The following is a 56,799-nucleotide window of genomic DNA, read 5'->3' on the forward strand; positions in this document are numbered from 1 at the left end:
CGGGCAGCGGAGGCCATATCCTCCCGGTAATGCGGCTCCCAGGCCATCTTGGTGGCGTACGTGATGAAATCCCCGGGGCTTTCGCACAGCCAACCGGTTTTTCCGTGTTCCACCATCTGTTCCCAGCCTCCGCGCTTGTCCACAATCAGCACGCTTCCGCTCGCCATCGCTTCAAAACCTACGCGCGGCCAATTCTCCGTCGTATCCGTGGGTTGCAGCACGATGTGGCACCTTTGGTAAAACTCCTGCTGGGACAGGGACTTCTGGTCATGGAACGTCTCCACCCACCCGGGAGGCTTCCCGGTCTTCGCCTCACTCCGGTGGTCAAACCCGAGAAAAGTCCCGCTCTTCCGGACGGGAGAAGCGAAATTCTCGTAAATGTGCCACGTATCCTTGCTGAATTTATCCTCGTCCTGCCGGGAAATGTGTCCCGCGCCAAACCAGTCCGCGGATCGCTGGACAATGAAGGGAAAATCAGTCGTGTCAAAATACGGCTTGAACGTCATGAACCGGATGGACGGATCGGCATTCAAGGCTCTCAGGCGCGGCATCACGCTCTCCCTCACCTGGTCATTCTGATAAAGAAACAGGGAAATATCACCCCTCTTCATGGCTTCCTTTTCCCGTCCGAAAAGCCAGGTCATGCAATTGACAAACACTGTCTTTCTTGTCCGTTTCCGTATCTCCGGCAGCGCAGCCAGAAACTCTTCATTGCAAAAACTGATAACGGGAGCGCCTTCCGAAATGGCTGACCAGTCGTACCCTTCATGCACTGTAACGCCCCGCTCAACCATTTCCGGATAAAGCTCGGCACGGTGAATGTTTTTCTGAGTGGGAATAAGGTGAATATCCACTCCCATGTGTCTCCAAACCTTAATCTGGTGGTAAAGCTCGGCTCCCGCCCCTCCATAGAGGGACGGAAAACCGATGATGTATAGAGGTATCATTGTTAATTTATTCCATAAAGATCATTAAAACAAAAATTATTTAATTCTCTTCAATGTATAATTAAGAAAACAATTACTTACATTTTAACGCCACATCTAATGTTCTTAAATCATTGGCACATCATGAAGATGGAGCTGCCACTCTTTGTATCATGGATATCCAAGAATCGTTATCTGGAGTTGGAAGTTTTTTTATGCTTTCTACGATATGTAGAAAATGTTTATCCCAATTTTTTGGTTTATCTTCACCACTAAACAAAACTGCTTGTAGCAAGGCATAGCACGATTGATAATAAACAGCTAATATTGTCATAAAAGTATTCACTCTTTCATTATTGTTTTTTATTTTATCAATAATAAAAAAACACATATTGCAATGTTCATTGTACAAATCATAAAATGCAAAATCTCCTTTTTTTCTTAATCTTCCCACAACAAGTTCATTTTCAGCCACAAAATCATCCACACTTTCTATTTTCTCCACCGGAAAACCCTGGGGAATAAAAGGTCCAAGTAACATCAAATACGGAAAATCGGCATTGCTACATACCACAAACGGTTTGCGCATTGAAAACAACAAATCGAAATACCTTATATAGATATATTCTAGTGCAACATGAATAATTGAAGCTCTTTCTGAAAAAAAATCATCACATTTCCATCTTAGTGCAACAGTTTGTTTTGACCGGGAAATAAAGATATCAGGATCCAACCCCTGTACTTCTTGAAATTTGTATATTAATTCCTTTATTGATTCATTCTCCATATTATCGTGGATAAGAAGAAAAAGATTAACCGGTATTTCCATATCACATCTCTAATGCTAATTTTATACTCTAAAAACACTTGCAATTATTTAATTTCACAAGCCACCCAAAATTAATCCCCAGCCAAGGCTAAGTGTCGCAGGATCATCAGAAATGCCAACTCCTCCAGAGTACACATCCTCTAGTATAGTACCGATAATAATCCCAACACCTGCTGCTATAACCCAGGGATTTGTTTCAGGTTCCGGCTCAATTTTAGGCTCTATAGGAGATGGAGATTCTACTTCCGAATCTTTAACAGTTGAATTTACGGGAACTCCTTCATTATCATATACCATTACTCCATTTGGAGCACGACAATTTCCTTTATTAGGATCACAGAAACACATCGCCTGTATCCCTGTCCAGCAACATGGTTTCTTGTATTCCGTCGGTGTATTACCATATTGAGAATGTCGATAATTTGGAGGACATTGACACGTCCATGAACAATTTTTCCCATCATCATGCATCTCTGAAATTGCACATATCATAGGGGCGTAATATAAAAGTCCTAGATAATCTGTTTTAATAGATATTTTATTACGAATAAAGGAATATAAATTCTTGCCGCCTTTCTCTCTTATTACATCTCTATTAATCCATCGCCCGTTCGATGTATTATAATATCGGTAATTATAATACACAAGCCCCAATTCGTCATCAGAGTATTCAGAAGAAAACCTGAACGGATTGTCCTCCGCCATATCGCCTTCCATCCTGACAACATTGCCGTATGGACCGTATTCGTACAGAGCCCGGCACTCTCCCTGGGCATCAAATAGGCCTGTAGTATTTTTCAGCAGGTCGTGGGTATAAAACAGGTTTTCCACATAGGTACCCGTTTCGTCGAATGTGGTCATTGCCAAGATTCGTGTTGCCGTGGACTCCATAGGATCCCATAGATAGGTTTTCCGAAGAACAGGTTGCACCGTTTCCGTTGCATTGACTGCATCCAGCTCCGCAAGTTGGAGAAAACCACGGTAAATAAACCGTTTCCGGGACACCAGCACTTCTCCTTCATAGACTGTTTTTTCCACTCTCCTGTTCAGATAGTCGTAGCGGCATTCCACCCGCTTGGTGTCCTGCGTGAAGCTGACGGCCTGATTTAGAGCATTATACTTTACCTCCCATTCGCCTGTAGAGGTTTTCACCTTAATCTGGTTGCCGTCTTCGTCGTACTCCCGTACCAAAGGCTGTTCTTCTCCACCGGTAATGGAAGTGTATTGGTTGAGACTATTTGTCTCATAGACGATTGCAACCTCTTCTGAGCCTTCCCGGGAAGATGCATGATCACCGGAAATGTACTGGTTGAGATTATTTGACAGATAAACGGTGGGAGCCGCTTCCGCTCCTTCCTGTGAGGTCAACCGGTTACCGATATTGTCATAGGAGTAGCTGTACGTTCCGCCCCGGTTCATCACGTCGGCAACCAGTTCGTCCCGGTCATTATACGTGTAAACATGAGTAAGATCGGGATTGGGAGTATTAAAGTAATCCTTCTTTTCCAGGGGGCGCCCCAGTGCATCGTAAGTATAGTCGACTTTAGCTAAATAGTCGATACTCCCCGGACGCTGGTAGTCTATTTTAGTCAGCAAGTCACGTTTTTCCTCCCGGGTATACCATCTCTTGAGGGCGTTGGGATAGGTGAGCGTTTCCAAAAGTCCATGAACTGCATGATAGCCGTAGGTAAACCGGTCGCCTGCACGCCTGAGAGAAACAGTGCCAAGGCGTTTATACATATCATAATTCCAAATGGTTTGAAAAACAACATCATCTTTGTATTGCAAACTATAGCCAGGAAATCGTCCCAGACTGTCCCTTTGATAGTCAAGCCGGCTGGCCACCAGACCTGCCGTATTTTCCTGTACCGCTTCATTGTATTGGTTATAGGAAAACGTGCGCGTACCGGAATCATCCGTTACCTGTGTAAGGAGATTGAGATGGTTATATGTGTAGCCTATGGCCGGCGTGGCATCATTGTGAGTGACAGAGAGCAAATTTCCTGTCAACTCATCATAGCCGTAAGTCGTCATAAGATGAGTCCCCTGTTCATCAACCGTCCGAGCTTGTGATTTGGCCACCAGCCTGTTCCACCCGTCATAGGAATAGGTTTCCCCATGCCCGTCAGCATAGGTTTTTGCCGTCATGAGGCCGGAGCCTTCCTCATAACTCCACACGGTGGTATCACCATCCGTCCGTTCACGCGGATCACCTGCTATGGTTTCTTCCGGAGCCCGGAAAGTTTTGAGTTCAATCAGCCTGTCCGCATCGTCGTAAGCAAAAACAGAGGGCTGCACTGCCGTACCGTATTCAGCAATCTTGCGTCCGCGCAAATCGTAAGCATAGCAAGCCGTTTTCCCCAGTGCGTCCGTGATGCAGGAGGGCAATGCCGTCGCCGGATCATAGACAGTCGTAACCGTATTGCCAGCAGCGTCTGTTCTCCCGGTTTCACGTCCGGCAAGATCAAACATGATCGTGGTTTCATTGCCGCGTGTATCCGTAAGAATTTCCTTTTTCCCCGTGGCCGTGTAGGAACGCGCCGCAGTCGTAGTCATGTTTGCGAAATCCTTTTTGGAGACTTCATACCCGTCAATGACAAGAACTTCTGCAATGACCAGGGAATCAGGAACCTGTTTCCTGATTGTACGTTTGCCGGGAGCCGTATATTCCATCCATTCCGGAATCTCATTGCCTCTCGCATCCGAAGAGATGATCTTTTCAGCAACGACTGGGGACAGGAAAGAAACCAGCGTAGACGTGCTTTTCGAGTAAGGCAGCCCGTAACTATTGTAGTTAATTACAGTCTTCACACGGTATATGCCGTCTTCCCTCCGTTCACAGGCATAGGAGTATTCTGTTATACGGGAGTTAGCCGGGGCAGGTTCTTCCGCCAACTTCCAAGTCTCTTTCACCACGTTGCCGAAGGAGTCATAGTCGTAAAGCATCGGGGCCATGCCGTCCGTCCCTTTCCGCAACAGCCTGTTCTTTGTGTCAAAGCTGTACCGTTCATGGATGAGGCCGCCGTTGGCACTAGCTCGGGAAAGACGGACTACGTTGCCCCAGCCATCCGTTACAGATTGTTCCATGAGGGCCGGTTCCCCGGCTTCCTGCGGTATAAGGGTGGAATGGAGAATCCCTTCTTCCGTGCATTCCGTTTGATAAAGCAAATGCCTCTGTCCCGTTCCGCTTTGTTCCAAAACGGTTCCATCCGCATGGCGGCGGGTGACAAGCGTAGCTCCTGCCGGCGTGGTAGCGGTTTCCGTCAATCCATCCTCACTATAGGCATAAGCATGGTCTTTCCCAAGCACGTCCGTTTCACGAACAAGCTGCCCCAGCAGGTTGTATTCCCGCCCTTCACTAGTGGCCATGGGACCGACGTCCCGCCGTATCGCCAAGGCTCTGCCAAAAGCGTCCCGCGTGTAGCTGACAATGATTTCCGGAGTAGTTTCCGTAGCCGAACGAATAGTTTCCACAAGCTGGCGAGCCGTGTTGTAGGCATACGTAGTCATCACTCCGTCTTCATCCTTTTCCCACAAGGGGCCGCAACACATCATTTCACGTTCCGTCACGCGTCCGTTGCCGCGCGTGCGCTTGAGCCATCGCCTCTCCTTGTCATATTCGTAGTCCGCCGTATCTGTCAATGCCCAGGTTCCATCCATCAGAAAAGCGTATTTTTCTATCCGGGTGTTGGTACCCTGCGCAGATACGTAAGTCAATTTGCGCTTGCTCTGCCCCGGCACAGCTTCTCCCTCAACCCGGGTTTCCGCCGTAATCCTGTACAGGGCGCCGTGCTGACTGTTTGCTTCATACTCGTAAGAGGTCTGTACTCCATTGACGGCCTGCCGCATCTTCAACCGGCCCCTTGCATGGACATTGGAAGCCGAGGGCATCCATGTTTCCGTTATTTCCACTTGCTCTCCTTCCGCACCCAGGGCAGTCGTCCGCTTAGTCACACGGCGCACGTCATTGGCTTCCTCATAGGTGTAGTGCGTGTCCCTCAACCGCACAGCTTTGATGGTAAGAACGACATATTGGTGAATGATATCCGGATCAGGACGGTCCGAGTACCGGTAATAGGTGTAGGTGCCTTTTCTTTCCCCTCCGGACCAGGGTTCCATGCGAACTGTTTCACGGCCAAAAGCGTCGTAGGCCCACGTCTTGACACTCCCGTCGGGAGCAGTTTCCCGTGACAGCTTTCCTATGCTGTTATAATCGTAAGTGGTTTCCCGGGCATAGTCGGTGCCGTAGGCTTCAATGCGGCTGGTGCAAAGGTTCCCCTTGGAGGTCTGTTCATAAGTTTCACACACGCGAGAAATGGGTGTTCCGGTTTCTCCGCGCTGAACGGTAGTAATCAATTTCCATGTGGTGGAAGTGACAGCCTGTTTTTCCCGCAGGGTGTAAATGGCGTCTTCTCCTTCACCCTGGGACATGCACCAGGCGCCTCCCGTTCCCTGCCAATAACGGGTGACATAGGGGGAACGGCCTTCAGCCTGTTCCGTGACCGTGAGTTTGCTGGTTGCCGTATCTCCGGAAATGGAGAAAGTTTTAAACGGAGTACCCGTGACGGGATAAACGCCATTCGCTTTTTCCCCCACCTGCTCCGGCAGATAAAAGGCAATCACATAGCCGTCAGCCGTCACATTTTCTATACTGGCAAGGCCATCCCACAGGTTCCATATCTGGCGGATGTTTCCGTCACTCCCCCGCACGATGTCCAGATATTGGGAAAAATCCTGCGCCGTATAGGAAGAACCAAGCTTGGAAACATATCCGGTAGCGTTCTTTAGGGAAGAGAGTGAAGACCCTCCGTACAGAACGGAATTCCCCCTGTTATTGCTTACGCGCATTTCCGCGGCAAAGGAAGAAGCCGCATCGGCAGCACGGCTGCTTTCCTGTGCGTAAGTCATGGAAACGGAACCACCCCGTTTCTTGGAGCCTCCTATGGAACCCGCACTGGCCGCGCCGCCATAGCAATAGTAGTTGACATTGGTCCCCCCATTCCTGATCTGAAAGGCCGTGTCCGCCCTCAAGCTGCCTCCGGGAGGCGGCTGGATACTGCTTGCCATCGGGTGCAGGTATTGAAGAGCGGCGGGAGTCCACAATTTGGAAGAAAAGTTGTAAGCTACAATTTCCAGCATGCCATAAGGCATTCCTTCCATCCCCCGGAAAGCTCCGAAATTGGTGCGCCACACCATGCTGGTTTTCCTGGTTTGGGTGGTTACGCGCTTACCGGCGGAAGAAATGTTGCCACGCATGGAGGGTGAAGAAAATAGCCCGCGAACTGTGGGAGGGGGTTCCGCTCCTCCCGTATTATCCATGCATCCGTCCGAAGAGGAAGGATTGCCCACCGGCTCATCACCGTCTTCATCTCCACCATTGTTGCCGTCCGGACATGGGTTGCTGGAGCTGCTGTTGGGAGAACTGCTGCTCCCTCCGCTGCTGGAACCGCATGTATCGTCTTCGCCTTCGTCGTCATTGTCCACCGGTTCCGTTTGCGTATCCGGAGGGACATAGGAAGAGGAAGAACCAGTCTGATGGTCAGTGACGACCACGTTCATGTCAAAAGTAAGTTTGGCGACGTTCTTCCCGTGGTCCTTCAGGGTAATGTTATGATATTCCAAATGGGCCTCATGCTTCCCTTCCTGGATATCAAATGAGGTTGTTTCCGGGCTGTAAGTACCGCCTCCTTCCGGCCCGCGCGGACCGAGATTCATAATCTCCTCTTGATCCACTGTCAGCGTCGCCAAATCATCGGCGCCCATGTTGACAGTACACTTGGCCGTTTCAGAAGGCCCCAGCGGGCGCACCTCAAATTCCCAATTCCAATTCCGGTCAAAAGCATCCGGAGCGCTTTTATCGATAGGCGTCGGTTTTCCTCCGCTGTCGGAACTGCGCGCCCCTGTCAGGGAATTGATATCGTCGTTAAATTGTTCTTTCATGGTTGAAATAGATTAATTGTTGATTATCAATCATTGCTTGATTCCGGCACGGGAATGCCAGCAATAACTTTATCAATTCATTACCTATGCCAACTAATTTTTACTCTTCAACACGCCTAAAACGGAATAGACGCTATCCAGGGGCCACAAGAATATCTGCCATTTCATTCACTCTGGCAGGCAAACTACTTCTTTCCTCCGAGAAAAGAGGGGATTTTCCCCACTGCTGAGGAAGCTTCATTGAATACCGGCTGACTTCCCATCGCCCGGAATAGACGGCCAGTCCTGTTCCCCGGGCATCAAACCGATTCTTTCCCAACGGAACACTTTACGGAAGCCGTTATAGAAGGAAGGAAGAATATCCTTTCTACCGAGACATCTTTATCATTCAGGAGAGCTGCTCCTTCAAATGCTCCAGCAGGTTGGCGCAGCCGTCCTGAAGCAATTCCACCACATGGTCAAAGCCTTCCTGGCCTCCATAGTAGGGGTCCGGCACTTCCTCATCCAGAAAACGCGTGGTGAAAAAGCACATGGGGACAATCTTGCCTTCCCACTGTCCGCTCTTGTCCAGCCGTTTCAAATCCCGCAGATTCTCCCGGTCCATCCCTACAACCAGGTCGAACTGCTCCAGATCATCCTTCCGCACGGGGCGTGATTTGACTCCCGGATTCCGATAACCGTATTTTTCCAGGGCCTGGACCATCCGGGCATCCGGAGGGCAGCCCCGGTGGTAGCCGATCATTCCGGCGGAATCGCTCTCAATCAGGTTTTCCAACCCTTGTTCCTTCACCATCTTTTTAAAAATGATTTCCGCCGCGGGAGAACGGCAGATATTGCCCAGGCAGACAAAGAGGACTCGGTAAGGTTCGGAAGCATTCATGGGGACCATTATTTTCTTTCAGGATAGGCAAGACGTTTCCCCAGATCAAGAGGGAAGAGCCTCCTGCATGGAAAGCAGACACACGCCGGGCAACGCAGGGAGCCAGCCGCAGAACGCCGCCATGCCGTCCCAAAATAAGATTCTCCTGTGTTTCGGCTTGCGTCACGGGGTGTTCGGCTGTAGATTATCGCATGGCAGATCTCCCTCTTGGATTAAGTTTTGATGACGTGCTCCTGCTGCCCCGCCTGAGCGCGATTCTTCCCGGTGATGCGGACATCAGTTCCCAGCTTGTTCCGGGCTTTGACATGAAAATCCCCATGCTGTCCGCAGCCATGGATACCGTTTCCGAATCGGAACTGGCGATTGCCCTGGCGCGGGAAGGCGGCTTGGCCGTCATTCACCGCAATAATCCCATCGACATCCAGGCGGCCATGGTTTCCCGCGTGAAGCGTTTTGAAAACGCGGTCATTCCTAATCCCGTCACGGTGAACAAGGACATGACGCTTGAAGAAGTCCATCAAATCATGATGGAACAGGGCTATTCCGGCTTCCCGGTGGTGGACTCCAACCGCCGTCTGGAAGGCATCATCACCGGGCGCGACATGCGCGGCGTGGATGATTACCAGAACGTCCGGGTCAAGGATGTCATGACTCCCCTTTCCCGCCTGATTACGGCGGCTCCCACCACCACCATTGAGGAAGCGCGCCACATTCTTTACACCCACCGCATTGAAAAACTTCCCCTGGTGGATGAAAACGGCGTGCTGGCCGGCCTCATCACGGAAACGGACATCCAGAAGCGCGCCATGTTTGCGGACGCCTCCAAGGACGAACACGGCCACCTGCGCTGCGGCGCCGCCGTGGGCGTGGGCTCCGATTACCTGGACCGCGCCAAGGCTCTCATTTCCGCCGGAGCGGACGCCCTGTTCATTGACGCCGCCACCGGCCACACCACCCGCGTCATGGACGTGGTTTCCAACCTCCGCAAACTGACGGACCGTCCCATCGTGGCCGGCAACGTAGTCACGGCGGAAGGCGCCTCCGACCTGATCAAGGCGGGCGTGCAAGCCATCAAGGTGGGCGTGGGCCCCGGCTCCATTTGCACCACCCGCGTCATTTCCGGCGTGGGCATGCCCCAGTTCACGGCTATCCAGGAGGTAGCCTCCGTAGCCCGTCCCGCGGGCGTCACCGTCATTGCGGACGGCGGCATCCGCTACTCCGGGGACATCGTGAAAGCCCTGGCCGCCGGCGCTGACCTGGTGATGCTGGGCGGCCTGCTGGCCGGCACGGAAGAAAGCCCGGGCAAGGTGGTCCACTACCAGGGCCGCCACTTCAAGCAGTACCGCGGCATGGGCTCCCTGGGCGCCATGCGCCGCGGCTCCGGCGACCGTTACGGCCAGAACAGCTCCGGCAAGCTCGTCGCGGAAGGCGTGGAAGCGCGCGTCCCGTACAAGGGCATGCTGGCGGACGTGGTCTTCCAGCTCATGGGCGGCCTGCGCTCCGGCATGGGCTACCTGGGCGCACACACCCTGGCGGAACTCCGGGACAAGGCCCGTTTTGTCCAGATCACCTCCGGCGGCCTGAAGGAAAGCCACCCCCACGACATCACCATCACGGAAGAACCCATCAACTATTCCTGTTAAACCCTCTCTCACATGGACGACAAGCACCTCGTAGCCGTCATTGACTTCGGCTCCCAATACACCCAGCTCATTGTGCGCCGCGTGCGCGAACTGGGCTACATGGCCAAACTGTACGCGCTGGAAGACCTGGACCAGATTCATGAACCCGGCGCCGTCATTCTTTCCGGCGGCCCTAAAAGCACCACGGACGCGGACGCCCCGGACATTGATTTTGAATGGCTCCAGAGCCTGAACGTCCCCGTGCTGGGCGTGTGCTACGGCATGCAGCTCCTGAACATCAAGCACGGCGGCTCCGTGAAAGCCAGCAACAAGCGTGAATACGGCCCCGCCGCCCTGCTGCCGGAAGCCTGCGCGGGCCTGTACCAGGACATGTCAGCCTCCTCCCAGGTATGGATGAGCCATTCGGATACGGTGGACCATCTGGCGGAAGGCTGCCAGGTCATCGCCCGTAATGCGGAAGGCGTCCCCGTCTCCCTCCAGTGGGGAGAAACCACCTTCGGCATCCAGTTCCACCCGGAAGTGACCCATTCCCATGAAGGGCGTACCATCCTGCGCAACTTCCTCTCCTGCGCCGCCAACCTCAAGAAGTTCGACATCGGCGACTTCAAGAGGCAGCTCATCCGTGAAATTCAGGAGCGCGTGGGCAGCAAGCAGGTCGTCTGCGGCGTCTCCGGCGGCGTGGACAGCACCGTGCTGGCCGTCCTGCTGCATGAGGCGGGCGTGAACATGCGCGCCATCTTTGTGGACAACGGCCTGCTGCGTAAGAATGAGGCTGATGAAGTCCGCGCCAATTTCGCCCGCATGAACGTGGAAATTGAAACGGTGGACGCTTCCGAACGCTTCCTGACGGCCCTGGCCGGGGAAGGTGACCCGGAAAAGAAGCGCCGCATCATCGGCGGCCTGTTCATCGACGTATTCTGGGACGCCGTGGGAGACGCGGAAATGCTCGCCCAGGGCACCCTGTACCCGGACGTGATTGAAAGCGCCTCCAACGCCAAATCCAAGGCCTCCGTCATCAAGACCCACCACAACCGCGTGGAACGCGTGCTGGAGCTCCAGGCGCAGGGGAAAGTGCTGGAACCCCTGGCGGAACTGTTCAAGGACGAGGTGCGTGAACTGGGAGCCTCCATGGGCATCCCGCATGACATCCTGTGGCGCCACCCCTTCCCCGGTCCCGGCCTGGCCGTACGCTGTCCCGGCGTAGTTACCAGGGACCGCCTGGATATCATCCGGGAATGTGACGCCATCTTCATCGGCAATCTGAAAAAATACGGCTGGTATGAAAAAGTCTGGCAGGCTTACGCCGGCCTGATCCCCGTGAAGACAGTGGGCGTGAAAGGCGACGAACGCTCCTACGAATGGGCCACCAACCTGCGCGCCATCGTGTCGGAAGACGCCATGACGGCGGACTGGGTGGAGCTCCCCCCCGCCCTTCTGCGTGAAACCAGCAACCGCATTCTCAATGAAGTGAAGGGCATCAACCGGGTCCTTTACGATATTTCCACCAAGCCCCCGGCTTCCATTGAGTGGGAATAAGGCTTCCGCACCCTGCTGACGACCGCGCAGCAGGGTGCCTGCCGCCAATACCGCGGTAATTGAAAGGAGAACCATCATGACTGAACTGGAAAAATGCATGGCGGGAGAATGGTATGACTGCCACGACAAGGTGTTCCTGGAATTCAAGGCCAAGACACACCGCCTCTTGATGAAATACAATTCCCTGCCTTACGACCATAAGGAGGAGAAGTACCAGGTCCTGAAGGAAATGCTTGGCAGCATAGGCACTAAAGTCTCCATAGGCCACTCCTTTACTTGCGACTACGGCCGCAATATCCATATCGGGAATAACGTCACTGTCAATACGGGCTGCACGTTCGTGGACTGCAATAAAATCACCATTGGCAGCAATGTGCTGATCGCCCCCAACGTGCAGATTTACACCGCTACGCATCCCATTGACCTGAATGAGCGCCTCACCCCCGTTGAAACGGCGGAGGGCGTTGAATACGTCCGCCATACCTTTGCCCTTCCGGTCACGATAGAAGACGGCTGCTGGATTGGCGGCGGCGTGATCATTCTACCGGGTATTACCATTGGGAAAGGCAGCGTCATCGGCGCCGGCAGCGTGGTCACCAGGAATATTCCCGCCAACAGCCTGGCGGCGGGAAATCCCTGCAAAGTTATCCGTAAAATCAACGGAAGTCAGGAACAATGATTAAACTGATAGCGTTTGACCTGGACGGCACCATCGGGGAAACGGTCCCCATGTGCATCAGGGCGTTTGAGCAGGCGGTCTCCCCCTATGCGGGCCACACGCTGAGCGAACGGGAAATCACGCAAACCTTCGGCCTGAATGAAGTCGGAATGATCAAGGTAGTGGCCGGGGAAAAATGGAGGGAGGCTCTTCGTGACTTTTATCCGGTTTATGAGAAAATGCATGATGAATGCCCAGAACCGTACGAGGGCATTTGCGAACTGATCCACACCCTAAAAGCTGCTGGAATACTGGTTGCCCTGATTACCGGAAAGGGAGAAAAGAGCTGCCGCATCACTCTTGAAAAATTCGGCATGCAGGACCTGTTCTGCTCTGTAAAAACCGGTGCGGAAGACAGGCCCAATAAAGCGGACGCCATTGAGGAACTGCTGGCTGCCTACTGCGTGGCAAAAGATGAATTTTATTACATTGGAGACGCGGTTTCAGATGTGACCGCCTGTAAAAAAGCGGGCGTGCCCTGCCTGTCTGCCGCCTGGGGAGCCACAGCAGACATCAGCGGACTGGAAGAGTCCAATCCTTCAAAGGTATTTTTCAGCATTGAAGACCTGGCGCATTTCCTCCGCCGCCTGCAGAAAGGAATGTAACCTCCCTCCGCTCTTTCCTTTGTCCTAACCAGTCGCGCCCAGCAATCTTCCCGCCATGGATACCGGTTCCATCATCCTCACCTCTTTCCTTTCCACCATTCCCGTCTATCTTTTCTTCGCCACGGGTTTCTACCTGCGCCACAAGCACGTTATCCAGGCGGATCATGACGCCCCCATCATGCGCCTGGCGATGGACGTGGCCTATCCCTGCCTTGTTTTCCACAGCATCATGAAGTACATGGTGCTCTCCGGGAATGAAACGCTCAGCAGCGTTTCCTTTTCCCTCCAGGCCATTGCGGCAGGAGCGCTGGAACTCCTGCTGGGAATCGCGTCAGCATGGCTGGTCGCCAAAATGCTGCGCATGCGCATCGGCACGGGTCTGCGCACCTTCACCCTGACGGCGGGGGTGCAGAACTACGCCTTCTTCGTCATTCCCATCATCCAGATGCTGTTCACGGCCAGCAATGACCCCACCCTGGGCGTCCTCTTCGTCCACAACGTAGGTTGTGAACTTGTTGTCTGGAGCATCGGCGTCATCATCATTGCCGGTGGACCGGGCAACCTGAACATGGGCGTCTTCTTCCGCGGGCCGCTGCTGGCGGTCATGGTGGGCCTCACGCTCGCCTGGTCGGGCCTGGGAACCTATGTAGCCCAGCCGCCTCTCATGAAAACCTTTGAAATGATCGGCAATTGTGCCACTCCCCTTTGCCTGATCCTCTTCGGTTGTTCCATGAGAGACCTGTGGCACAACATGAAATGGGAACCCAAGCCCATCGTCTGCGGCCTGCTGACGCGTCTGGGACTGGCTCCGGCCCTACTGCTCCTGATGGCTTATTTCCTGCCGGTGGACGACTACATCAAGCGCGTCATCATCATCCAGGCTGCCATTCCCTCCGCCGTCATTCCGGTCATTCTGGCCAAGCGCTTCGGCGGCAATCCGGACCTGGGCACCCAAATCCTGCTGACCACTACCGTGGCCTCCTTCATCACGCTGCCCTGCTGGCTGGCACTGGGGTCTTCCCTCGTCGTACCGTTGTATTAAAGGAGGTGCGGCAGCACCGTTACCGGGGCTGAATGAAAAGCAAAGCGAAAGTCGCCGGGCTGGACCACGGGCAGGCAAACGGTCCAATTCCGCGTTCCCGGAAGCTTGCCTCTTCACGAATGCGGTTCCTTCATTGGGAGCTCCACTAGCAGAACTATTACGGCCCTGGAATGCCGTCATTCTTTCTACACCCTCACCACGTTTCCATGCTGAAGCTTTCCCACCTTTGTGTTGACTCCCCGGATGGATATGTATTCAATGGGCTCCATGAAGTTTCCTGCTCCCCTCTGCGCCGCTGCCGTGCTGCCGGTCCTGTTTTCCTGTGCGGAGCAGGTTTCCCGGATTGAACACGTGCGGGAGGTTCCCTTGAAAACCACAGTGATTCCTGCGGAAGACGTGGGTATGCACCGCTCCCAGGCTACTTATCTGCTGCACGGCGCCGTCTCCCAGAAACAGCGCCTCCAGCGGCTGGGCCAATACTACTTTGTCACCTGGAATGATGCACACCCGGAACAGGCGGCCACCCTGGTCATGATGTACCGGCAGGGTAAAACGGGCTCAACCGTTCTGACTAAATCCATCTCCTACCCGGCCGGGAGAAAAGGGGGCACGCAAAACTCCGTTTTTGAATTCATCGGGGATGAAGCCAAAACAAAAGGGGAGATTCTCGCATGGAAACTTGTCCTGAAGGACAACCATGGTAAAACAATCTCCGAACGCCATTCCTACCTGTGGGGCGACGATCATTGACTCTCCGGCAAAAACGCCGAAGGGCCAATGAAAAGCAACCGGATATGAAGGATTAGAACTGCGGTTTCCGGGCTCAATTACCCATAAAGTGGCCCCGATTTCCAATCCTTGGAAACTGTCTTCCGGCAATACCGGAAGCCTTACGCTTCCTGCCGTTTGGCGCGGCGCTTGCGGACGGCGCCGGCAAGGTTTTCCAGCACTTCCACCGTACTGTCCCAGCCGATGCACTGGTCCGTGATGCTCTTGCCGTACACCAGGTCGGAACTCAGCGGCTGGGCCCCTTCCACGATGTTGCTTTCAATCATCACGGCCACCACCTGGTCGGAACCGTCGGAAATCTGTTCCGCGATGCTGGCAGCCACGGACGGCTGCTTGCGGTAATCCTTGCAGCTGTTGCCGTGGGAGCAGTCCACCATGATGCGGTTGTTGATTCCGGCTTTCTGCAAGGCTTCCGCGGCTTCCTTCACATGCTCGTCATCAAAGTTCGGCCCCAGGGAGGAACCGCGCAGAATCAGGTGGCAGGACTTGTTGCCCGTGGTGGAGACAATGGCGGAAACGCCCTGCTTGGTCACGGAAAGGAAGCAGTGCGGGCACGAGGAGGAAATGATGGCGTCCACGGCAATCTGAAGGCTGCCGCTGGTGCCATTCTTGAACCCCACGGGCATGGAAAGCCCGGAGGCCAGCTCACGGTGCACCTGGCTTTCCGTGGTGCGGGCGCCGATGGCTCCCCACGTAATCAGGTCCGCGATGTATTGCGGAGTGATGGTGTCCAGAAACTCGGTTGCTGCGGGAATTCCCATGTCCCCCAGGCGGAGCAGCAGGCCGCGGGCCATATGAAGGCCGCGGTTGATGTCAAAGGTGTGGTTCATGAACGGGTCATTGATCAGGCCCTTCCAGCCCACCGTGGTGCGGGGCTTTTCAAAATACACGCGCATGATGATCACCAGGTCCTTTTCAAAGCGCGCCATTTGTTCCTTCAGGCGTGAGGCATAGTCCACCGCGGCCTGGGGATCATGGATGGAGCACGGCCCCACCACCACCAGCAGGCGGTCGTCATGGCCGGAAATGATGTTCTCCGCATTCTTGCGTGTCGTAGCCACCATTTTGGCGATTTCCGTGGTCGCCGGATAATCCTTGATCAGGATGGCGGGGGAGATCAGGGGCTCGATGTCTTGAATGCGTACGTCGTCTGTTTTGAACCAGTTCATGTCTGGACTTATTGAGGGGTTTTTAAGAGTGGTTGAAAAGAAAAAAATACGGTTTGGTGGCTTTATGCCTGAATATATCACGGGGCCTCGCGGCCATAAGCCGGAAGCCCCGCAACATAAATTGGCCCGTCTCTCAACTGACGGTCCGGTAATGCGTTACCAGGAAGTGACGTTGTCTTCCGTCAATTCCTGATTATTGATGTGCCCGTCCGCCGTGCTGCCCTGCTTATCCTTGCCGGTGCTGTAAACGGCTACATTCTTGGTCACCATGCGGGAACCGACCTGGACGCGGGGGGTACGGTCATCCGGATTGGCATTCAGAATAATGTAATAGGGGGATTCCCACGGGTCCATCAGGCCCACGCGGCCGCGGCTTTCAAAGAACAGGCCAGGGGAACCTTCCACATCCGTGGTGGTGGTGTTGAAATAGGCCGTCTTCTTGGGGTTCAGCTTCCTGTCCTCATCGCCACGGTCCATGTAATTGGTCAGGATGCTCATGATGCGGCTGTCATCATCCACGGCCGTCGTCATGTAATACTGTCCGTCCTTGCGGGCCTGCTTGGCCATTTCCCGGCTGTTCCAGGCTACGGGAACGCGGCCATTGTCCAGCATGTAATTTTCAACAGCCGTCTGCAATCCGTTGCAGTCGCTCCGCGCCGTGGTAACCCGGGACTTTTCCATCACGCCATTCACCACAGTCATGGCAATGCCGGCCAGCGTCAGGATAATGGCGATCACCACAAGCAATTCAATCAACGTGAATCCTCTGGATTTACGGTTCAAAAAAGGTGCCTTCATACTTTGCCAAGAGTAACGCAATTACGGTTCAGGGCAAGCGGAAAACAACCGGAACCGCCAATTTCAAAACGCGCTTCCAGTACGGCAAACATGCGGTACATGCCCGGATACGCAAGCACCCCGGCCATCATCAGACAGCCGGGGTGCTTGAAAAAGAAATTTCCTCAGTTGGCGGGCGCCGCGGGGACTTCCGGAGCGGCGGGAACCGGGGCCTGGGAAGAAGCGGCTTCCGCCTCAGCGGCCCGCCTGCGCAGTTCCTCCTGCTGGAGCTCTTCCGGCGTCTTGACGGGAACGGCGGCTTCCTGCTTGGCGGCGGCCTTCATCATTTCCGGGCTCAGCAGGCTCTCGGAGCTCTTGACGTGCTGGCGGTTGATCAGCATGCCCAGCACCAGGCAAAGAATCATGAAGGCGGTACCGAAGTATACCGTGGCTTTTTTCAGCACGTCCGTTGTGCGCGCGCCGAAGGCCTGGTCCGTAATGGCAGCGCCGAAGGCGGCCCCCAGCCCTTCCTGCTTGGGTCTCTGCATAAGCACCACGCCCAGGAGAAGAAGTGACACAATCACCAGAACGGCAAAGAGTAACTGTATGCTGATATTGAGTGAATTTGCTAAAAAAAGGTTCATGAACGCGGGGAGTATGTGTGAATTCAGATGGTTTGTAAAGTCTAGGAAATGATTTCGTTATGCTCGTTGCAAACGATTTTCTTGGGGACAATGGGCTTGTCCGACAGGGCGAAGCTCATGATGACCACCCGTTCACCCGTCTTGATTAAATGGGCTGCACCGCCGTTCATGATGATGTTTCCCGTACCGGCAGGCCCCTGCAGGGCATACGTTTCCAGACGGTTTCCGGATGTGACGGACGCCACGAGGACCTTTTCTCCGGGCCACAGGTCCACAGCGGCCATCAGATCGGCAGGAATTTCAATACTGCCTTCATATTGAACATCGCCACGGGTAATCATGGCGCGGTGGATTTTTGATTTTAACTGCTCAACCAACATGACGTCCGAACAACAAACCCCCGATCGTCCCTGCGGTCAAGCCGTCATCCTCCATTTTACGGTTTTCTGTGTCTTACTCACCCCGTTTCAACACTTCAGCGGCATGGGCGGCGTCCAGCGCAAGCTGGCTTTTCAGCTCCTCCAGGGAGGGGAATTTGGCTTCCGCCCTCAGGAACCTCACTGGTTCCACTTCCATTTTTTGCCCGTAAATATCCCCGGGCTGGCCGAACAAATGCGTTTCCAGCAGCAGTTCCCCCGCATCCCCCTCTACGGTGGGACGCACCCCCAGGTTGGCGACGCCCCCATATTCCACACCGTTCACCCAGGCGCGCACGGCGTAAACGCCGTGGGGAGGCTGCACTCCGCTGCCGGGTTTCATGTTCGCCGTCGGATAATTCAGCAGGCGCCCCAATTGGCGCCCGTGAAGCACCGTGCCCTTCCAGCGGTAGGGGCGGCCCAGCATCTCCGCCGCCTGTAAAAAATCCGCCGCGCGCACGGCTTCCCGAATCCGGGTGCTGCTCACGCGCTCTCCAGCGCGCAGAATGGGGGGAACGGCCGTCACCCGGAACCCGTAACGGCTTGCGAGAAGGCGCAGGGTCCCCACATCGCCCGCGCGGCCGCGGCCAAAATGCCAGTCTTCTCCCACGGCAATTTCCGCAACCCGGCAGGAGGAACAGAGTTCCTTAATAAACTCCTCCGGACTCAGGGAGGCCAAACGGGAGGAAAATTCCAGCGTCAGCACCATCTTCACCCCCAGCTCTTCCATCAGGGCGAACTTTTCCGCATCTACCGCCATAATGGCAGGCGGCACGCTTTCCGGGCGGACACGGGCCAGCGGATGAGTGCGGAACGTCAGCACGGCGGCAATGCCTCCGTCACGGGCCGCGCCTTCCACTGCCGCGGCAATTACCCCGGCATGCCCCAGGTGCAGACCGTCAAACATCCCCATGGCCCAGTGCACGGGGGAGAAAACGCCCTCCAGTTCCTTGAACTCCCGGTAAATGACCATACTGCTACCTGGCAATCAGAATGTCCGCCAGCTCCTCCAGGGAAAGCATGGCATGAAACAGCTCTTCCCTGGGAGCGGTTTTCAGCGTCTCCACCGTGATGGCCCGGTCCAAGGTAAAAGCGCCGGACCTGGTGCGGCGCAGGGCGCTCAAATGCGCTCCGCAGCCCAGCGCCTTTCCGATGTCATACGCATAGGAACGCACATAAAACCCCTTGGAGCACTGCACGGTAAAGTCCACTTCCGGAACGGCCACGCGGGAAATTTGATGGCCGAACACCTCCACGGGCCGCGGCTCCCGCACCACTTCCTGCCCCTTCCGGGCCAGCTTGTACAGCGGCACGCCATCCTTCTTAATGGCGGAGACCATCGGGGGAATCTGCTCAAACGCACCGTCAAACCGGTCAAACGCTGCGCGGACGGCCTGTTCCGTTACGCCATCTACGGAATACTCCGCCACCACTTCCCCCATGGCGTCCTGGGAAGAGGTCTCCACTCCCAGCGTGAGAGTTCCGGCGTACTCCTTATGCTCGCACATCAGCTTGTCCTGAAGCTTCGTCGCCTTCCCCACCACCAGCATCAGCAGCCCCGTAGCCATGGGGTCCAGCGTGCCGCAGTGGCCTATCTTCTTAATCCCCAGGGACCGACGGGCAATCGCCACCACATCGTGGGAAGTCATGTCCTGCGCCTTGTCAACCAACAGGACGCCGGAAGGGGTTTGAATGGAATCGGAAGTATTCATGAAATCTGCTGTTGGAGCACGCGTTCCACTTCCTCCTGCATGGCCTTCAGGATGGTGAGACGCACTTCTTCAATGGGCCCCCTGATGCGCACTCCGGCGGCCATAGCGTGCCCTCCGCCTCCAAAGCGGGAGGCAAGCTCCGCCACGGATATTTCAGAAGTCTTGGACCTCAGGGAAATGCGGATGCGCGGATCGTCCTCCGCCTCTTCCAGATAGGCGGCCAGCCAGACTCCCTGCACGGAACGCAAGAGGTCGATCAGGCCTTCCGTATCTTCCGGACGGCTTCCAATCCGCTCCTTCGCCTCATTCGTCAGGCAGAACGTGCAGATTCTGCCGTCAGGCGTCAGCCTCATGCCGTTCAGCGCTTCACGCATCAGCTGCATCTTCACCCAGGGCTTTTCCTGGTACAGCTGGCGGTTGATGTCCTGCACGTCCACACCCAGCCGGATCAGGTCTGCCGCCAGTTCCATCACGGCCGCCGTCGTCATCTGGTACTGGAAGGAACCCGTATCCGTGCTGACGGCCACGTAAAGGGCGTCACGCATTACAGGAGTAATGGGAACGCCCAGGTATTTGAAAAAGTAGTAAAGCACCGCACCCGTGGCGCACTCGTCCGGCAGGACACACTGCACGTCTCCAAACAACTCGTTCGTCTGGTGATGGTCGATGTTCGCCCATACCTTCACCCCCGCCAGGGCCTTCAGGCTCCGTTCCCCCAGCCTCTTGAACGCGCCGTTGTCCACGGAAACGGCCACATCCACCTCCACCGGCTCGTCAGGCGTGGGGATGATATTTTCCACACCAGGAAGAAAAGCCAGATTGGAAGGCACGCCGTCCTCATTCATCATGACCACTCTTTTACCCATCTGCTTCAGGGCTTCCCCCAGGGCAAGCGTGGAACCAATGGCGTCACCGTCCGGATGCACGTGCGCAATTACCGCAAAGCTGTCATGTTTGCGCAGCAGGTCCGCCAAAGGCGCAAATTCGGGACAATGTTTCCAATCTTCCATATGTTCTGCCACGTTTCTATAGAAAAAGCCGCACTTGGACAATCACCAAGTGCGGCTTGAAAAGTCGTACCTAATCCCGGAAGAGGATTACTTCTTGGACTTCATGACTACCGGCGCCACATCCACGGCGGGCTGGTTCAGGTCATTGAACTTGGGAAGGGGAGTCAGGGGGGGGGCACCCTGATCCTGACAGCAGCAGGAAGCCATGATGCTCGCCGCAAAAGCGGAAAGAGCCATAACGGTAATCTTCTTCATATGCGTGGTTAAATGATGGGTGATAAAGGATATGGAAATATCTTGGAGCATAAAAGCATACCATGCGGGCGCCCGTCAATCAAATTTGCTAAAATCTCCCGGAGGAGCTTCTTTCCGCCTGTTCTACTGCGCAAAGGCTCCTTTCTCAAACGGCAAGACGCATTCAGCGCTCGCCTCCGGTTTCCGGGAATTATAGGCTTTCTCCAACCGCTCCTTTTTCCATGCCCTTCTCCGTCAGAATACTCCGGCTTTTAGGCGCCCTCCTGCTGGGCGCCTGCGCGCTCGGCGTGGCCGGCATCACCTGGGCGTACCTGATAGAACCCAATCTCCTGTTCGTCCGGGAAGTAGACTACCGCGTCCCCCAATGGAACGGACGGGGGAAACCCCTGAAAGTCGTTATTGCCGGGGACATTCACCTGATGCCTACAGCCTTTGATGAAGTGAGGGCCTTGCGCTATGTCCAGAGAATCATGCAGCTTAAACCGGACCTGATCCTGCTGGTGGGGGATTATGCCCGCGGAACCAGCACCAATGCCAGCATGAGCCCTTCCGCCGCAGGCCGGCTGCTTCACGGACTGGAAGCGCCCTATGGCGTATTCGCCATTCAGGGAAACCATGATTTCACCTTCGGCTGGAATAACTGGCGCAAGGAACTGACAGACGCCGGCATCACGGTTCTTGAGAATCAAAGCGTCCTCATCACGTTCAAGGACGGAAGACAGCTCCAGCTTTCCGGAATCCTGGACACCTCACGCAATTCCAAAAAACACCGCCCTCAGCGCCAAGCCCCGGATATTCCCCATTTCCTGCTCTCCCACCGCCCGGAAGCGGACCACATGCTCTCCCATGGAGACGCGGACATCATCATCAGCGGCCACACCCACGGGGGGCAGATACGCCTTCCCTTTGATCTCCTGTGGTTTGAAGCCAGCCCGGAACACGCACAGCCCTACACCTACCCATGGCATATCTCAGGCGGCAACACCTACCTGATTACCAAGGGCTTGGGAACCAGCACTCTTCCCCTCCGCTTCAACTGCCCTCCGGAGATTTATCTGCTGAAACTGCACTAGCGCGCGGCCTTTTCCAATGCCGGACAAGACGGCGTCAGGAAAAGGATTTTTCTTTGTTTCTTGATTTTTCGCGGCCATGGACCAGCATGGAAAACGGTTCCGCTGTTTTCCAATGACTACTTCTGCCCATACCAAATCCCCCGTCAGAAAAAACGCCGTTCTGTTTGGCAACGGTTTAATCCGCACACTGGGAAGCCCAAGCAGCATTGACCTGCTCAAGGAAACCGTCTGTCCTCCCTGCAACAACGGGGAAGGCTGCAAACAAGGCACCTACTGCCCGTTCAGGGAACAGGGGGATGATCTGCCCTTTCCCCTGATTTACGAATATTTAATCCTGAAAAAACAAAAACGGCATCCGGAACCCGACATGGGCAAAGTATCCTCCGGGGTGCGTGATCAAATCAGGAAAAAACTGGAAGAGTTCACCCCGCAGAAATACCCCGGCTCCGTTTTACACCAGCTTGCCGGCCTTCCGGTAGACGATTACCTGACTACCAATTACGATACCTTCCTGGTTCAAATCCTGGAATCACAACACTACAGGACAAGCCACCGCCGGAATTCGGAAACCAAATACAGCATCCGCCGCCATGTCTGCATGGAGAACGGCCGCCGTTCCCTCCGTATCTGGAACATTCACGGCACCTATCATGAAAGGCCTTCTTCCTTCACGATCCAATACGGGTACGAACATTATTGCGGCTGCATCGGTAAAATTGACAACTACTTAAAGGGAACCTACACCTACTCGGTTCAAACACAGAAAAAAGAAATAGCGAGCATCCCGGAAAAGCTGCGCAAGCCGCAGCTTCAACAGGGGGAATCATGGATTGACCTGTTTTTCTTTTCCAACGTTTATATCATGGGGCTGAACCTTTCTTCGGAAGAAATAGACCTGCTGTACATCCTGAACCTCAGGTCACGATGGCTGCGGGATTCAAAAAAGGCGCGCTGCATCCAAAACCGCATCGTTTTCTACGGCCAGCCCGCCAAAGCCATGAAAGCCCTTCTGGAAGAATTTGATGTGGAGGTTTGCTCTTCTTCGCCCATGCCTCCCGGAAAAAACGCGGAGGGCAGGGATTATGTGAACTATTACAAGGCGGTTTTACGGGATATCCAGTCCAGAATAGAAGGGGGACAATAACGCGCCTCCGTCTTCAGGAACGCTTGCCATCCTCCTTTTCAAACTGCTTTTGCAGCCTGAGAATTTTATTCCTGGTCATCCGGTAAACAGGCCTGTAAAGGTGCTTTTTCAGAATAGCCGGGAGGGTTCTTCCGGGCAGCGCGCCATGCAGCAGCCCGGCTTCACGCATGGCGCGTTCGTAACGTTCCCCTTCATAGCGCCAATTATACCGCCAGGGCTTATGCACCCCCTGGTAATGCAGAATGCCCGGCTCCAGCGCCGCTTCCACCGCCTGGCGCGGCGTCACTCCGCGCCAGAATTGTTCCCTGGGGTCGTTCTTCAGGATGCGGCGCGTCAGGCCGTCATGCCAGTTCCAGCGCGGATGCAGCGGCACGGTCAGCTCACATAAGGCGCCGTTCAGAGCGTCCTGGTCCGGACAGGTCAGCCTGTCCCGGTGGCTGACGGCATAATCCAGTACGGCCCTGACCAGGTTCTTTTCCCGGAAAACATCCACATTCATCAGCAGCACGCCGGAATTGAAATATCCCGTGCAGGTCAGCGGCATCTCCAGGCGCTCGTTGAAATGGGAGCCGGGTTTGGAAAAATTCTCAAACACCACTCCCACCGCGTTGCCGGACATCTCCGTCCTGAACAGCTCCGTCAAATCCCGGCAAACCAGAACGTCAATGTCCAGATACAGAATGTTGCCCCGCTCCTCCTTCAATAACTCCGGGATGAACACGCGGCCCCAGGCGGGCACGGGCCACTGTTCCGTATGGGGAAAGTCGTGTTCTTCCAGAATGCCGGAAACGTCTATGAACTCCAACCGGCACTCAAACGGGGCCGCCAGACGCTCAACGCTGTTCCGGTTCTCCCCGTCAATGCCGTCGGAAAGGATGTAAATCTTGTAAAAGGTTTCCGGTCCGGCGGTGTTCAGCAGGGAAAAAACGGTAACGCTTAGAGGCAGGATGCCCCGGTTGTCACTGGCCAGGACGACGGCAAATTCATTCTTCTTCATCAGTCGATCGTTCGGTGGTGTCAGCGGCGCAGCAGCCGGGCGCCCGCTTTGCGCATTCTCTTCCAGTAATAGGAAAAGTCCAAGCCGGATTTTCCGGCCAGCCAGGTTTTCAGCAGTTTGCCTTCCCGGCGGGACAGGCGGGAATCATCCTCTCCGGAACGGTACAGGTTTTCTTCACGGAGCATTCGGCACACCTTCCGGGTGACCTCTTTCTGGACGGCATGGGGAGCGTACTTGCGGATATTCCGCACGCCCATCACCAGCATTTTCAGGAAAGCCGTCCTGTATTCCTCCAGGATTCCGGCCTGTTTCCACTCCTCCAGCACCAGTTGCGCCACCGTCAGGTAATCCAGAGACTGAAGGGAACTGCCGGACGCAAATCCGCTGGTGATGGACCCGGCGCGCTTGCGGTAAACGTATGCCGCCCTGCTGACCACACACACCCTCCTGCACCGCGGAAAGGCGGCATAGTGGAAATACAGGTCCTCGCAGGCAACGCCCTCGGGGAACCGGATGCCATGCTCCTCCACAACGGAACGCCGTATCATCATGCCTCCCGCTCCATGGTGTATTTTCCCGATGGTTTCCGGCGTACAGGGAATCCATCCCTTTTCCGGGGGCGCGATGTCCTCCGGCAGGAACCGGTCCTCCCTGCCGGGGTCGGACTCATAATAATACCGGAACCCGCACACCAGCTTGTCCGCGTCCAGCGCCTTGGCACGGCTGTACATCTCCTCCAGCAAATCCGTTTCCAGCCAATCGTCTGAATCCACCAGCACCAGGTATTCTCCCTGCGCATGGTTCATCGCCAGGTTCCGGGTGCGGGAAAGGCCGCCGTTTTCCGGAGCCTGCACCACTTTCACCCGCGGGTCCCGCTCCGCAAACTCCCGCAGGATGGACAGGGAGCCGTCCGTGGAAGCGTCGTCCACGCAAACCACTTCCAGCTCCCGGAGCGTCTGTGCGCAAATGCTTTCCAGGCACTGGGCCAGATACGGTTCCACATTGTAAACCGGAACCAGCACGGAAATTTTCACGGGAACCGTCATGACGCCTGCGGAGTATCTTCCGTTTTTGCAGATTCAAGCTCTTCCCGCGGGGGCAGGAAGGGCTCCAGCGTGGACCATGCCTGGTCCACCGTAATTTCCTCAATGGCGCCGGGAGAAATCAGGTTGGAAATGCACCGGGCCGTAATGGCGGACTTGCGCGTCCGGTGGCAGAAAATGGCGGTTACCGGAACCCCGGCATAGGCGCACATGTGCGTAGGCCCCGTATCATTGCCCACACAGGCCAGGGAACGGAGCGCCATCTGGGGAATATCCATCAGGGTGGACTTGCCCAGAAAACTGACGGCCAGGGGGGAGCTGGCCGCAATGGCCTCCACCTCCGCGGCCTCCGCACGGGTGCCGATCACGACGGAGGAAACGCCCCTTTCCGCCAAGCGCCGGGCCAGGGCGCAGAAATTCTCCACGGGCCAGCGCTTGTAGGGATGGCTGGGGGAACAACCCGGAATCATCATCACGTAGCGTTCCGGAAGCTCGTCAAAGTGCAGCCCTTCCCCGTGCATGAAGGAGAGATCCGTCAGGACGCGTTCCAGGTGAAACGGCTCCTTCTCCACACGGCCAAACCGGAAGCCGCCTTTTTTCAGCAGCCTGCGCCGTTCTCCGGAATTGCAGGCCACCCAGTCCATGTCATGGTCCAGCAGGAAGCGCACGGCGGGATAATAACGCTTCCTGGTACGGGAAGATTCCTGAAGGTCGTACACCACGTCAAAATTCCCTTTCACGATGGAACGGATGGCCCCCCACGTGGCGCCCAGCTTCCGGTAGGGCAGGCGGTTGTCCACAATGAAATCATCAAACACCCCGAGCTGTTCCGCCATGGGAACAAACATCCCCATGGTCATCAGGGTGATATGCGCCTCCGGATGGAGCTCCCGGAGCCGCTTCATCGTCCCCATGGCAAGCACCACGTCACCAAGGGCGCCGTGCTTGATCATCAGAATGCGCTGTGCGGGCATGGGCGGAAAAAGGAATGCGGGTTAAACGTAGCTGTCCTCCCTGTCCAGATACTTCTGGACGTACTGGCGCACGCCGTCCTCCAGGGAAGTCATGGGGGCTGCATAGCCGGCGGCGCGCAGCCTGGAAAGGTCCGCCTGAGTATAATACTGATACTTGCCCTTGAGTTCTTCAGGCATATCCCGGTAGGCGATCTTTTCCTGGAGCCCCAGCGCATTGAACGCCGCCTTCGCCAGATCATGGAAGGAACGGGCCTCTCCGGACCCCACGTTGAACAGCCCGCTCACCTCCGGATGGTCCAGCAGCCACAGCACCACGTTCACGCAATCCCCCACCCACACGAAGTCCCGGAGCTGCCAGCCGTCCCGGTAGTCGGGATGGTAGGACTTGAACAGCTTCACCGTTTCATTTGCCTTCACCTGCGGGAAGATGTGGGCCACCACACTCTTCTGCCCTCCCTTGTGGTATTCATTGGGGCCGTATACGTTGAAAAACTTGAGGCCCGCGTATTGGAGCGGAACAGCCCTTTCCTCCTTTACCTCCCGGGCCACCTTGCGGTCAAACAGGGCCTTGCTCCAGCCGTACGCGTTCAGGGGGCGCAAGGCGTTGACGTGCTCCAGGGAGGCGTCATCGTCAAACCCCATGGAACCGTCCCCGTATGTGGCCGCTGAGGAGGCGTAAATAAACTGCTTGCCGTACAGGGCGCAGAACTCCCACAGGTACCAGCTCAGCGTGAAATTCGTCCGGATGATCAGATCGGCGTCCGTCTCCGTGGTGGCGGAAATGGCCCCCATGTGAATGACGGCCTCAATCTCCTCCGCATGCGCCTCCATATAATCAAGCATGTCTTCCGGAGGAACCACGGCGCACAGCTCCCTCTTGGCGATGTTTTTCCACTTGTCGGAAGAGCCCAGCTCATCCACCACCACAAGATCCTTTTTACCGGCTTTTTCCAGAGCGGCGACAATGTTTGAGCCGATGAAGCCGGCCCCACCCGTGACAATAATCATAAGAGAAGAATAAATGAAGAAGTTGTACGGCCTTTTGTACCACATCCACCCGGCCCTAGGCAACTGCCATTTGAAGTGTTCCCGGGCCCCAAATTCTCAACGAATTTACAATCCGGATACTCCAAATCCTGGCCGGCCCATGCGGAAAACCGTTGGAACGCAATCCCCGCGCACCCTGCGGAGTCCCCGGCCTCCATCCCCCTCTTTTCATGCTGGCAACGTTAAAAACCTTCGCTAATATTTATCTTGCAAAAATTATCATTGACCACGGATTGTAAATCCGTTACATACATTATAAACCTATGCGTCCCGACGTTTCCATCATCGTTCCCTGCTACAATGTAGCCGCTTATGTGGACGACTGTCTGGACAGCCTGGTTCGGCAGACCCTCCGGAACATTGAAATCATCTGCATCAATGACGGCTCCATGGACGACACCTGGGCGCACCTGCTCCGCTGGAAGGAAAAGGACGGCAGAATCATCCTTCTGAACCAGCAGAACGCGGGCGTTTCCGCCGCAAGGAACGCGGGGCTGGATGCGGCGCGGGGTCTTTACGTCGGCTTTGCGGACCCGGACGACTACGTGGACCCGGAAATGTACTCCCGCCTTTTTTCCGCGGCCCTGGAACATGATGCGGACATCGTGGAGTGCGGCAACCATGTCTTCGAGGACTCATCGGACCGGCTCATTGAGGCCAGAAGGAGGTCACCCTCCTGGCATTTTGAAAAGGACGCCTCCCCGGCCAGCTTCTTCCGGGACTCCATCTGGGGGAAGATGGACATCTGCGTATGGAGCAAGCTGTTCCGGAAAAACATGCTGGACGCCCACCGCCTCCGTTTCAATGTGAACCTGAAATCCGGCGCGGAGGATGAAACCTTCCGGCTGATGGCCGTCCCCCACGCCTCCCGCCTCCTGTTCATTCCGGACTGCCTGTACTACTACCGCCTCATGCGGAGCGGTTCCCTTTCCCGCCGCTGCAACGATCCCACCTACTTCAAATGCGTGCAGGAATTCCAGCGTCTGCTGTACATTGTGGACTACTGGAAGGAACACGGGTGGCAGAATGAAGGCCTGTTCGCCTACGGCGTCCGGAAAATCAGGCCTTTCTTCGTTTCCAAGCACCCCCTTTTCCACCAGATGACCGCCGTTCAGCAACAGTCCCTGCTGGACTGGTGGCACCTGTTCTACCGGAACGCGGACGGTGCGCGGTTCCTCTCCGTCCTGCCGGGCCGGGACAGGCAACTGGTGGACCTCCTGAACTCGGCGCAACCGCCATCCAACGGCTGGAGCCGCATCCTGCTGGCGGCCTGTTCCCTGCTTCCCGGGCAGAAGGGACGCTATTACTCCTGCAAAAGAATGCTCGCGGAACACTTTTCCCAAACGCATTCCAACGGTTCCCAAGGGAAAAACGCCTCTCCGGAAGAGCCGTTTGACACATCGCCGCCTTCCCTGTAAATTGCCTTATCCCTACCTTCCGGACAATGAACCGCTTTCTCTCATTCGCAGACTCCCGCATGTCGGCCGCCCTGGAACGGCTGGGCAGGCAGGCGGAAGCGCTGGAATTTTTCGATGAGATCACGCTATTCACGGAACATGACCTCTCCGCGGAATTCACCAGCCGCATGGGCAAATACCTGACGCCGTCCTGCCGGGGGTTCGGGTACTGGTCCTGGAAACCCTGGTCCATCCACCATGTCCTCCAGGACATGCAGGAAGGCGACCGCCTCCTATACCTGGACGCAGGCTGCCATATCAACATTAACGGAGCGGAGCGTTTCCGGGAATACGTGGACATGCTGGACCGGGACAGCCGCGGCATGCTGGTTTTCACCAACGGGCAGCCGGAATACAAATGGACCAAGGGGGACATCCTGCGCCACTTCGGCGTTTCCGGGGAAGACGCCCATGTCACGCACACCCAGCAAATTGCGGGAGGGCACGTCTTTCTGAAAAAGAACCCGGTCACGGAAAACCTGATCCGGGACTGGCTTTATGTCTTTTACGACCATCTGCACCTGGCGGACAACTCCCCCTCCTCCTCTCCCAACCTGCCGGGCTTTGTAGAAAACCGGTATGACCAGAGCATCTTCTCCATCCTGTGCAAGCTGCAGGGCATCACCGCCCTGGACGGTACGGAAACCTATGCGGAGGACTGGGAGCAGCTTTCTTCCTTTCCATTCCAGGACAGGCGCGACATGGGAATCCCGCGAACCGCAAAAAAAGGCTGGCTCCAAAAATGCAGGCAGCTTCTCTTTCCTTCCAAAAAAGGCGGATTTGAAATCCGGAGATAACGAATTCCCGCGGAGCTTCCCCGTTTAATAAAACTCCATCAACATGTTGTGACGGGAATAAGGTCAAAGCCGCCCAGCCCGGCAGCCGTATCTTTCCGGAACGTTTTCATTCCATCCCTATTCCCGTTCAGCCGTTTGTATTGACTTCGGATTTCAAATCCCCATACTTTCCTATGTGGCTTCTCCTCAACGCAGGACAGTATTTCAAGTCTCCCACAGCGTATCGGCCAGTTCCGCTCCCTACCGGCTGAATGATGCTCTGAACCGGAACATTTCCGGCATGGAATCCGTTCTTTTGCTCAGGAGGCGCAAAGGAATAAACGGCCTTGAAATCAAAAGATCCGCCGCCAGAAGAGCCACAGACGCCCTGCGCCGCCATCTGGCGCACGGTTTTAATGTTCTGCTGCCGGAAAGAAGGAGGGACCTGCCCTTCTCCCTGAATGTGCTGGGCATGGGATTCGACACCGCCCAGATGGAGGAAGCGGACCTGGTGCACCTGCACTGGATAGGCGGCAGAACGGTGGATTTTACGCGGCTGCGCCACATCCGCCGCCCGCTGGTTTACACGCTGCATGATATGTTCGCCTGCACGGCGGGGTGCCACTGCACCATGGACTGCGACCGGTTCCGGGACGAATGCCGGGGCCCCTGCCCCCAGCTTGGCGCGCCCCGCCTCTTCCGCGGCCTTCCGGCGTGGCTGTTCTCCCGCAAGCGCCGCGCCTTCGCCCATATACCGTCCCTGACGCTGGTGACGCCCTCCCTCTGGCTGAAAAAGGAAGTGGAGAAAGGCTGCATGTTCCCCGGAAGAAGGATTGTCCAGATTTACAACCCTGTGGATACGGACCTCTTCCGCCCGGCTGAAGACCGGGAGGCCATCCGTGCGGCCCTGGGCATCCCGTCCGGAGCCTTCGTCATTGCCTGCGGCGCTACCGGCCTGTTCAATCCGGTCAAGGGAGGCCATTTCATCCCCCTGGTGCTGGAGGAACTGTACCGGCGCGGGCACAGGAACCTCCATCTGCTGCTCTTCGGCAACCAGGAAAAAAACGTGGAATTCCCCTTCCCCGGCACAAATGCCGGATTCATTACGGACATGAAGGAACTGGCCGGTCTCTACAGCGCGGCGGATATGTTCCTGAATCCCACGCTTCAGGATGTTCTTTCCAACGTGGCTCTGGAATCCATGGCCTGCAAAACCCCTTCCGTCACCTTCCGGACGGGCGGAGTTCCGGAAGTGGTCCTGGACGGCAGAACGGGGCTGGTGGCTCCCCAGGGGGACCTGCATCAAATGGCAGGCCACTGTGAACGCCTCATCCGTGACCGGGACCTCCGGCTGGCCCTGGCGGAAGAAGGACGGAAACACGCGGAACAAACCTTCTCCTATCCCGTCATCGCCGCGCAGCACGCCGCCCTGTATGAAGAAACGCTCCGGGAATACCGCCGCGAAGGGTGAAAAAGACTGACGTTTAACCGCCGGGCAACCTTCCCCCAACACGTCCGGACAGCCTCTTCCTTTGTCATTGACAAGAAAGGACCGCCCCATACACTCTGAACCACTCCGACCCGCCTCCTCCCATGAAAACGCTTAAAATCTCCTTTTTACAGTCCACTCCGGATTTCGGCAGGGAAGGCATTCACCAGCTCCTGAAAGACCGGTATCACGTGGTGGAAGACGATTCCGACTTCGATTACCTGATCGCCACCCCCTGGTTTTACGTCAACCGGGAGGCATTCTACGATTTTCTGGAACGGGCCCCCGGCCATATCACCGTCATGTACGCCTGCCATGAAGCCATTGCCTCGGACTTCATGCTGTTTGACTACTACATCGGGCTGGATACCGTGCCTGGAAGCGACCGCACCGTCAAACTCCCCTTCCTGCGCCACCATTTGCAGGAAGTGCACGGCGGCAAGGAAGGCCTGGACGTCCGCGCCCTCCTGGCCTCCAAAACGGGTTTCTGCAACTTCATTTACTCCAACCGCAAATCCCATCCCAACCGGGACGCCATTTTTCACAAGCTCTCCGCCTTCCGGTTCGTCAACTCCCTGGGGCCCCACCTCAACAACACGCCGGGCGACGGCCACCGGGCGGAAGACTGGTACTCTTCCTCCATCCGGATGAAAAAGCCGTACAAATTCTCCATTGCCTTTGAAAACGCATGGTACCCCGGCTACACCAGTGAGAAAATCGTCACCAGCATGCTTGCGGGCACCATCCCCATTTACTGGGGCAATCCGGACATCGGGAAGGAATTCAATTCCGGCGCATTCATCAACTGCCATGACTTCCCCACCCTGGACGATGCCGCGGCCTATGTAAAAAAAGTGGATGAAGATGACAGCCTGTGGTGTGAAATCATGTCCCGCCCCTGGAAAACCCCGGAACAGGAAGCCCTCTTCCTGGAAGAAACGGAACGTGAAACCGCCAAACTCTACCGGATATTTGACCAGTCTCCGGAAGAAGCGCGCCGCAAGGGGGACGGAACCTGGATTTCCTACTACCAGCGCTTTTTAAAACGCGGCCACAGGCTGCGCCTGGCGTGGCGGCGGCTGAAAAAACGCCTGCGCAAGTAACAGAAGCTTCCAACCCCGCGCCGTTTTCTCTCTTTCCGCATTCCCGCCTTTTTTCCTACTCCCGTATGTGCCTCCTTTCCGCCGCATGAGCAAATGCCTATCTGAAAACTTTTGTTCACCTCCTCTCCACCAGACCGGAAATACCGCCCATGGCGCCTACCTTCCGCACATTGACGGTCTGCGCACCTTTGCCGTACTGGCCGTTGTCCTGTACCATCTGCTGGAATGGGCCTGCCCCGGGGGATACACGGGCGTAGACATCTTCTTCGTCATCTCCGGCTACCTGATCGGCGGCGGCCTGGTCCGCAGCCTGAAAGAGGACTCCTTCTCCCTTTCCTCCTTTTACTGCCGCAGAATCAGGCGCATCATGCCCGCCTACTTCTGCCTGATTGCGGTGGTGCTGGCCTTCGGCTGCGTGGTGCTGGACTGCGACGACCTGCGCACCCTGGGCAGAACGGTGAGATCCAGCGCGCTTTTCATCACCAACACTTATTTCAGCAGGACCGCAGGGGATTATTTCAGCCCCGCCGCGGAAGAAAACCCCCTCCTGAACCTGTGGTCCCTGAGCGTGGAAGAACAATTTTACCTGGCCATCCCGCTCACCCTGTGGCTGCTCTGGAAATTCAGGAAAAACGCCGTCGCGCCCGTCCTCTGCGGAGCCCTGGCGCTTTCCCTGTTTGCCGCCGTCCATCACATGGAGCATCTGGAACACAACAAAGCCTTCTACCTGCTCTACTCCCGCGCCTGGGAACTCCTGGCGGGCTGCCTGCTGGCCCTGGCTCCCGCGGCGGCGGAGCAGGGACGTGGAAGAAGCTGGCTGCGCCTGGCGGGGTGGGCAGGCATCCTGCTTCCCTTTGCCTGTTATACCGCTTCCACGCCCTTTCCCGGGTATGCGGCCATTCCTTCCGTCGCGGGTGCGGCCCTCCTGATCCGCTACGGAAGCCATGGCTGGTCCGGGCGCATCCTCAAACATCCCCTCAGCACGGGCATCGGCAAAATCTCTTACTCCCTGTATCTGTGGCACTGGCCCGTCATCGTGTACTGGACCTATATCTGCTTCAATGACTGCAGCCCGTGGGACTATGCCGGCATGATTGCGGCCTCCTTCCTTCTGGCCTTCCTCTCCTGGAAATTCGTGGAAACCCCCTTCCGTGCCGGAGCCGCGTGGTGGAAACCCGGAAAAGCCTTCCTTCTCACGGCATCCGGCTGCCTCATGCTGGGCTTTGCGGGAGAATGGCTCAAATGGACGGACGGCGCACGGGACTACTGGCATGTTGCCGCCAACAACATATCATTCCCGGAATACTGGAAAGGCCCGGCCTTCCCGCCCTCCTTCGGCATCACCCCCCCTGACCGGGCAGTCGTGGAAAAAGGGAATGCCATTCAGCCCAATCATCCTGAACTCGGGGATGTGACGGACTATCCCTTCGTCCTGCTGGGTAAAAACGGGGAGCCGCCTTCCTTCCTGCTCATGGGGGACAGCCACGCCATGGCCAGTTCCCCCGGCTTTGATGACGCCGCACGGCTTCTGCACCGCTCAGGCCTGTTCTACCGGGCGCGGCTGTGCCCGTTAAGCGGCATCTCGGATTCCGGGGACACTGATTCCCTCACGCTCCTGCGCATGATGTACCCCCACTGGGAGCACAATATGGACCTGATTCTGGATTGGCTGGAAAGCACTCCCCGGATTCACACCGTATTCATCCACAACCGGTGGATTGAACTGGTCAACAGCCACCGGGACGCGCGCCTGAAACAACTGGTGGCGGACGGCCTGCGCCACACCTGCGCGCGTCTTCACAAAGCCGGCAAGCAAATCGTGCTGCTGGGGCCCGTGCCGGAATGGACCTTCGGTCCGCGCAAGCTCATGCGGCGCAATGCCCTGCTGAACGCCAACCGGGCGGACCGCCTGCTGGGCGGGGACTTCACCACGCGGCAGCGCCCCGTATTCGCCCTTCTGAAACACATGGAATCTACAGGCTTGTGCCGCTTTATTCCCCTCCACAGCGCCTTCCATAAAGACGGGCAATGGCTGGAGGAGGACATGGGCAACCTGATGTACTGTGATGACAACCATCTTTCCCCCTACGGCTCCAGAAAAATGGTCTCCCGCATCATTGACCAGCTTTTCCCGGATCCAGGTCTGGAAAGCACGGCGTCCAACTGACGGAGCTTTCCTGCCGGAAGCCCCAATCCTTTGACATTGACAAGGCAGGAAGGCCCCATACACTGACGCCATGCAAGCAGCGCTGCGGCGGCGCTTCCGGAAAGATTCCCGGAATCCGGCGGCAGGCCCGTGCACCTTTTCAACGCCTATACTTTCATGACGGATTCCCCCCGCCCCACACGCATCAAGGTCATCAGAAAATCCACCAAGGCCTCCCCGGACAAAACGGAAACCCTGCTGTGGGGTAACTGCCTGTTCTGCACGGACGCCGCCATGACGGATTACGACTGGGTGCTGGTGTATGATGAATTTCCAAGGCATTCCGTAGGCACCATCAAGGATGAAACGGAGCCCCTGCTCTGCCCTCCGGACCAAACCATCCTGATCACGGTGGAACCTCCGTCCATCAAGATCTACAGCCGGGCGTACACCAGCCAGTTCGGCACCGTTCTTACCACCCACTCCTCCCGGGACCTGCCGCACCCCAACCACACCTTGGGCCGCGGCTGCCTGGAATGGCTGTACATCAAGCCCATGCAGGAGATCCTGGACCAGACGGAATTCCCGAAGACAAAAATGCTTTCCACCATCTGCTCCGCCAAGCAGCACACGCATACCATGCATAAAATGCGTTATGACCTCACACGCTACCTGGCGGACCATCTGCCGGAGCTGGACTGGTTCGGGCACGGCATTCAGGAAATAGAAAACAAAACCGTCGCCATGGATGACTACAAATACCATCTGTGCGTGGAAAACCACCTGGAGCCCCATCACTGGACGGAAAAGCTGTCTGACGCCTTTGTCGCCATGACCCTTCCCTTCTACGCAGGGGATCCGCTGGCAACGGAATGCTTTCCGCCGGAAAGCTTCATCCCCATCCCGCTGGACAACCCGCAGAAAGCCTTTGAAATCATCCGCAAGGCCATGGACGGCGGAGAATATGAAAAACGCCTCCCCGCCATCCGGGAGGCGCGCCGCCTGGTGCTGGAAAAATACAACATGTTCGCCCAGACGGCGGCGGTCATCCGCAACCACCGGGGAACCGGAACCGTCCGCCCCGGCGCCACGCTGAAGGGGCGCCATGTCCTGCGGAAAAACCCGCTCAACGCCATCCGGGAGCTGGCGGACACCGTGGCCTATAAAATCAGGTCGCGCGGCAAGCGCGGCACCGGAGCGTAACCCGGATTCCGGCCCCGGGCACGCCTTCCGGCATACCCTACCAGTAAATGGAGCTGCTGGACGGCATCCTGCCGATGGCCTTGCGGCAGGCGGAACGGGCCGCTTCCGAACGGTGGAAAGATTCGGAAGGAACGCTTTCCCCCTGGTATTCAGCCAGCTTCCGGCCCGCCAAATTATGCACGGTCACGGTAACCTTCGTCTTGTAGCCGGGCCGCGTATTGGGACCGGGCAGCGTGGTAAAATAATTCCCGTTGCGAATCAGCACATGCTCCTGCGACGTCTTGCTGACGGTCGCCACGGCCCCGTAGCCATTCTCTCCGGGATACATGACCCGGAACCCCTTGGACGACAGGGAGGCCGCAGCCGTATCCGCCATCTCCCAGTCGGAGCACTGGACCCTGATCTTGCGGTACTTGACCCGTCGTTCGGCGGCGGCCCGCTGATTCTGTTCCAGCTCCCGGTTAAACTGGGCCCACTCTTCCGCCGTGCAGGCAGCCAGGCTGGCAAACACGGCCGCCGCGGCCCATCTGGTCCAAATTGCGTATTTCATTATATAAACAGGTACAAGTTCCCCCTCCAGCCTGAACCCGGTTCAAGCCGTTCGGAAAGCAGATGACCCGCCAAGGAAAAAACCTTAGTCGGACTTGCGGGAGGCGTGCTTCCTGGCCCGTTCCTCCTCCTTCTGCTTCTTCAGGTCTTCCTTCATTTTGGCCTTCTCCTCGGAATCCAGCTTGCCATCCTTGTTGGTATCATATTTTTCAAGGAGGGCGGCCTTCTTTTCCGCGGAAGTCATTCTCTTGGGAGCGTCTTCCTCCGCCATGGACGGCATGGCGAACGCAGCGGCCAGAACAATAAGCAAATACTTCATGATAAAATGGGGGTTCTTAAACAATCCTCTTCTACTCCCGCACGTTCCTCTTGTCTCTCTTTTTTTGGTAATGCATGTAAATTACCCTGCCATGCGCCCTTTCCGCTGCGTGAACGGCTCTCCGGCCTAAGACTTTGCGAAGGGAAAAAACAGCGGGATCACCACCACCATGACCAGGCCCATGATCACCTGGAGCGGCACGCCCACCTTCACGTAATCCATGAACGTGTACTTTCCGGCGGGCATGACCAGCGCGTTAGGCGGCGTGGAGAAGGGGGAGGCAAAGCACATGCTGGTGCCCACGGAAACCGCCAGCAGCAGCGGATAAGGGCTAATGCCCATGCTTACCGCGGATTGCAGGGCGATGGGAGCCAGCAGCACCGCCGTGGCCGTATTGCTGATGAACATGGTCAGCAGGGAGGCCGTGAAATAAACGCCCGCCATCAGGGCCAGCGGGCCGAAGCCTCCCAGCCCGGCCACCAGCCCGTGGGAGATGACCTCCGAGGTGCCCGTCTTCTCCAGCGCCACGGACATGGGAAGCATGGCGGCAATCAGCACAATGCTTTCCCAGTTGATGGTCCGGTACGCTTCCTCCACGTTGCGCAGGCAGCCGCACAGCACCATGAGGACGGCGGCAATCAGCACCGCCGCCACCGTTGGCACCCAGTTAAATACCATGGCGGCGATCATCAGCAGCATGATGCCAGCGGCCAGCGGGGCCTTGTGCGTCAGGGTCACCTTGGACGCCTCCGCCAGAGGCTGCCCCACCACCACCCATTCAAAGGTCTTTTCACTCAGGCGCGCAATATCCGCCCAGGTCCCTTGAACCAGCAGCGTATCCCCGTACTGGAGCTTGACGTCCTTCAAATTGTGGAAAATGTAATGGTTGTCCCGCTGGATAGCCAGAATATTGACCCCGTACTTGGCGCGCAGTCCGGAAGACTTCACGGGCATGTTGATGAGGTCCGAGTTGCGCATGAGCAGCATTTCCGCAATGCCTATCTCGTCAAACTTCAATTTGCTTTTCAGCATGGAGTCCGTATCTTCCGACGTCTTCCGGTTGATCATCTCCGCCCCGCATTCCCGCGCAAACCGGTCCACGTCCTCAAACTCCCCCATCACGTAAATGACATCCCCCCTGGCCACCCGCGTGTCTGAGCCCGCCATGCTCTGGCTGACCGTCTGCAGGAAGGAATGCCGGCTGGAATGCCTGCGGCGCACTTCCACAATGTTCACGTGGTAGCGGTCCGGAATATGGAGGTCATGCAGGGGGTTCTCCGTCAGGGCGGAATCCTCCACCACCCGGAGGCGGTAAAGATTGTTGATAATCTGGTACTCGTCAATCAACTGGCTGAGGGACTTGCCCTTGGCCTCCTGTTCCGTCTTGTCGTCATGATGGCCCAGGAACTTCCTGCTGAGAGGGATCAGTACCAGAACGCCCGTCACGATGCAGATGAGGCCGATGGGGGTGAACGAAAAAAAGCCCAGTCCTTCCATTCCCGCTTCCTGGAGCTGGTTGTTGATAACCAGGTTGGGGGGCGTGCCGATCAGCGTCAGCATGCCGCCCATGCTGCTGGCAAACGCCATGGGCATGAGCAGGCGGCTGGTCTGGATACCGCCGTCCGCGGCCAGGCTCACCAGAATGGGCAGCATCAGCGCCACCGTTCCCGTATTGCTGACAAACGCGCCGATACCCGCCGTGACAAGCATGGTCAGCACCAGCAGGCGCAGCTCGCTCTTGCCGGCCAGCTTCATGATCCTGCCGCCCAGCATCTTCGCCAGCCCCGTCCGGAAAATGGCTCCCCCCACCACAAAAAGCCCTACCATCATGACCACGATGGAATTGGAAAACCCGGAAAGCGCCTGGTCCGGGCTTAAAATCCCGAATACGATCAGGCACAGCAGGGAACAGAGCGCGACAATATCCGAACGGATTTTCCCCTGAACGAACAAAACGGCGGATACTCCCAGAATGAGCAGCGTGGTCAACATGTCAATAAACGGCAAAGGTGAAAATAGGGAAAGGAAGTTTCTAACATGTCCCGCACGCCTTGTCGATAGGCTGAACAAGTCATCCGCGCGGCATCTTCCGCTCCGTGATCCGTCCGGGAAAAGGGCCATGCGCCGCGCATGCTGCGCTGTCCCCGGGCATCATGAATCCGCAACGGCGCGCGCAATAAAAAACGCGTTCCCGGAAAGAACGCGCTTTAAAAAAGAAAAGTGGTGGGTAGAGAAGGATTCGAACCTTCGAAAGCGAATGCTAACAGATTTACAGTCTGCCCCCTTTGACCGCTCGGGAATCTACCCACTTGAAGTGATGTGCGGCGAATGTATAAGGATTCCCGCGCCTTAGCAAGTTTTTTTTATAAAAAGTGGGTACGCCCAACGGCAGGAAATCCCTATGCCGCAATCATGCCTCCAGACAGGCAATGAAAGGGCGCCGAAGCCCGGAACGCCGTCCTACGGCTCTCCCACATACACCGGAGCGCGGCTGTCCGGGGAATCCGAATCCAGCTGCTCCAGCTGGGGCAGGATATTCTCCATGCTTTCCCAGACGGCGGGAACGATTTTGATCCCGGTTCCGGACCGGACGGCAATCATCAGGGCGTCCGACGGGCGGGCGTCCAGCTCCACCAGCTTGTCCATGACTTCATTGGCGGCCTCCACGGCCACGCGCGCATAAAAAATTTCATCCTTGCGCCCGTTAATGAGCACCAGCCTCACCCGGCATTCCATGGCGGACAGGAAGTGTCCCAGCAGGGAGGACGTATCCGGCCGCACCGGGCGTTCCCCGTTAAGGATGCGCTCCAGCGCCATGCCGTCCGCCAGCTCCATGAAGATAACGCCCACCTTGCCGGACAGCGGATCACGCAGGCATACCCCCGCCCCGGCCCGGGTATAGAGCAGGGCGTACGGTTCCAGGGTGATCAGCTTTTCATCCGGCATGGCGGGCGGAAATCAAATGTTAAAAACCGGGATTGATGACGCGTTCCGTGTAGCGGGTAGCCACCTTCACGTATTTTTCAGCCCATTTGCGGTTATTGGCCGCGGATTCCGGCCCCAGGTCCTTCACCACCTTGGCAGGGGAACCCAGCACCAGGGAATTGGGGGGAATGACGGTGCCCTTGGTGATTAACGCACCCGCGCCCACCACGGACCCCTCACCGATGACCGCACCGTCCAGAATGATGGAACCCATGCCGATCAGGCAATTATCCTGCACGGTGCACGCATGCAGGATCACTCCGTGGCCCACGGTCACGTAATTACCCACATAGCAGCCGAAGTCGTCCGCCAGGTGGATGCAGCTGTTATCCTGGATATTGGAGTAATCCCCAATAACGATCTTGTTGATGTCCGCGCGCAGCGTGGTGTGGTACCAGATGCTGGCGTGTTCTCCAATGGTGACATCTCCGATCAGGTCGGCGCTGTCCGCCACAAAAGCGGTATCCGCCACTTTGGGCCAGAAGTTCGCGTAAGGTTCTCTTGACATACAGGTCATTTATTAGTTGAAGATAAGACAGCATTCCAGCCTAAAAACGTTCATTCCACGGGTATGCCGCAGCCGGAAACGGACACGGCCGCACCTTCTCGGAAATGCAGGGGACGGGGAAGCGTTGCCGGGCTAATTCTCTTCCCGGATGCCCTTCTTGCTGTTCTTTTCCCTCTTCTCCGCATCCTTGCGCAGGGAGGCGGCCTTCTTTTCATTGCCGCCTTTCTCATAATACCCGGCAATCTTCTTCTGGATGGCGACCTCCTTCTTCACCTTGAAATAGTCGTCCGACTTGGTCCGGATATAACGGTTGTAGGAAGATTCCGCCTCCTTGGCCAACTGAAGCACCGCCTCCTGGTCCTGGGAGAAGTACCGGTAATATTGCCCCATCAGCGTCTCAAACACTTCCGCGCGGCGCGCGTAATCCTTCATGGACTTCCGGTACAGGGAGGCCACCCCGGCCTTGTCCCCGTTCTCCATCAGAATATCCGCCTGCCGCTTGATGGCGGCGGAAGTCAGATCGCTGCGGCCCTCGTCCGTCTCCTTTTCCAGCTTTTTCAGGTCACGGGCCACATTGCGCTTGTTGGTGGAGGCGTCCCGCATGGGGAAAATGTATTCATCCTCCACGCGGGCGGCCATGGCCAGGTAATCCGGACGGGAGCGGAACTTGCGCTTGATCATGGTCACCAGCGCATCCCATTCCTCCAGCTTCGTGCCGCTTTCCGGGCGGCTCATCAGCGCAATCAGGCGTTCCCAGCCCAGGGGGCTTCCGGGGGTGGCCTGCGTGGCGGCTTCCAGCATCACCCGGACGCAATCCGGCTTCTGCATCTCTTCAAACAGGTCCGCCAGGGAAAGATAATCCAGGGAGCTATCCAGCCGGGCTCCATTCACCTTCTTGTCCATGCCCTGCAGAAGGGTGGATTCATGCTTTGATTTGCGGTTGTGCGGATGGGAGAAATGCCCCGTATTGTACCCATACCCGCCATAAGACTGCCAGGTTTCATCCGTCGTCAGCAGATTGATCCAGGCGTGCGGGCCGCGGTTGCCGTCTCCGGTAACGTAGGCGGAGGGAATGCCGTTGCACTTGGCGGTATTCACGGCAAAATAGGCCTGGTCCATGCAGATGCCGCCTTCATCCAGAATCTCCTGGAAGGTATAATTCGTATACGGGTCCTTGCCCAGGGCGGCGCGGTCCATCCGGTAGCGGATCATGGAATAGGCTCCGCCCCAGCCCTTCCGGGTAAGCCGCACCTTTTTGCGCGCCCAGTCCATTTCCGACCTCGGCAGGCGCACGTCCACCACAAAGAGCAGCTCGGAAGGGCTTAATTTGGTAATATCTGTCAGAAGTTCATGGGCTTCATCCATCTCCACAAAGTACTCGAACACCTGTTCCAGCGTCAGGGGAGTAGTGGAAACATTGGTGGAGGAAGAAGCCCGCAGCCTGGACGGGCTGGAGGCTATGCGGGGATCCAGCATGGCGCAGGCCAGCGCCAGCGAGGAATACTTGCTCCGGGGCATGGCGGAGGTCTTCATCCAGAACTCCGCCCACTTCCGCAGAATGCCTCCCCACTGCTCCTTTGGAGTCTGTTCCCGCGCCATCGTGCGCAGGAACAGCCTCAGGGGATCGGAGGGATCTGAAAAAAGCCACGGATAAAAATACCTGGGGGAACTCTCCTTGAGCTGCTCCTGAATGGTTTCCGCCCCCACTTTGCTGATGAGCTGGTACAGTTCATTGGCGCGCATGAGATACGGGCTTTGGTCATACATGGACACGTCGAATTTGCCGAATTTAATGACCTTCACGGCGTCACGTTCCAGATTGGACCGCAGAAAATCAGCGTACAGGTCGTAGCGTCCCGTTTCCAGGGCCAGATTGAAGGCATCCGTAAACAGCTTTCTATTGGCGGCGTTATTGGCTTTCAGGCTGACCAGCAAAACGGGCTTCTTGAAAATCTCCAGCCGGGGGTCTTCCTCCTGGACCACGGGCTCTTCCTTCGGTTCCGCAGGAACAGGCTTCACCTCCTCCGGTTTCTTCTGCTGCCGTTTTCTGGCGGCCTCTTCCGCAGCCAGGCGTTCCGCTTCCAGCCGGGCTTTCTCAGCCGCCTCCGCACGCGCCCGTTCTTCCGCCGCCCTGCGCGCCGCCTCCAGCTCCGCGGCCTTCCTTGCGCGGGCCGCTTTCGCCTCCGCCTCCTTTCTTGCCGCCAGTTCTGCGGCCTCCGCCTCCCGTTGAACTGAAATGCGGTGGTAAACCACACCGCCGCCGGCAAGCGCCAGCACCAGAATGATGGTCATAATAATTCCCCCGGAAGAGGATTTCTTACGCTTGGGAGAACCGGGACGCAAAGGATTGGCAGGATTCATCGGATACGGGTTGAGAGGGTTGGAGCAGTCTGGACAAGGAGGAAAAAGGTTTTCCACCCCCTTCCGCCTGACATAAAAGCGCATTACCTTTCCAAGGTCAACCTGAAACAATGGTCTTTTTCATAGAATCCATCCTTCAGAACCTGTTAAGAACCAGTCCTGGTGCTTTTTCCTTGTGTTTTCATAGTCATTTTATAGGATTAAGTTCTCACGTTCTCCCAAAAACATGAGAAAAATAAAAGTATCCCGCTGATTATTCCATAACCGTTATACGTTTTCCTCCGCCTATGAATATTTCTCATGTTTTCTGCCCCCTGCTTGCCGCCATCTCGGGAAGCATTCTTTCCGGAACAGCCCTCAGCGATGACATCGTGCTGCCCCCGCCGGACAAAAAGGGAGGCAAACCCCTCATGCAGGTTCTGAATGAACGGCATTCCACCCGGTCCTTTACAGACAAGCCCATTCCGGTGGAAGTCCTGTCTTCCCTGCTCTGGGCGGCACAAGGCGTCAACCGGAATGATCCGGATTACCGCACGGCGCCGTCCTCCCGGAATTCCAATGAAATAGAAATCTACGTAGTTCTTCCGGAAGGAGCCTACCTTTACAAGCCGGAAACGCACCAATTGCAGAAAGTCATTCAGGGTGACATGAGGGCCGCAACGGGAACACAGGAATTCGTGGGCACTGCTCCCCTGAACCTGGTTTATGTGGTGGACCAGTCCAAACAGCCCGGAGACTTTGACGCGAAGAGAAAGCTGGTCACCGCCTGCACAGGCGTGGGATTCATTGGTGAAAACGTCTACCTCTTCTGCACCTCAGCGGGACTGGGCACCGTTTTCCGCGCCATGCTGGATGCAGACTACCTCCAGCGCCGTCTCCAGCTCCCCATTTTCAAAAAAGTCCTGTACGCCCAGAGCGTCGGCTATCCTTCCAATTCCTGAAAGGAGCCATGAACCGGAATTCCATCGTGCTCGCAGCCCTGGCGGCCTCGTTTTCCCTTGCCTGTGCAGAAACCATGACGGAAACCCCCGCTCCCATTGAGGTAAAAGACGCTAAAAACTGCTACCGCCTCAGCCCGGAGCTGTACCGGTCCGGGCAGCCCGGCGGCGACGGGTTCAAGGCCCTTGAAAAGCTGGGGCTCAAATCCGTCCTCAACTTGCGGGAATACCATAGCGACGCCGACGAGGCGGAACATACCGGACTGCGCCTGTACCGCATGAAACTGGCGGCCGGAAAAGTGACCCGGGAAGAACTCATGGATTGCCTGCTGCTCATCAGCAATGCTCCCAAGCCCATCCTGGTGCATTGCTGGCACGGGTCCGACCGCACCGGGATTGTCTGCGCCGCCTACCGCATTGTCATGCAGGGCTGGACGCCGGAAAAGGCGCTTGAAGAACTGATGGACGAACGCTTCGGGCACCATCGGTCCTACTACTCCAATCTCGCGGAACTGGTCAGAACCACGGACTGGAAGGCGTTCAAAGAAGAATTCCGGAAAAAACGGCAGGCTCAGGGCGTCTGACCCCTCAGACCACGGCTTTCCCCATGACGCGGTTTCATGGGGGAAAAAGCCTTTTCCGGGACCGCGGGCAGCAGGCCCGGCGGCTTTACCACTGGTTGTCCAGGTTTTTGGTATCTATCTTTCCAGGCTCCTTGTTGCGCTCCTTCATGCCGCGAATGGGCTTGGGCTCCTTCTCATGAAGGTCCAGAATATCGATTACGTTTTCTCCCTTTTTCAGGAAGGGAGCCGGAACATACAGCCTTAACTGGGGGCCTACGTTCCAGTACCGCCCCACGTTAATGCCGTTCACCCACACATATCCCTTGGCATAGCGGGACATGTCCAGGAATGTATCCTGCGGCTCTTCTATATTCACCACGGCCCGGAAATGCGCGCCTTCCCGCTTTGCGGAAGGGCCTTTCCCCTTGGGGGCCCGGGCAATGGAGGAGGCTTTCAGGGGAAGCGCCCTCACCGTCCAGTTCTTCAGCTCACGTTTTCCCAGCTTCACATCTCCGTGCAGCCCCTTGCGGTCGCTCTCCATGCTGATGTGGAAATTGATATGGCCCATGGCCTCCACCAGGATTTCCAGCGTTGCGGATTTTTTGCGTTCCGGCAGTTCCACGCTCTTTTGTCCCAGACGGCGGTCCAGCGTGCCGACCAGCTCCCCATCCAGGTACACCTGGGCATAGTCATTCACGTTGCTCAATTCCAGCTTCTCAGCCGGACCAGCGGGAACCGCAGTGCTGTAAATAGCCATCCCCTGGTTCTGGTTCCACTGCTCAAAATAGGGAGGCTGCGGGAATTTGGACCGGAAAGGTTTGGGCAGGTTCTCCCAGAGCCCGGCATGCACCGCGGGCGTGAACTCCGGAATCTCCATGGCCGGAATATCCGCGGGGGGTTCAGGCACGGCGGCATCCGCAGGCAGTTTTTCCAGAATAATTTCCCTCATCCGGGCATAATACTCATTCATCCGGCCCTGCTCATCCACGGGGGAACCGTAATCGTAGCTTGTAACGTCCGGCTGGTACTTCCCCGGTCCACCGTTGTTGGCCCCCGCCGTGAAACCGAAGTTGGTGCCTCCGTGAAACACGAACAGGCTGAAGGAACGCCCCTTGTCCATAAACCAGCGGACGTGGTTGACAATTTCCGGAGTGGGCGCCCAGTTCCCCTCCCCCCAGTGCCGCAGCCAGCCCGGATACGTTTCCGAGGAAAAGACGGGAACGCCCGGATTGCACTTGTTGGCCACGTTCCAGTGGCCGTCGTTCAGGCCCGGGTCCAGCCCCACGGCCACGCCGGGCAGCACAACGCCCTTCAGGTAATGTTCTCCCGCGCCGTCGGACGTATAAAAGGGGCCGAACCCTTTTTTAGTCCAGAACGCCTTCAGCCATTCCATGTACTTGCGGTCCTTCCGCTGGTAGCTGCCGTACTCGTTTTCAAGCTGGGTCATCAGGATGGGACCTCCGTTCTTCACTAAAAACGGCTCCGCCACACGCGCCACCGCCTCCAGGTAACGCGTTTGCGCCTTCATGAATTTGGCGTCTTCCGTGGTTCTCAACTTGGCTTTGGGATCCTTCAGCAGATAATGGGGCAGGCCTCCCATATCCCACTCCCCGCACACATAGGGGCCGGGACGGAACAAAACCCACATGCCCTCCTCCTGGCAAATCTTGAGAAACTCACCCAGATCACGGTTGCCCGTCTTGAAATCAAAGCTGCCGTCCGGCTGCTCATGGTCATTCCAGAACACGTAAAACGCAATGGTGTTCAGCCCCATGGCCCGCGCGGTCCGGATGCGGTGCCTCCAGTATTCCCTGGGAATGCGCTGGGGGTGCATCTCCGCGCCGCGGATCTGGAACGGCTTACCGTTCAGCATGAATTCCTGGTTTCCTTCCCCGCCGAACTTGAACACGGCGGGAGCTCCCCCGGAAGGAGCGGGTTTCTGCACATTCTGGACAGCCTCGGGACCGGCCCAGGCCAGCGCTCCCACTCCGGCGGCCATCAGGGCGGCAGCACACCTGAACCCATATTGCTTCATCATGATGAACTGTTAATCCATTTGAAGATGATTGCCAATCACAATTTTACATTCGCCTCCGCATCTGCGGGCCGGCGGCCCTGTTCATGACGAATTCCTCCCGTGGGGGAACCTGCAATCATGTCATACGCCCTCCTTCCTTTGCGCGGATGCCGGAAGCCATGTGTCTAAATTCAGCGATATGAAAACAATTGTTCTTCTGCGCCATGGAGAAAGCACGTGGAACCGTGAAAACAGATTTACCGGATGGACGGATGTGGACCTGACGGAACGGGGGGTGGAGGAAGCGTACCACGCGGGCGACTTGTTAAAAGACAAGGGACTGGCCTTTGACCAGGCCTATACCTCCTATCTCAAGCGTGCCGTAAAGACGCTCAACTGCGTGCTGGACCGCCTGGACCAGGACTGGCTTCCCGTTGCCAAAAGCTGGCGGCTGAATGAAAAGCATTACGGCATGCTGCAGGGGTTGAATAAAAGTGAAACGGCCAAAAAATACGGAGACGAGCAGGTGCTGGTCTGGCGGCGCAGCTATGACGTGGCGCCGCCGCCCCTGGCGGAGGACGATCCCGCCAATCCCAGATGGGACCCCCGCTACAAGGGCGTACCCTCCGGAGAGCTTCCGCGGACGGAATCCCTGAAGGAAGCCATTGACCGCATGATGCCCTACTGGGAGGGAACCATCCTCCCCTCCCTCCGGACGCTGGACAATATCCTGATCGTGGCCCACGGCAACACCCTGCGCGGCATGATCAAGTACCTGAAACACGTGCCCAACGAACAGCTTCTTTCCCTGAACCTTCCCACCGCCATCCCCTGCGTGTTTGAATTTGACGACTCCATGAACCTCCAGAAAGACTACTTCCTGGGGGACCCGGACGAAGTCCGCAAACGCATGGAAGCCGTCGCCAGCCAGGGGCAGGCAGCCAAAAAACCATAAACCACCCACTCCTTTTCCCTCCTCATGGCCGACCAACCTTGCCGCATTGCGTTTTTTGACGCCAAGCCTTACGACCGGGATTCCTTCAACTCGATCAACGAGCGCGATTTCCATTACGACATCCGCTACTTCAAGGGGCACCTCACCCCGGACAGCGTTCCGCTGACCCGCGGCATGGACGTGGCGTGCATTTTCGTCAATGATACGGCGGACAGGGAAGTAATCCGGAGCCTGAAGGAGAACGGCGTGCGGCTGCTGGCCCTGCGCTGCGCCGGATTCAACAACGTGGACCTGAAAGCGGCTGAAGAAGTGGATTTGCCCGTCGTCCGGGTTCCCTGGTACTCCCCTTACGCGGTGGCGGAACATGCCGTGGCGCTGATGCTGGCCCTGAACCGCAAGATACACCGCGCCTACTGGCGCACCAGGGACGGCAATTTCTCCCTGCACGGCCTGATGGGCTTTGACATGAACGGGAAAACAGCCGGAATTATCGGAACGGGAAAAATCGCCAGAATCCTCATTCGCATCCTCAAGGGCTTCGGCATGAATATCCTGGCTTATGATCCGTACCCCGACCAGCGCTTTGCGGAAGAAGCCGGCATCACGTACACCACGCTGGACGACCTTTACGCACGGTCCGACATCATCTCCCTGCACTGCCCCCTCACCCCGGAGACGGAATACCTGATTAATGCGGACTCCATCGGCAAAATGAAGGACGGCGTCATGATCATCAACACGGGGCGCGGCAAGCTGATCAACACGGAAATGCTGATTGACGGGCTGAAATCAAAAAAGGTGGGCTCCGCAGGCCTGGACGTGTACGAAGAGGAAGGGGAATATTTTTATGAAGACAAGTCGGACAGAATCATTGATGATGATACCCTGGCGCGGCTGCTCTCCTTCAACAACGTCATCCTGACTTCCCACCAGGGCTTTTTCACGAAGGAAGCCCTGCACAATATTGCGGAAGTCACCCTGCGCAACATCCGGGACTTTCTGGAAGGCAAACCGCTGGGAAACCGGGTCAGCCTCCATCAGGAAAAAGCATGAAGCCGTGCTGAAAAGCCCGGTTTCCTGATCTTCTACCGGATGGGAATGTCATAAAAAACAGTCTCATACCCCTGCTTCTCCATCATCTCCCGGCGTACCACGCGCATCACGTTCCCTTCATAATCCCAGTCCCCCAGCCGCCACACCACGTCGTAAATGGCGGGGCCTGGTACACGCATTCCACGGAAACCTCCGCCGTACCTTCACCCGTGACCGGGACCTGATGCTCATGCCTGGCAACCCGGTAAAGCAGCAGGGTCGGCGTGTGACCGTCCAGATGGTAGATTACGATGAAGTAATCTTCCTCCGGCTTGGAATTTCCAGAAAATTCCGTACCGGAACACGACGCCTCCCTTCTGCCCAAAAATCCCTTTTCATTTTTCTTTACCTCCCTTCCCCCCTTGTGGAATATAAGGAGCGGCCTGCCCCTCCGCCGGGCAGGCCGGCACTGCGGTTGCGCGCACTGCAAATACCTACATCTTTCTGTAAGCACGAACACTTTTTGCCGTACTTTATACCATGAGCGCTCCGGTTCCTCTCTCTCCCTCCGTTCTGGCTCCCAAACCGCACTATGCCGCCCTGGACGGCCTGCGCGGCGTGGCGGCCGTCATGGTGGTCCTGTTCCACATGTTTGAAGGGAACGTCAGGGACTTCCAGTTCCACACGGACCAGATCATCAACCATGGCTACCTGGCCGTGGACTTTTTCTTCATGCTGTCCGGGTTCGTCATCGGATACGCCTATGACGACCGCTGGGGAAAAATGAGCTTATGGAACTTCTGCAAGCGAAGGCTGGTGCGCCTGCAGCCCATGGTAGTCATGGGCATGCTGCTGGGGGGCATTCTCTTTTACTTCCAGGGCTCGGAGATTTTCCCCAACCTGGCGCAAACCCCGGTGTGGAAAATGCTGCTGGTCATGACCGTGGGATTCACCCTGCTGCCCGTCCCCGTCTCCCTGGACATCCGGGGATGGACGGAAATGCACCCGCTGAACGGCCCTGCCTGGTCCCTGTTCTTCGAATATATCGCCAACATCCTCTATGCCGTGCTCATCAGGAAATTCACCAGCAGGTGGCTGGCCGTCCTGGTATTCCTGGCGGGATGCGCCCTTATCCACCAATGCTACACGCAGGGCAACAACATCGGCGGCTGGACGCTGGATGTGGAACAATGCCGCGTGGGCCTCACACGGCTCATGTTCCCCTTCTTCGGCGGCCTGCTCCTGTTCCGGCTGTGCAAGCCGGGACGCATCAGGCACGGCTTCTGGTGGTGCAGCCTGCTCCTGGCGGCGGCCATGGCCATGCCGCATGTGGGCGGCGCGGAATATTTCCACTTGAACGGCCTGTATGATGCCTTCTGCATCATCATCATCTTTCCGGCAGTGGTCTTCATGGGAGCCAGCGACATCCCCGGAGACATCTCCTCCCGGGCCAGCCGGTTCCTGGGAAACATCTCCTATCCCCTTTACATCACCCACTACCCCATTGTCTACATCTACCTGGCATGGGTGCATGACGCGGAAGTCCCCTTCTCCCGGGCGCTCCCCGTGGCGGTGGGCGTCCTGTTCCTCTGCATTGCCGTGGCCTACGGGTGCCTGAAGCTCTATGACGAACCCGTGCGCGCATGGCTCTCCAGGCGCGTGCTCGGCCGCCGCGCTCCGGAGCCTCCCAAGGCGTAAGTGGCGCCCCCCGCAGGCTCCCGGAAAAACAAACGGGAGCACCCCGGACAAACATCTGCCTTGCCCCCGGCGCGGCCCAGCCGGATACTGGCGGCCGCCGTCCATGGAAAAATTGCAGACATCCTCAAAAGCGCTGCGCTACCTGCCCTTTCTGGTGGCATCCGCATTCTTCATGCAGATGCTGGACGCCACTATCCTGAACACGGCCATTCCCACCATCGCCCGGAGCTTCCACAGCCACCCGCTGCAGCTCCACTCCCTGGTGACGGCCTACATGCTCACCGTCTGCGTCCTGATCCCGGCCTCCGGGTGGATTTCCGACAAGCTGGGCTCCCGCCGCACCTTCCTCTTCGCCATCTCCGTCTTCTCCGCGGGGTCCCTGCTCTGCGCCCTCTCCACCTCCGTCCCCATGATGACCGCCTGCCGCGTCATCCAGGGAATCGGGGGCGCCTTCCTGATGCCTGTGGGGCGGCTCGTGGTCCTCCGCTCCTACCCGCGCTCCATGTTCGTGAACGTCCTGAACATCGTGACCATTCCGGCGCTGCTGGGGCCGCTCCTGGGTCCGGTGCTGGGCGGCATCATCGTCCAGTACGCCTCCTGGCACTGGATCTTCCTGATCAACATCCCGGTGGGCATCGCGGGCCTGTGGGCCACCTGGAAGATCATGCCGGACCTGAAAGCCGTCAGGGAACAGAGATTTGACTGGCCCGGGTTCTTCCTCTTCTCCTCCTCCGCCGTGCTGGTCACCATGGGCCTCTCCACCGCAGGAGGCGCGGAAGACAGGGAGCGCATGATCCTGCTCATGTCCGCCGGGGGCGTGCTGCAGCTCCTGTACTGGGTGCTGGCGTTCCGGTCAAAAGCGCCCCTCTTCAGCCCCGCCCTGTTCCGCATCAGGAACTTCGCCATAGGCATCGCGGGCAACATCGTCTGCCGGCTGGGCGGCAGCTGCCTGCCTTACCTGATTCCGCTCTTCTTCCAGGTAGTGCTGGGCTACTCAGCCCTTCAATCCGGCATGTCCCTGATCCCCCTGGCGCTGAGCAACCTGCTGGCAAAAACGGTCGCGCCGCGGCTGCTTGGCAAATTCGGCTACCGGAATATCATGGTGGTCAACACTTTTACCATAGGCGCCCTGCTGGCGGCATTCTACTTCATCGGCCCCGGCACCAGTGAACTCACCCTGCTGGGCATGCTGGCCCTGCTGGGCGGGGCCAACTCCATCCAATTCACCTGCATGAACACCCTGACGCTGATCGACCTCCCCAACTCGGACGCCAGCAGCGGCAACTCCCTGCTCTCCACCATCATGCAGTTATCCATCGCCGTCAGCATCGCCGCGGCTTCCCTGCTGCTGGACAGCTTCGGCGGCCACTCGGCCACGTCTGGAACAGCCGTGGAAGCTGCCTTCCACGCCACCTTCGTCACTATCGGCATCACGGCGGCGGCCAGCTCCTTCATCTTCGCCCTGGTGGACAAGGACAAGGGCATTACCCGCAAACGGAAAAAAACGGCCTGATGCGCAGAGGCCGTTCCCGCACCCGTTCAGGAGCAGGAAACGCCCTCTCCCGTCTCCACGGAACAGCACTGAGCAAACTGGGCGCGGGACTCTTCCAGGGTAATCGGCTTCTTATCCGCCCCCAGGGCCACGTATACCAGCTCCGCTTCCGTAATCTTGGCGATGTTGTTGCAGAGCTTCGTCAGGCGTTCCGCATACACCTCCACCTTCACGGTGACGGAAGTGCGCCCTACCTTGATAATCTCCGTATAAAAGGAAACCACATCCCCCACCAGCACGGGAGCTTCAAACGTCAGGCTGCTGACCGCACGCGTCACAATGTAGCGGCTCAACGCATAACGCATGGCCGTATTGGCGCCCGCAAGGTCCACCTGGCTCATCACCCAGCCGCCGAACACTTCCCCGCTCTGATTGGTATCCGCGGGCATGGGCTCCACGCGCAAGGCGGGAATGCGGTCTTCCGGAAGCTGGGCATGTTGATATGTACTTTCCATAAATAAGAATAATTATAAATTAATGCAGTTATGCTCATCTATCCCGGCTCTCTTGTAAAGAGCAAAAAGCGGAAACGGAAAATGGCCGTTTCCGAGGCATCCCCCCAAGAAATGGGAATCCGCCTTTGAAAAACAATAAAGCATTGATAATAGATTTGTTATCATTTTAAAAGGAAGCATGCGGCGGCGGCTTCCCCGCCAGGAGGCCCCGCCTTTCTTTCCCTGCTGCCTCCATGGCTGATATAACAGACTCCGGACCTTCCCCTTCCATTCAAAATGAGGGAAAAAACCGTCTGCTGCTTCACGGGAGACGCCTTAACCCTGAAGCTGGCTCCTCTGAAACCGCAGAAACAACAGGTTCCATAAAAACGCGCCGGAATAAGCCGCTTTTATACCGGAAAGGCGGATTTGTGCGTCTTATTCCCGCCATTTTTTATCATGCCGGGAGACAGGGTTGTCCATCTTTCATGGACCGTGATTTAGAACCTAAAACGAAAGAAGTGGACGGAGAAGAATGGCCCGCTTCCGACTTCGCGTACGTGCCGGACCCCGAAAAGCCTTCCACCTGGAAACTGCCGATCTTCAACATGCACCACGTTGGAGGAGCCCTGGCCGCCATGACCAGTGACTACCGCGGCAATCCCGTGGAAATCCCGGAAGAGGACCGCCAGGCCGTCATGGACAGAATCCTGGCCCGGAAAGCGGAACTGGAACGGGAAAAAAGGTAATTACACTCTTCTTCCACCGGAACACAGCAGTAGACGAGTAAATTCCCATCTTTTGCTTCCTTTATTTTTTCCGTCCGGCAGGGTAAAACCTGCCGGATTTTTTGTGCCCGTTTCCCGGCGTGAAAAGATTTCACGATAGCCCCGCGCAACCGGGACAGGAAAACTCATTCTTCCCATATTTTTTGAATTTACGGGTGTAATGGCATGGAATTCCAGCGGGCCTGTGGTAGAATTGCCGTATTCCGCCATCCTTGGAAAAAAGGAAGCGGCCGAGGACATTAAAACTTCCCTGGTCCTGGAAACGGCGGCCTTTCTTCTGCAAACCAGAACCCGCAACGCCATTTCCTCCCCTTAAACGTAATCCGCATGACAGGAGAAAAAGTGAAAAAATGCCTCTGGTTATTCTGGATTAACCTATTCATCGGGGCGTTCACTTTTGGGGGCGGCTACATTGTTGTGCCGATGATCAGCAAGTACTTTGTCCGGAAAAAACAGTTATTTTCCAAGGAGGAGCTTCTGTCCATGGCCGCCATCGCGCAATCTGCGCCCGGGGCCATTGCCGTCAATCTCTCCGCACTGGCGGGGCACCGCGCCGCAGGCATGGCCGGCGTGGCATCCAGCTGCCTGGGAGCCGTCATTCCGCCGCTGATCATTCTTTCCATCGTATCCGTCTGGTATGACGCCTTCAGCTCCAATACCGCCGTGGAAGCGGTGCTGCGCGGCATGCAGGCGGGCGTGGCGGCGCTTATTGTGGACATCGTGGCGGACATGTGGCAGATGATTCTCCGCAGAAAATCCGCCCTGCTGAACGCCCTGATGCCGGGCGCGTTCCTGGCCAGCTTCGTCTTCCGTCTCAACATCGCCGCCATTCTGGCCGTGTGCTGCGTCCTGAGCCTCTGGCACGTCCGGAGAACGCTGGGAAGGAGGGCCGGATGATACAGGCGCTCTGGCAGCTTTTCAGCGTCTTTCTCCAGATCGGCGCGTTCAGCATCGGGGGCGGCTATGCCGTCATCCCCATGATCCGGGACCAGGTGGTGATTCACCAGGGCTGGATTACGCAGAAGGTTTTTACGGATATCATCACCATCTCCCAGATGACGCCGGGGCCGCTGGCCATCAACACCTCCACCTTCGTGGGACTGCAAATCGCCGGCATCCCCGGAGCCGTGGCGGCCACCCTGGGATGCATCATTCCCGGCGTGGCGGCGGCGCTGCTGCTGCACCTCTTTTTCCAGAGGCACAAAAGGTCCGCTTACGTCTCCGGGGTTCTGGAAGGCTTGAAAGCCGCTTCCGTGGGACTGATCATGTCCGCAGGGGGCACCATCCTGATGCTGACTTTCTGCGGCACCTTTGACTGGCACGCCATCACGGAAGTGGATATCCCGAGCATCATCCTCTTCAGCGCGGCCCTGTTCATCCTGCGGAAATGGAAGATGAATCCCATCCTGCTGATGAGCCTGACGGGACTGGCCGGATATTTTATTTACGGAATATCCTGAAGCACACGCCCCGCCGGTTGTCCTTCCATCCGGTGATTTTTCCTGAAATCAAATTGGAGAAATTTAAAAGTATTCAAGGAAGAGAGGGATTGAAAAGTTTTATCCTGATCAAGGGAGATATTATTCAGAATAATACTATATCTATGAATATCAACGACATGTTAGCATAAAACCCCGTCTTCCCCTGAACGGATAACGCGGGTTCCGGTCATCACGGATAGGAAAAGCGGAATACCGGAGAAGAAATGCACCCGGCAGACAGCAATATTCATTCTTCCCGGCATCTCTGCGCCAATAGCACGATTAATGAAAAAATGAGCACAAAAGACATTAACAGGATGCAGGACCCGCGCCAGGAATTCCACCGGGAAGGGTATGAAAAACAACAGCAGGAAGCCCCCGGCCTGCAATCCGAAATGAAGCCCGTGCCGGACGCCGGAGAAGAGAGCTATCAGGGCTGCGGGAAGCTCCGGGGTCGGAAGGCCCTGGTCACGGGCGGGGATTCGGGCATAGGCCGTGCGGCCGCCATTGCCTATGCCCGTGAAGGAGCGGATGTGGCCCTGAATTATCTTCCGGAAGAACAAAGCGACGCGGAGGAAGTGGCGGAGCTGGTCAGGAAGGCAGGCAGGAACGCCGTTCTGCTGCCCGGGGACCTCAGTGACGAATCCTTCTGCAAGCAACTCATCAGGGACGCCCTGGAAAAACTGGGCGGGCTGGACATCCTGGCGCTGGTAGCCGGCAAGCAGGTGGCGGTGGAAGACATTCAGGATATTACCACGGAGCAGTTAACCAAGACATTTGAAGTGAACGTTTTCTCCCTGTTCTGGATTGCCAAGGCCGCCCTCCCCCACCTCAAGCCCGGGGCGAGCATCATCACCTGCTCCTCCATCCAGGCCTATCAGCCGGGCAAAAACCTGATTGACTATGCCTCCACTAAAGCGGCCATCATCGCCTTCAGCCGCGCCCTGGCCAAACAGGTGGCCTCCAAGGGAATCCGGGTCAATGTAGTGGCCCCGGGCCCGGTCTGGACGCCTTTGCAGGTGACCGGAGGGCAGCTTCAGGAAGACCTGCCGGAATTCGGCCAGAAAACACCCCTCAAGCGCGCCGGGCAGCCTGTGGAACTATCCGGCCTGTACGTCTTTCTCGCCTCCCAGGAGTCCAGCTTCATCACTGCAGAAGTCTTCGGCGTCACGGGAGGCATGCACCTGTCCTGAAGCAGACATCCGCGGAACCGGGAAAGGATGCGTGCCTCTTTTGCTCGCGGGCGGGCGTCTTCCTTTACGGCAGAGCTGGGCCCCTTGGTCTTCTATTCCCTTCCCGGGCTCCGCGGGCAAGGAAGCTTCCGTCCTTCCGGGGAACACCCGGCGGCAGGAATTTTTCCTCGCATCAGGCGAATCCCATCAGGCGCGCCGTTCCCGCCACCAGAATGCACATGGCGACGCCGCAGACCGTCGGGATGGCAAAGGCAAGTATGGCCCACTTCCATTTGCCCGTCTCCTTGCGGACTGTAAGAACAGCGGTGGAGCACGGCCAGTGCATCAGGGAAAACAGCATGGTGCACAATGCCGTTACCCAGGTCCAGCCGTTGTCCGTCAGGAGGGATTTCAACTGGTTCATGTCATCCATGTCCATCATGTTGTCTGAAGCCAGGTAGCCCATGATGATCAGGGGAAAGACGATTTCATTGGCCGGAATGCCCAGAATGAACGCCATCAGGATCACGCCGTCCAGCCCCATGAGGCGCCCGGCGGGGTCCAGCCATTGCGTGCCGTGCACCAGCAGGCTGGCGTCTCCCAAACGGATATTCGCCATCAGCCAGATGACGATTCCGGCAGGAGCCGCCACCATCACCGCGCGCCACAGCACCGCCAGCGTCCTGTCCATGAAGGAACGGACAATCACCTTCCCGATCTGGGGCTTGCGGTAGGGGGGCAGTTCCAGGGTAAAGGAGGACGGCGTCCCCTTCAGGATCGTATGGGACAGCAGGGCCGTCATGGCAAACGTCATCCCCACGCCCAGGCCGATGAGGAGCACCAGCCCCGCGACGGAGGCCAGCGGCTGCAGCCCGGACGCCACGGATCCGGCAAAGAACATGGTCATGAGCGCGATCAGCGTGGGAAACCTGCCGTTGCAGGGAACGAAATTGTTCGTCAAGATGGCGACGAGCCGCTCCCTGGGGGAATCAATGATACGGCACCCCGTGATTCCTGCTGCATTGCACCCGAATCCCATGCACATGGTCAGCGCCTGCTTGCCGCAGCCGCAGCACTTCTGGAACACCTTGTCCATATTGAACGCCACCCGGGGCAGATAGCCGGAATCCTCCAGCAGGGTGAACAGGGGGAAAAAGATGGCCATGGGAGGCAGCATCACGGAGACGACCCATGCCACCACGCGGTAAACGCCCAGTACCAGCACGCCGTGCAGCCATTCCGGAGCATGCGCCAGGCGGAACAGGGCTGTAAGGGCTTCCTGTCCTTCGCCAAGCAGGTCCGCCAGCCACTGGGAAGGATAATTGGCCCCCACGATGGTAATCCAGAAAATGAGCACCAGCAGGACGAACATGAGGGGATAAGCCGTCCACCGGCCCATCAGCACCTTGTCGATGCGCCTGTCGCGCCCCAGGCCCCCGCCATCCGGCAGGATGACCGCCCCCTGGCACAACCGCTCCGCCCGTTCCACGAAGGCGGCCGCCACACGGTCGCCAAAAGATTCGCCGGAAAAAGAATCAGCTGCGGCCGCCTCACGGAGGATATCCTCCACCTCTTTCTCTTTCCTTAAATCATTCCCCGCATGCTGCGCCAGAAGCCCGAGCGTTCCTTCATCCCCCTCCAGCAGCTTGACGGATGCCCAGCGGGGCTCCAGGCCATCCAGGGAATGGCCGGAAACAGCGGTTTCCAAACGCTTCAGCCACGGTTCCATGTCCTTCCCGTAGGACAGGCGGCGGGAAGGGCGCCTCTCTCCGGACCACGCCATCCGCCGCACCGTTTCCGCCAGGACTTTCAACCCCTCCCCCCTGGCGGCTGCCGCCGGAATCACGGGCACTCCAAGACGTTTTTCCAGAAGAGGGCAGTTGATGCGGATGCCCTTGCGCCGGGCCTCATCCATCAAATTAACGCAGACCACTACATTTCCCGTCGTTTCCATGACCTGGAGGGCCAGATTCAAATCCCGTTCCAGATTGGTGGCGGAACAAACTACAATGACGGCATCCGCATTGCCAAAACAGATGAAATCCCGCGCCGCCTCTTCATCCGAGGAACAGGCCAGCAGGGAATACGTGCCCGGCGTATCCAC

51 protein-coding genes and 1 tRNA gene (2 of these 52 cut by a window edge) are annotated in these 56,799 nt (G+C 57.0%); 24 read left to right on the forward strand and 28 right to left on the reverse strand.

Annotation, left to right across the window (positions count from 1 at the left end):
• The 4 genes from CXU21_RS11345 to CXU21_RS11355 form a co-directional block, all read right to left on the reverse strand.
• On the reverse strand, positions 1-947 hold the 5' portion of the coding sequence (locus CXU21_RS11345; RefSeq protein ID WP_102726100.1) for a glycosyltransferase. 88 nt of this gene lie to the left of the window's left edge; only the first 947 of its 1,035 coding nucleotides appear in the window; the start codon lies at positions 945-947; the stop codon falls past the left edge of the window.
• Between the two features lie 121 nt (positions 948-1,068).
• On the reverse strand, positions 1,069-1,755 hold the full coding sequence (locus CXU21_RS12245) for a hypothetical protein (RefSeq protein ID WP_146017071.1): 687 nt from the start codon (positions 1,753-1,755) through the stop codon (positions 1,069-1,071).
• Positions 1,756-1,809: 54 nt separating this feature from the next.
• Positions 1,810-7,695, reverse strand: a complete 5,886-nt coding sequence (locus CXU21_RS11350; RefSeq protein WP_102726101.1) for an RHS repeat domain-containing protein — start codon at positions 7,693-7,695, stop codon at positions 1,810-1,812.
• A 388-nt stretch (positions 7,696-8,083) separates the two neighbouring features.
• Positions 8,084-8,575: a low molecular weight protein-tyrosine-phosphatase gene (locus CXU21_RS11355; RefSeq protein WP_102726191.1), complete on the reverse strand. Its 492-nt coding sequence runs from the start codon at positions 8,573-8,575 to the stop codon at positions 8,084-8,086.
• A gap of 191 nt (positions 8,576-8,766) precedes the next feature.
• Here CXU21_RS11355 and guaB point away from each other — a divergent pair, with 191 nt between their 5' ends.
• From guaB to CXU21_RS11385, 6 genes are all read left to right on the forward strand, one after another.
• Positions 8,767-10,218 carry an IMP dehydrogenase gene (guaB, locus tag CXU21_RS11360; protein ID WP_102726102.1) on the forward strand — a complete coding sequence of 484 codons (1,452 nt, stop codon included), beginning with the start codon at positions 8,767-8,769 and terminating at the stop codon, positions 10,216-10,218.
• 12 nt (positions 10,219-10,230) lie between these two features.
• Positions 10,231-11,754 (forward strand): glutamine-hydrolyzing GMP synthase, encoded by a 1,524-nt coding sequence (gene guaA / locus CXU21_RS11365; RefSeq protein ID WP_102726103.1) that lies wholly within the window; start codon positions 10,231-10,233, stop codon positions 11,752-11,754.
• A gap of 73 nt (positions 11,755-11,827) precedes the next feature.
• Complete coding sequence (locus CXU21_RS11370; protein WP_102713017.1) at positions 11,828-12,433, forward strand: sugar O-acetyltransferase; 606 nt, start codon at positions 11,828-11,830, stop codon at positions 12,431-12,433.
• On the forward strand, positions 12,430-13,077 hold the full coding sequence (locus CXU21_RS11375) for an HAD family hydrolase (RefSeq protein ID WP_102726104.1): 648 nt from the start codon (positions 12,430-12,432) through the stop codon (positions 13,075-13,077). Before CXU21_RS11370 ends, CXU21_RS11375 begins: the two co-directional genes overlap by 4 nt.
• Positions 13,078-13,132: 55 nt before the next feature.
• Positions 13,133-14,119: an AEC family transporter gene (locus CXU21_RS11380; protein WP_102712842.1), complete on the forward strand. Its 987-nt coding sequence runs from the start codon at positions 13,133-13,135 to the stop codon at positions 14,117-14,119.
• A 267-nt stretch (positions 14,120-14,386) separates the two neighbouring features.
• Positions 14,387-14,869, forward strand: a complete 483-nt coding sequence (locus tag CXU21_RS11385) for a hypothetical protein (RefSeq protein ID WP_146017072.1) — start codon at positions 14,387-14,389, stop codon at positions 14,867-14,869.
• A gap of 140 nt (positions 14,870-15,009) precedes the next feature.
• Here the strand turns inward: CXU21_RS11385 and CXU21_RS11390 are convergent, their stop codons facing one another.
• The 8 genes from CXU21_RS11390 to CXU21_RS12445 form a co-directional block, all read right to left on the reverse strand.
• Positions 15,010-16,077, reverse strand: a complete 1,068-nt coding sequence (locus CXU21_RS11390; RefSeq protein WP_102726106.1) for a 3-deoxy-7-phosphoheptulonate synthase — start codon at positions 16,075-16,077, stop codon at positions 15,010-15,012.
• Between the two features lie 156 nt (positions 16,078-16,233).
• Complete coding sequence (locus tag CXU21_RS11395) at positions 16,234-16,875, reverse strand: type II secretion system protein (protein WP_102712848.1); 642 nt, start codon at positions 16,873-16,875, stop codon at positions 16,234-16,236.
• Between the two features lie 164 nt (positions 16,876-17,039).
• On the reverse strand, positions 17,040-17,498 hold the full coding sequence (gene secG, locus CXU21_RS11400; protein ID WP_102726107.1) for a preprotein translocase subunit SecG: 459 nt from the start codon (positions 17,496-17,498) through the stop codon (positions 17,040-17,042).
• Positions 17,499-17,539: 41 nt separating this feature from the next.
• On the reverse strand, positions 17,540-17,878 hold the full coding sequence (locus CXU21_RS11405) for an aspartate 1-decarboxylase (protein WP_067569353.1): 339 nt from the start codon (positions 17,876-17,878) through the stop codon (positions 17,540-17,542).
• Between the two features lie 73 nt (positions 17,879-17,951).
• A complete protein-coding gene (ribF, locus tag CXU21_RS11410; RefSeq protein WP_102726108.1) occupies positions 17,952-18,887 on the reverse strand; it encodes a riboflavin biosynthesis protein RibF in 936 nt (311 codons plus the stop codon).
• Positions 18,888-18,891: 4 nt separating this feature from the next.
• Entirely contained in the window at positions 18,892-19,626 is a 735-nt protein-coding gene (gene truB / locus CXU21_RS11415; RefSeq protein ID WP_102712854.1) for a tRNA pseudouridine(55) synthase TruB, read from the reverse strand.
• Positions 19,623-20,636, reverse strand: a complete 1,014-nt coding sequence (locus CXU21_RS11420; protein WP_102712856.1) for a DHH family phosphoesterase — start codon at positions 20,634-20,636, stop codon at positions 19,623-19,625. Before CXU21_RS11420 ends, truB begins: the two co-directional genes overlap by 4 nt.
• Before the next feature lie 87 nt (positions 20,637-20,723).
• The gene (locus CXU21_RS12445) at positions 20,724-20,891 is read right to left on the reverse strand and encodes a hypothetical protein (RefSeq protein WP_180972336.1); all 168 of its coding nucleotides are present in this window, start codon (positions 20,889-20,891) and stop codon (positions 20,724-20,726) included.
• Positions 20,892-21,112: 221 nt separating this feature from the next.
• On the opposite strand from CXU21_RS12445, the gene CXU21_RS11425 reads away from it, so the two are divergent.
• Positions 21,113-21,964 (forward strand): metallophosphoesterase, encoded by an 852-nt coding sequence (locus CXU21_RS11425; protein ID WP_102712860.1) that lies wholly within the window; start codon positions 21,113-21,115, stop codon positions 21,962-21,964.
• Positions 21,965-22,076: 112 nt separating this feature from the next.
• The gene (locus CXU21_RS11430) at positions 22,077-23,108 is read left to right on the forward strand and encodes an SIR2 family protein (protein WP_102726109.1); all 1,032 of its coding nucleotides are present in this window, start codon (positions 22,077-22,079) and stop codon (positions 23,106-23,108) included.
• A gap of 13 nt (positions 23,109-23,121) precedes the next feature.
• Here the strand turns inward: CXU21_RS11430 and CXU21_RS11435 are convergent, their stop codons facing one another.
• The 4 genes from CXU21_RS11435 to rfaD are packed head-to-tail and all read right to left on the reverse strand — an operon-like array spanning position 23,122 to position 27,130.
• A complete protein-coding gene (locus CXU21_RS11435; RefSeq protein WP_102726110.1) occupies positions 23,122-24,105 on the reverse strand; it encodes a glycosyltransferase family 8 protein in 984 nt (327 codons plus the stop codon).
• A 20-nt stretch (positions 24,106-24,125) separates the two neighbouring features.
• Positions 24,126-25,151: a glycosyltransferase family 2 protein gene (locus CXU21_RS11440; protein ID WP_102726111.1), complete on the reverse strand. Its 1,026-nt coding sequence runs from the start codon at positions 25,149-25,151 to the stop codon at positions 24,126-24,128.
• The gene (locus tag CXU21_RS11445; RefSeq protein WP_102712868.1) at positions 25,148-26,122 is read right to left on the reverse strand and encodes a glycosyltransferase family 9 protein; all 975 of its coding nucleotides are present in this window, start codon (positions 26,120-26,122) and stop codon (positions 25,148-25,150) included. Before CXU21_RS11445 ends, CXU21_RS11440 begins: the two co-directional genes overlap by 4 nt.
• Positions 26,123-26,143: 21 nt before the next feature.
• Positions 26,144-27,130 (reverse strand): ADP-glyceromanno-heptose 6-epimerase, encoded by a 987-nt coding sequence (rfaD, locus tag CXU21_RS11450; protein WP_102726192.1) that lies wholly within the window; start codon positions 27,128-27,130, stop codon positions 26,144-26,146.
• 302 nt (positions 27,131-27,432) lie between these two features.
• On the opposite strand from rfaD, the gene CXU21_RS11455 reads away from it, so the two are divergent.
• The 6 genes from CXU21_RS11455 to CXU21_RS11480 all read left to right on the forward strand — a co-directional run bounded on the left by CXU21_RS11455 (position 27,433) and on the right by CXU21_RS11480 (position 35,343).
• Positions 27,433-28,587, forward strand: a complete 1,155-nt coding sequence (locus tag CXU21_RS11455) for a glycosyltransferase family 2 protein (RefSeq protein WP_102726112.1) — start codon at positions 27,433-27,435, stop codon at positions 28,585-28,587.
• 26 nt (positions 28,588-28,613) lie between these two features.
• Complete coding sequence (locus tag CXU21_RS11460) at positions 28,614-29,423, forward strand: hypothetical protein (protein WP_180972793.1); 810 nt, start codon at positions 28,614-28,616, stop codon at positions 29,421-29,423.
• Positions 29,424-29,703: 280 nt separating this feature from the next.
• On the forward strand, positions 29,704-30,873 hold the full coding sequence (locus CXU21_RS11465) for a glycosyltransferase (RefSeq protein WP_102726114.1): 1,170 nt from the start codon (positions 29,704-29,706) through the stop codon (positions 30,871-30,873).
• Positions 30,874-30,995: 122 nt separating this feature from the next.
• The gene (locus CXU21_RS11470) at positions 30,996-31,994 is read left to right on the forward strand and encodes a glycosyltransferase family 10 domain-containing protein (protein WP_102726115.1); all 999 of its coding nucleotides are present in this window, start codon (positions 30,996-30,998) and stop codon (positions 31,992-31,994) included.
• Positions 31,995-32,079: 85 nt separating this feature from the next.
• Positions 32,080-34,161 carry an acyltransferase family protein gene (locus CXU21_RS11475; protein ID WP_102726116.1) on the forward strand — a complete coding sequence of 694 codons (2,082 nt, stop codon included), beginning with the start codon at positions 32,080-32,082 and terminating at the stop codon, positions 34,159-34,161.
• Between the two features lie 156 nt (positions 34,162-34,317).
• On the forward strand, positions 34,318-35,343 hold the full coding sequence (locus tag CXU21_RS11480; RefSeq protein WP_180972794.1) for a glycosyltransferase family 10 domain-containing protein: 1,026 nt from the start codon (positions 34,318-34,320) through the stop codon (positions 35,341-35,343).
• A 37-nt stretch (positions 35,344-35,380) separates the two neighbouring features.
• Here the strand turns inward: CXU21_RS11480 and CXU21_RS11485 are convergent, their stop codons facing one another.
• From CXU21_RS11485 to CXU21_RS11515, 7 genes are all read right to left on the reverse strand, one after another.
• On the reverse strand, positions 35,381-35,893 hold the full coding sequence (locus tag CXU21_RS11485) for a hypothetical protein (RefSeq protein WP_102726118.1): 513 nt from the start codon (positions 35,891-35,893) through the stop codon (positions 35,381-35,383).
• Between the two features lie 84 nt (positions 35,894-35,977).
• Positions 35,978-36,211, reverse strand: coding sequence for a hypothetical protein (locus tag CXU21_RS11490; RefSeq protein WP_146016627.1), 234 nt, complete (start codon positions 36,209-36,211; stop codon positions 35,978-35,980).
• Between the two features lie 126 nt (positions 36,212-36,337).
• Positions 36,338-38,203, reverse strand: coding sequence for an SLC13 family permease (locus CXU21_RS11495; RefSeq protein ID WP_102726193.1), 1,866 nt, complete (start codon positions 38,201-38,203; stop codon positions 36,338-36,340).
• Between the two features lie 229 nt (positions 38,204-38,432).
• Positions 38,433-38,518, reverse strand: a tRNA-Tyr gene (locus CXU21_RS11500).
• 153 nt (positions 38,519-38,671) lie between these two features.
• Positions 38,672-39,157, reverse strand: a complete 486-nt coding sequence (locus CXU21_RS11505; protein WP_102712886.1) for a bifunctional nuclease family protein — start codon at positions 39,155-39,157, stop codon at positions 38,672-38,674.
• A 19-nt stretch (positions 39,158-39,176) separates the two neighbouring features.
• The gene (locus tag CXU21_RS11510) at positions 39,177-39,704 is read right to left on the reverse strand and encodes a gamma carbonic anhydrase family protein (protein WP_257996512.1); all 528 of its coding nucleotides are present in this window, start codon (positions 39,702-39,704) and stop codon (positions 39,177-39,179) included.
• A gap of 132 nt (positions 39,705-39,836) precedes the next feature.
• A complete protein-coding gene (locus CXU21_RS11515; protein WP_146017074.1) occupies positions 39,837-41,996 on the reverse strand; it encodes a transglutaminase-like domain-containing protein in 2,160 nt (719 codons plus the stop codon).
• Positions 41,997-42,352: 356 nt separating this feature from the next.
• Here CXU21_RS11515 and CXU21_RS11520 point away from each other — a divergent pair, with 356 nt between their 5' ends.
• Positions 42,353-43,006 (forward strand): nitroreductase family protein, encoded by a 654-nt coding sequence (locus tag CXU21_RS11520; protein ID WP_102712892.1) that lies wholly within the window; start codon positions 42,353-42,355, stop codon positions 43,004-43,006.
• An 8-nt stretch (positions 43,007-43,014) separates the two neighbouring features.
• Entirely contained in the window at positions 43,015-43,587 is a 573-nt protein-coding gene (locus CXU21_RS11525) for a tyrosine-protein phosphatase (protein WP_219723187.1), read from the forward strand.
• An 85-nt stretch (positions 43,588-43,672) separates the two neighbouring features.
• Here the strand turns inward: CXU21_RS11525 and CXU21_RS11530 are convergent, their stop codons facing one another.
• Positions 43,673-45,604 (reverse strand): beta-galactosidase, encoded by a 1,932-nt coding sequence (locus CXU21_RS11530; RefSeq protein WP_219723188.1) that lies wholly within the window; start codon positions 45,602-45,604, stop codon positions 43,673-43,675.
• A gap of 178 nt (positions 45,605-45,782) precedes the next feature.
• Here CXU21_RS11530 and gpmA point away from each other — a divergent pair, with 178 nt between their 5' ends.
• On the forward strand, positions 45,783-46,538 hold the full coding sequence (gene gpmA / locus CXU21_RS11535) for a 2,3-diphosphoglycerate-dependent phosphoglycerate mutase (protein WP_102726121.1): 756 nt from the start codon (positions 45,783-45,785) through the stop codon (positions 46,536-46,538).
• Between the two features lie 24 nt (positions 46,539-46,562).
• Entirely contained in the window at positions 46,563-47,591 is a 1,029-nt protein-coding gene (locus CXU21_RS11540) for a 2-hydroxyacid dehydrogenase (RefSeq protein ID WP_102726122.1), read from the forward strand.
• Positions 47,592-47,623: 32 nt separating this feature from the next.
• Here CXU21_RS11540 and CXU21_RS12450 read toward each other — a convergent pair whose 3' ends face one another.
• Positions 47,624-47,770, reverse strand: coding sequence for a hypothetical protein (locus CXU21_RS12450; protein WP_180972337.1), 147 nt, complete (start codon positions 47,768-47,770; stop codon positions 47,624-47,626).
• A 340-nt stretch (positions 47,771-48,110) separates the two neighbouring features.
• Here CXU21_RS12450 and CXU21_RS11545 point away from each other — a divergent pair, with 340 nt between their 5' ends.
• Positions 48,111-49,268, forward strand: a complete 1,158-nt coding sequence (locus tag CXU21_RS11545; RefSeq protein ID WP_102726123.1) for an acyltransferase family protein — start codon at positions 48,111-48,113, stop codon at positions 49,266-49,268.
• 103 nt (positions 49,269-49,371) lie between these two features.
• Positions 49,372-50,781, forward strand: a complete 1,410-nt coding sequence (locus CXU21_RS11550; protein WP_102726124.1) for a DHA2 family efflux MFS transporter permease subunit — start codon at positions 49,372-49,374, stop codon at positions 50,779-50,781.
• Positions 50,782-50,807: 26 nt separating this feature from the next.
• Here CXU21_RS11550 and CXU21_RS11555 read toward each other — a convergent pair whose 3' ends face one another.
• On the reverse strand, positions 50,808-51,275 hold the full coding sequence (locus tag CXU21_RS11555) for an acyl-CoA thioesterase (RefSeq protein ID WP_102712904.1): 468 nt from the start codon (positions 51,273-51,275) through the stop codon (positions 50,808-50,810).
• A gap of 467 nt (positions 51,276-51,742) precedes the next feature.
• Between CXU21_RS11555 and CXU21_RS11560 the strand changes: the two genes are divergently transcribed.
• Entirely contained in the window at positions 51,743-52,003 is a 261-nt protein-coding gene (locus tag CXU21_RS11560) for a hypothetical protein (RefSeq protein ID WP_102712906.1), read from the forward strand.
• On the opposite strand, the gene CXU21_RS12250 is transcribed toward CXU21_RS11560, so the two are convergent.
• The gene (locus tag CXU21_RS12250) at positions 52,004-52,252 is read right to left on the reverse strand and encodes a hypothetical protein (protein ID WP_180972795.1); all 249 of its coding nucleotides are present in this window, start codon (positions 52,250-52,252) and stop codon (positions 52,004-52,006) included.
• 117 nt (positions 52,253-52,369) lie between these two features.
• On the opposite strand from CXU21_RS12250, the gene CXU21_RS11565 reads away from it, so the two are divergent.
• The 3 genes from CXU21_RS11565 (at position 52,370) to CXU21_RS11575 (ending at position 54,716) form a co-directional block, all read left to right on the forward strand.
• The gene (locus CXU21_RS11565) at positions 52,370-52,939 is read left to right on the forward strand and encodes a chromate transporter (RefSeq protein WP_102726125.1); all 570 of its coding nucleotides are present in this window, start codon (positions 52,370-52,372) and stop codon (positions 52,937-52,939) included.
• The gene (locus tag CXU21_RS11570) at positions 52,939-53,502 is read left to right on the forward strand and encodes a chromate transporter (protein WP_102726195.1); all 564 of its coding nucleotides are present in this window, start codon (positions 52,939-52,941) and stop codon (positions 53,500-53,502) included. The genes CXU21_RS11565 and CXU21_RS11570 overlap by 1 nt, the downstream gene beginning before the upstream one ends.
• A 314-nt stretch (positions 53,503-53,816) precedes the next feature.
• Positions 53,817-54,716: an SDR family oxidoreductase gene (locus tag CXU21_RS11575; protein ID WP_102712909.1), complete on the forward strand. Its 900-nt coding sequence runs from the start codon at positions 53,817-53,819 to the stop codon at positions 54,714-54,716.
• Between the two features lie 172 nt (positions 54,717-54,888).
• On the opposite strand, the gene feoB is transcribed toward CXU21_RS11575, so the two are convergent.
• On the reverse strand, positions 54,889-56,799 hold the 3' portion of the coding sequence (gene feoB / locus CXU21_RS11580) for a ferrous iron transport protein B (protein WP_219723189.1). 213 nt of this gene lie beyond the right edge of the window; 1,911 of the gene's 2,124 nt are visible here — the last part of the coding sequence; its start codon lies off the right edge, out of view — the gene reads right to left on this strand; the stop codon is at positions 54,889-54,891.

Origin of the sequence: Akkermansia muciniphila, assembly GCF_002884975.1 — a bacterium.
Lineage (GTDB): Bacteria > Verrucomicrobiota > Verrucomicrobiia > Verrucomicrobiales > Akkermansiaceae > Akkermansia > Akkermansia muciniphila_C.

What these genes read in the sequence shown, in the direction of transcription:
- CXU21_RS12245 (WP_146017071.1), bottom strand. Translation starts at nt 1,755, where the DNA reads ATGGAAATACCGGTTAATCTTTTTCTTCTTATCCACGATAATATGGAG.
- CXU21_RS11350 (WP_102726101.1), bottom strand. Translation starts at nt 7,695, where the DNA reads ATGAAAGAACAATTTAACGACGATATCAATTCCCTGACAGGGGCGCGC.
- CXU21_RS11355 (WP_102726191.1), bottom strand. Translation starts at nt 8,575, where the DNA reads ATGAATGCTTCCGAACCTTACCGAGTCCTCTTTGTCTGCCTGGGCAAT.
- guaB (WP_102726102.1), top strand. Translation starts at nt 8,767, where the DNA reads ATGGCAGATCTCCCTCTTGGATTAAGTTTTGATGACGTGCTCCTGCTG.
- guaA (WP_102726103.1), top strand. Translation starts at nt 10,231, where the DNA reads ATGGACGACAAGCACCTCGTAGCCGTCATTGACTTCGGCTCCCAATAC.
- CXU21_RS11375 (WP_102726104.1), top strand. Translation starts at nt 12,430, where the DNA reads ATGATTAAACTGATAGCGTTTGACCTGGACGGCACCATCGGGGAAACG.
- CXU21_RS11380 (WP_102712842.1), top strand. Translation starts at nt 13,133, where the DNA reads ATGGATACCGGTTCCATCATCCTCACCTCTTTCCTTTCCACCATTCCC.
- CXU21_RS11385 (WP_146017072.1), top strand. Translation starts at nt 14,387, where the DNA reads ATGAAGTTTCCTGCTCCCCTCTGCGCCGCTGCCGTGCTGCCGGTCCTG.
- CXU21_RS11390 (WP_102726106.1), bottom strand. Translation starts at nt 16,077, where the DNA reads ATGAACTGGTTCAAAACAGACGACGTACGCATTCAAGACATCGAGCCC.
- CXU21_RS11395 (WP_102712848.1), bottom strand. Translation starts at nt 16,875, where the DNA reads ATGAAGGCACCTTTTTTGAACCGTAAATCCAGAGGATTCACGTTGATT.
- secG (WP_102726107.1), bottom strand. Translation starts at nt 17,498, where the DNA reads ATGAACCTTTTTTTAGCAAATTCACTCAATATCAGCATACAGTTACTC.
- CXU21_RS11405 (WP_067569353.1), bottom strand. Translation starts at nt 17,878, where the DNA reads ATGTTGGTTGAGCAGTTAAAATCAAAAATCCACCGCGCCATGATTACC.
- ribF (WP_102726108.1), bottom strand. Translation starts at nt 18,887, where the DNA reads ATGGTCATTTACCGGGAGTTCAAGGAACTGGAGGGCGTTTTCTCCCCC.
- truB (WP_102712854.1), bottom strand. Translation starts at nt 19,626, where the DNA reads ATGAATACTTCCGATTCCATTCAAACCCCTTCCGGCGTCCTGTTGGTT.
- CXU21_RS11420 (WP_102712856.1), bottom strand. Translation starts at nt 20,636, where the DNA reads ATGGAAGATTGGAAACATTGTCCCGAATTTGCGCCTTTGGCGGACCTG.
- CXU21_RS12445 (WP_180972336.1), bottom strand. Translation starts at nt 20,891, where the DNA reads ATGAAGAAGATTACCGTTATGGCTCTTTCCGCTTTTGCGGCGAGCATC.
- CXU21_RS11425 (WP_102712860.1), top strand. Translation starts at nt 21,113, where the DNA reads ATGCCCTTCTCCGTCAGAATACTCCGGCTTTTAGGCGCCCTCCTGCTG.
- CXU21_RS11430 (WP_102726109.1), top strand. Translation starts at nt 22,077, where the DNA reads ATGACTACTTCTGCCCATACCAAATCCCCCGTCAGAAAAAACGCCGTT.
- CXU21_RS11435 (WP_102726110.1), bottom strand. Translation starts at nt 24,105, where the DNA reads ATGAAGAAGAATGAATTTGCCGTCGTCCTGGCCAGTGACAACCGGGGC.
- CXU21_RS11440 (WP_102726111.1), bottom strand. Translation starts at nt 25,151, where the DNA reads ATGACGGTTCCCGTGAAAATTTCCGTGCTGGTTCCGGTTTACAATGTG.
- CXU21_RS11445 (WP_102712868.1), bottom strand. Translation starts at nt 26,122, where the DNA reads ATGCCCGCACAGCGCATTCTGATGATCAAGCACGGCGCCCTTGGTGAC.
- rfaD (WP_102726192.1), bottom strand. Translation starts at nt 27,130, where the DNA reads ATGATTATTGTCACGGGTGGGGCCGGCTTCATCGGCTCAAACATTGTC.
- CXU21_RS11455 (WP_102726112.1), top strand. Translation starts at nt 27,433, where the DNA reads ATGCGTCCCGACGTTTCCATCATCGTTCCCTGCTACAATGTAGCCGCT.
- CXU21_RS11460 (WP_180972793.1), top strand. Translation starts at nt 28,614, where the DNA reads ATGAACCGCTTTCTCTCATTCGCAGACTCCCGCATGTCGGCCGCCCTG.
- CXU21_RS11465 (WP_102726114.1), top strand. Translation starts at nt 29,704, where the DNA reads ATGGAATCCGTTCTTTTGCTCAGGAGGCGCAAAGGAATAAACGGCCTT.
- CXU21_RS11470 (WP_102726115.1), top strand. Translation starts at nt 30,996, where the DNA reads ATGAAAACGCTTAAAATCTCCTTTTTACAGTCCACTCCGGATTTCGGC.
- CXU21_RS11475 (WP_102726116.1), top strand. Translation starts at nt 32,080, where the DNA reads ATGAGCAAATGCCTATCTGAAAACTTTTGTTCACCTCCTCTCCACCAG.
- CXU21_RS11480 (WP_180972794.1), top strand. Translation starts at nt 34,318, where the DNA reads ATGACGGATTCCCCCCGCCCCACACGCATCAAGGTCATCAGAAAATCC.
- CXU21_RS11485 (WP_102726118.1), bottom strand. Translation starts at nt 35,893, where the DNA reads ATGAAATACGCAATTTGGACCAGATGGGCCGCGGCGGCCGTGTTTGCC.
- CXU21_RS11490 (WP_146016627.1), bottom strand. Translation starts at nt 36,211, where the DNA reads ATGAAGTATTTGCTTATTGTTCTGGCCGCTGCGTTCGCCATGCCGTCC.
- CXU21_RS11495 (WP_102726193.1), bottom strand. Translation starts at nt 38,203, where the DNA reads ATGTTGACCACGCTGCTCATTCTGGGAGTATCCGCCGTTTTGTTCGTT.
- CXU21_RS11505 (WP_102712886.1), bottom strand. Translation starts at nt 39,157, where the DNA reads ATGCCGGATGAAAAGCTGATCACCCTGGAACCGTACGCCCTGCTCTAT.
- CXU21_RS11510 (WP_257996512.1), bottom strand. Translation starts at nt 39,704, where the DNA reads ATGTCAAGAGAACCTTACGCGAACTTCTGGCCCAAAGTGGCGGATACC.
- CXU21_RS11515 (WP_146017074.1), bottom strand. Translation starts at nt 41,996, where the DNA reads ATGACCATCATTCTGGTGCTGGCGCTTGCCGGCGGCGGTGTGGTTTAC.
- CXU21_RS11520 (WP_102712892.1), top strand. Translation starts at nt 42,353, where the DNA reads ATGAATATTTCTCATGTTTTCTGCCCCCTGCTTGCCGCCATCTCGGGA.
- CXU21_RS11525 (WP_219723187.1), top strand. Translation starts at nt 43,015, where the DNA reads ATGAACCGGAATTCCATCGTGCTCGCAGCCCTGGCGGCCTCGTTTTCC.
- CXU21_RS11530 (WP_219723188.1), bottom strand. Translation starts at nt 45,604, where the DNA reads ATGATGAAGCAATATGGGTTCAGGTGTGCTGCCGCCCTGATGGCCGCC.
- gpmA (WP_102726121.1), top strand. Translation starts at nt 45,783, where the DNA reads ATGAAAACAATTGTTCTTCTGCGCCATGGAGAAAGCACGTGGAACCGT.
- CXU21_RS11540 (WP_102726122.1), top strand. Translation starts at nt 46,563, where the DNA reads ATGGCCGACCAACCTTGCCGCATTGCGTTTTTTGACGCCAAGCCTTAC.
- CXU21_RS12450 (WP_180972337.1), bottom strand. Translation starts at nt 47,770, where the DNA reads ATGCGTGTACCAGGCCCCGCCATTTACGACGTGGTGTGGCGGCTGGGG.
- CXU21_RS11545 (WP_102726123.1), top strand. Translation starts at nt 48,111, where the DNA reads ATGAGCGCTCCGGTTCCTCTCTCTCCCTCCGTTCTGGCTCCCAAACCG.
- CXU21_RS11550 (WP_102726124.1), top strand. Translation starts at nt 49,372, where the DNA reads ATGGAAAAATTGCAGACATCCTCAAAAGCGCTGCGCTACCTGCCCTTT.
- CXU21_RS11555 (WP_102712904.1), bottom strand. Translation starts at nt 51,275, where the DNA reads ATGGAAAGTACATATCAACATGCCCAGCTTCCGGAAGACCGCATTCCC.
- CXU21_RS11560 (WP_102712906.1), top strand. Translation starts at nt 51,743, where the DNA reads ATGGACCGTGATTTAGAACCTAAAACGAAAGAAGTGGACGGAGAAGAA.
- CXU21_RS12250 (WP_180972795.1), bottom strand. Translation starts at nt 52,252, where the DNA reads ATGGCGGAATACGGCAATTCTACCACAGGCCCGCTGGAATTCCATGCC.
- CXU21_RS11565 (WP_102726125.1), top strand. Translation starts at nt 52,370, where the DNA reads ATGACAGGAGAAAAAGTGAAAAAATGCCTCTGGTTATTCTGGATTAAC.
- CXU21_RS11575 (WP_102712909.1), top strand. Translation starts at nt 53,817, where the DNA reads ATGAGCACAAAAGACATTAACAGGATGCAGGACCCGCGCCAGGAATTC.